Here is a 49839-nt window from a genome sequence, read left to right as displayed (position 1 = left end):
TGGCGGGGCGGCGGACTTGTAATCCGCCGGTCGCGGGTTCAAATCCCGCCCGGGGCTCCAGTTTATTCTCCCAGCAGGGTCTCTATGAGGGCGACAACCTGACTGTGGACGGTTTCAACATCATCGAGGGCGTTCACTATCTTAATCTCGGGGAACCTCTCGGCGAGCTTCAGGTAGTTTTCCCGGACCCTCTTCTGGAGCTCGAATATCTTGTCGAACTCGCTCTTTATCTTCCTGCTCCTGAGCCTCTTAATGCTCTCCCTAGCGGGTAAGTCCAGGAGTATCACCAAATCCGGCCTCACCGCGAAGCGGTTCAGGTCTATGAGCCACTCCAAGTCGAGCCCCCTGGCCCACTGATAGGCCAGCGAGGAGTAAAAGTACCTGTCCGATATTACGACCTTACCCGCCTGGAGGGCCGGTTTTATCAGCTTGTCAACGTGCTCCGCTCTGTCTGCTGCGAAGAGGAGAGCCTCGGCTTCGTGACTTATTTTAGCACCGTCTATTATGCCCTCCCTTCCGCCGGTGAGAACGAGCCTCCTTATGAGTCTCCCAAAGGCAGTATCAGTCGGCTCCTTTGTCAGGACGGCCTCGTATCCCCGTTCCTCAAACCACTCTGCCAGAAGCCTGGCCTGGGTTGACTTTCCGGCACCGTCAATGCCCTCAAGCACTATGAACGTTCCCACCGATGACACCTCCCGGGTAGAGTTATGACGGCTATCCACCGAACAATTGTTTATAAGGTTGTTGAAGAAAATCAAAAATCAGAGGGCGCCCTTCATATGGTCCAGGAGCTTCCATATGCTTCCGAACTCCTTCTCTTCCCCTTTGTAGTGGAACTCAACGACCCCTTCCGGGCGGAACCTGAGACCGAAGGTGTAGTCCCCCTTGGCCAGCTTGTGGAGGAAGACCTCCCTTGGCTTGGGCGGGAGGTAGCTGGTCATCATGTCGTTCATAAGCTCAACCTCGAAGCCAAAGTGGTCGCTCATGCGCGGGAAGAAGAGCACCGCCGGCGTGTTCATAGCGTCCACAAGGGCCTTCCCCTCGACTTTGAAGTTGTAGTGCTTGAAGACCTCGTGGAGGAAGTCATCCAAGGCGTTGGGGTAGTAGACAGTTGCCCCTATGTCGTTTGGGTGAGCCTCTATAAAGCTCCTGCTTTCCAGGATCGTCTCTATTTCGTCAACGTCTATCCCGCTTACGTAAACGCGGACGCCGTTGTAGTAATAGACGTAAGCCAGAGGGAGTCCCTTTCTGTGGGCGAAGTCCTTCAGGGCTATCAATGGAATGAGGCGGACGTCCATTATGGTCGAGCCCGTACTCACTATGCCCACAACCATCGCCCTCTTTCCGTACCTCGATATGGCCCTCCCGTCCCTACCGACCACTATAGTGCCGTGGGAGACCGTTCCTATGGCCCTTCCAAGAAGGGCGAGCTCCTCGGGGTTAAACCTCTGAGAGTAGTACACCTCCACCTTCATCACCTCAGTCCGGGAGTATCATACTTTCAACCCGTATCTTGACGTTCGAGCTAATCTTGCTGAACTCCTCTATCAGTGTGTTGCCCCATACAACGCTCTCCAGCCGTGCTACAACATCTTTGCCCACGTGAACGTTCACCCCTATTATCGCATTCCTGATTTCGCTTTCCTCTTCAATGACCGTCCCTGGGAAGATAACGGAGCGCCCAATTTTAACGTTTCTCTCTATCCTCACATCACTCCATCCGGCGAGAATCACTGCTTTCATACCGTGCACCACCTAAATGTGTATCAAATAGCGTTAAAATACTTTACCATGTTCATTATCTCCCTATTTAGGGCAGTAATGAACTCTATATGCCCCGGCAACTATTTTAAGACACCCACTAACTGGTCTAGGAGGCGATAACATGAAGCCCCTCGAAAGGCTTGAAAAGCTCCTTGATAAAGGGCAGTTCGAGAAAATAAAGGCCATAGACAACCCCGAACTGCACGCTTTTTTGGCCGAGTGGATTGAGTGGCTCGAACCTGAGAGGGTCTTCGTCTGCACCGACAGCGAGGAAGACGAGCAGTACGTCCGCTGGAAGGCTCTCTATTACGGGGAGGAGAAGATGCTCGAAACGCCGAACCACACAGTCCACTACGACAACTACTACGACCAGGCGAGGGACAAGGCTCATACGGCCATACTGACGCCGGGAGGCAGGGGACTTCCCTTCCTTAACACGAAGGACAGGGACGAAGGTCTCAGGGAGATAAAGGAGATTATGAAGGGGATAATGCATGGCAAAGAGCTTTTTGTATGCTTCTTCGTCCTTGGACCTAAAAACTCGATCTTCACTATCCCGGCTGTTCAGCTTACCGATTCGGCCTACGTTGCCCACTCCGAATTCATCCTCTACCGGAAGGGCTACGAGGAGTTCAAGAGGCTTGGAAGGGAGGCAAGATTCTTCCGCTTCGTTCACAGCGAGGGTGAGCTCGACGAGAGGAAGACCAGCAGGGACCTCGACGAGAGGAGGATATACATCGACCTTGAAGACGAGACCGTTTATTCCGTCAACACACAGTACGGCGGGAACACGATAGGTCTCAAGAAGCTTGCCTTCAGGCTTACAATACAGAAAGCCGTCAGGGAGGGCTGGCTCAGCGAGCACATGTTCCTGATGAGGGTAAACGGCCCCCACGGCAGAAAAACCTACTTCACCGGAGCCTACCCAAGCATGTGCGGAAAAACCTCGACGGCGATGATACCCTGGGAGAACATAGTTGGTGATGATTTGACCTTCATTCTCCCTGTTAACGGCGTGGCCAGGGGGGCCAACGTCGAGAAAGGAGTCTTCGGTATAATCCAAGGGGTAAACCCGGAGGACGACCCGATAATATGGCAGGTTCTTCACTCGCCGGTCGAGATAATCTTCTCCAACGTCCTTGTTAAGGACGGAAAGCCCTACTGGAACGACATGGGAATTGAGATCCCTGATGAGGGCGAGAACCACAGCGGGAAGTGGTGGCGTGGCAAGAAGGACAAAGAGGGCAAAGAGATACCGCCGAGCCACAAGAATGCACGCTTTACAGTTTCGCTTGAGCATTTCCCCAACGCCGATCTTGAGGCCCTTGAGAACCCATGTGGTGTTGAAATCGGAGGCATAATATTCGGCGGGAGAGACGCCGACACGTGGCCATCGGTGAGGGAGGCCTTCAACTGGGAGCACGGGGTCGTAACCATGGGGGCATCCCTTGAGAGTGAGACGACCGCAGCTACCCTCGGTAAGGAAGGAGTGAGGGCCTTCAACCCGATGGCCATCCTTGACTTCATGAGCGTCCACCTCGGCGACTACCTCAGGAACTACCTTGAGTTCGGTAGGGGGCTGAAGAGGGCACCCAAGATATTTGCCGTCAACTACTTCCTCCGGGACGGGAATGGCAACTGGCTGAATCACAAGCTGGACAAGGCAGTCTGGCTCAAGTGGATGGAGCTGAGGGTTCACGGCGATGTTGATGCTATAGAGACCCCAATAGGCTACATCCCGAGGTACAGTGACCTCGCGAAGCTCTTCAAAGACGTTCTGAACAAGGACTATACAAGGGAGGACTATGAGAAGCAGTTCACGATAAGGGTTCCCGAGTTGCTTGCCAAGATAGAGAGGATTGAAAAGACTTACCGCGGGAAGGTTGGAGACGCTCCAGAAGAGCTTTTCAAGGTTCTGGATGAAGAGAGGGAAAGACTCCTTAAAGCTAGAGCCAGATATGGCAACTACATCAGTCCCTTTGTCCTTGAGGGCTCTTAACCTTTTCTACACTTTTTTCGTCACTCAACGATGGGAGAATTTTTAAAGGACGAAACCTTAGTATCACCACCAATGATATAAGGTGGGTTGAAATGGCCGAGAGCTTTCAGTATATTCAGAATGAAATACGGAGAAAGCTTCCGTTTCCCCTGGCTGGGCTTGCAGAGCTAGCATACAACTACTGGTGGAGCTGGAACAGGAGGGCCACAAAGCTCTGGGAGCACATCGACCCAGATCTCTGGAGTGAGTATAAGAACCCAGTTAAGCTCCTCCTGGACACGCCCGGGGAGAAGTTTAAGGAGCTCCTCAGGGACGACGACTTCATGACCCTCTACGATCTCGTTATGGAACAGTTCGAGGGCTATATGAACCCCACCTCGACCTGGTTCTCCACGAACTACCCCAAGTGGGACAAGCCGATAGTCTATCTGTGTATGGAGTACGGCATAAGCAAGAGCCTCCCGATTTATTCCGGTGGTCTTGGAATACTGGCTGGTGACCACGTTAAGACCGCGAGCGACCTTGGGCTGCCCTTCATAGCGGTGGGCCTTCTCTACAAGCACGGCTACTTCAAGCAGGAAATAGACAGGGACGGCAAGCAGAGAGAGATATTTCCCGAGCACCACCCGGAGGAGATGCCCCTCAATCCAGTTCTCGACAGGAACGGCAACAGGCTCCTGATTGAGGTTCCAATAGAGGACAGGATCGTCTACGCGAGGGCCTTCGAGGTCAATGTCGGGCGCGTGAAAATTTATCTCCTCGACACTGATGTTCCCGAGAACAGTCCAGACGACAGGACGATATGCGACTACCTCTACAACGCCGAGATGGACAAGAGGATAAGGCAGGAAATACTCCTTGGAATAGGTGGAATGAGGCTGCTCAAGGCTCTGGGGATAGAACCCGGTGTTGTCCACCTCAACGAGGGGCATCCTGCCTTTGCGAATCTCCAGAGGATAGCCTGGTACATGGACGAAGGTCTTACCTTCACCGAGGCCCTAAGCCTCGTGAGGGGGACGACGATATTCACGACCCACACTCCGGTTCCCGCTGGTCACGACAGGTTCCCGATTGGGGAGGTAAAGAGGAGGCTCTCGGGTTTCTTGGCCGGAAGAGATGAACTTCTCGAACTTGGTCGCGAGGGCGACCAACTTAACATGACACTTCTGGCAATAAGGACTTCCAGCTATGTCAACGGTGTCAGTCAGCTCCACGCCGAGGTAAGCAAGAAGATGTGGAAGGCTCTCTGGCCTGGGGTTCCCCTCAACGAGATACCCATCGAGGGTATAACCAACGGCGTTCACACGATGACCTGGGTGCACAACGAGATGCGCAAGCTCTTCGACCGCTACATAGGCAAGGTCTGGCGCGAGCACACCAACATTGAGGGCATCTGGTATGCGGTGGAGAAAATCCCCAACGAAGAACTCTGGGAGGCCCACCTCGAAGCCAAGAGGCAGTTCATCGAGCTCCTCAGGAGGAAGGCAATAGAGAGGAATGAAAGGCTTGGGATAGACGACCCGATCCCGGCTATGGATGAGAACGCTCTCATAATAGGCTTTGCTAGGCGTTTTGCTACCTACAAGAGGGCAACGCTCATCCTGAGCGACCTCGAAAGGCTGAAGAAGATACTCAACGACCCTGAGAGACCAGTTTACATAGTATTTGGGGGGAAGGCTCACCCCATGGACGAGGCCGGTAAGGAGTTTCTCAGGAGGGTGTATGAGGTCAGCTTGATGCCCGAGTTCAGGGGCAAGATATTCGTTATGGAGAACTACGACATGGGCAGTGCCAAGTTCATGGTTGCTGGAGTTGATGTGTGGCTCAACAACCCGCGCAGACCTCTGGAAGCCAGCGGAACGAGCGGTATGAAGGCTGGTCTGAACGGCGTCCTAAACGTCAGCATCTACGATGGCTGGTGGGTTGAGGGCTACAACGGTAAGAACGGCTGGGTGATCGGCGAGGAAACCACCGAGCCTGAAACCGAGGCTGAAGATGCAAAGGACGCCGAGTCTCTCTACAGACTCCTTGAGGAGACGGTAATACCCACCTACTACGAGAACAGGGGTAGGTGGATTCACATGATGAAGGAGAGCATAAAGAGCATCGCGCCTCGCTTCAGCACCCATAGGATGCTCAAGGAATACATGGACAAGTTCTATTCAAAGGCCATGAGCAACCACATCTGGCTTACCCGGGACAACTACAGCGGAGCCAAGGAGATAGCGTCCTGGAAGGATCGCGTCACATCGGCGTGGCAGAAGGTTGAACTGAGGGGGGCCAGTGTTAAGGAGGGTAAGCTTGAGGTCAGGGTTTATCTTGATGGTCTCCACCCAGACGACGTCAGGGTGGAGCTCTACTACGGCGTCCGCGCCCAGGGGTATGATATAGAGAGGCCCCACATACTCGAGCTGAGGCATCCGGAGCGGGTGGGGGAGAACGAGTGGCTTTACACCCATCAGAACAGCGCCCTCAAGCACCTCGGTGATCCCTGCTGGCACTACGCGGTGAGGATACACCCACACCACGAGAAGCTCCCACACAAGTTCCTCCTCGGCCTTGTCAAGTGGCTTGGCCTCGATTGAGGTTTTCTTTTTTCTGCTCACTTCATCTTGTACTAAAATTTCTTCGATATTGGAACTTTTGAACAGTTAAATTTTTTTACTTTGGAACCTAAGCTTCCAAGAAAAATCAAATAGGTGATGCCCATGGATGAAATGAAAAAGTGGACGCTGTACATAACTTTCCTCGTGGCGGGATTTGCCACGGGAATAGGTAGCATAGGTCTGTTTCCTCAGTTCTGGATGGAGTACGGCATGACGGGACTGATAGTTCACGTGCTTTTCCTGGCACTGTTCACCTATCTGGCCATCCTCGAGACGGAGGTCGTTATGAAGTCCGGCTACTACTTCGTTGAACTCTTCCAGAAGGTTCTCAGGAAGCCAGCGATGGTTCTGGCGTTCTTTATCGTAATCGTCATGTTCCTGTCCTACTACACCGCCAACGTCATGCTGAGCCTCCTGTCACCTGTTCTGGGAACGGGGACAATTGGAAGGCTCATAGCAAAGGTCATAATGTTTGCAATCGTGTTTGTTATAATCACCCGTGCCAAGGAAAAGACCTTTGTGATAATGGCTGGCGGTTCGTTGCTCTTTGTCATAGCCGTTATAGTCACGGCCATAGCCTTCAAGGTCGTCATACCCGAGAACCCGGCTTATCTCAACACCGCCAAGAGTATGGTGTTCTCTTGGCCGGGCATCAGCTTCAACATGATAAAGGACGCAGCGATAAGGGCTATTTACGGGGTGGGGCTTGGCTTTGCCTTCTACCTGATGCTTGGGAGCTTCTTCAACGAGCGCTTCAATGCCAAGCTCATAATTGGCTCGGGAATCTTTATTGAGTTCATAATAAGCGTACTGTCAACGGTGATAGTGGTTTACTCGGCAACGCTTGCAACGCTCCAGAGGTTGACCCAGTATGCTTACGGTGGGGAGGAAGGGGCGATAAAGTTCATGGGTGAACTGCCTCAGATACTTGCCCACCATCCACTACTGCTCGCCCTCATAGCGATCTCAATATTCTTCGCCGGGCTGACGAGCATACTGCCAACTGCTGAGGTTGGACTCCAGATAGCCGAGTCCACAATGAAGATCTCAAGGAGTAAAGCAGCTACCTACCTCACGGCCCTAGCCCTTGGCCTCGGAATTCTCGACTCGCCCCCGAGCATAGCGGACATGATGCTTAAGGCAGTCACCATATCGGCCTTCTTCACGGCCATCTACGAGGCCTATCCGGTTATGGTCGGTAAAGTTTCAAGCGTGAACAGGGGCATAGCGGTGTTCGCGTCGTTCATCTTCGCGATAGCGGGCCTCGGTGCATTCTACACCTACGGTAAGATCGGTGGTGTCTACATCCTCTCGGCAATACTGGCTGCGATAGTGGTGCTCTTTGGACTCTTTGGAAACAGTCTTGTAAAGAGGAAGGTAGGAGAGGGGGCCTGAGATCACTTGTGGGCAAATACCGCCCTCACCTTTCCGTCTTTTACCCCATCTATCCTCACGAAGCCAAAGCGCTCGAACTGAACAATATCGCCGACCTTAACGCCCGCGTCACTCTCAAGGAGGCCTTTTCTCACGATAAGCTCCTCACCCTCTGGAACCCAGACCTCGCAAGGTCTGCCCTCAGTTACCCAGTGAACCATCCTCCAGCGGTTTTCTCTGGCTACCTCATAGTCAATGCTGTGGAATTTGGCCCTTATCTCGTTGCCAGCCTCGACTATCTCGACATTGAAGAGGTCCTTGAGCCTTACAAAGTTTCCCGGCTTGAAGAGCTTCATATCGTCCTTGGAGACGTAGACCGGCCTTCCGGGGACAAACTTGAGCCTTCTAACTCCCCTCTCGGGATAATCCGGATGAAGGGGAATCTCGGCTATGAATTCCCTGGCCCCTTCGATGTACAGGGGGATCGGATCTGCAACAAAGAAGTAGCGGTTCGCTATAGGTTCCACTATCTTCCTATTTATCGCAGCCAGGTTGTCCCAGCTTATGGTAGTATCGCTCCTCTTTAGTCCGACCTCAAGGATTAGCTTCCTTATGGCCTCGGGTCTTATTCCGCGTCTCCTCAAGGCACGGATCGTTCCCAGCCTCGGGTCGTCCCAGCCGAGGTATTTTCCTTCCTTAATGCCTTTCCTCGTCTTCGACTTGCTGAGTATTACGCCCTCAATGCTCAGCCTTCCGTGGTGCACCGTTACAGGATATTCCCAGCCGAGGTAGTCGTAGATGTAGCGCTGTTTCGTCTCGTTCTCGGCGTGCTCCTGCCCGCGGAATATGTGGGTAACCCCTAATTCGTGGTCGTCTATCGCTGATGCGAAGTTGTAGAGAGGCCAGACGCGGTATTTGTTGCCAGTTCTCGGGTGATTGGGGTTGTCTATGATTCTCAACGCCGGCCAGTCCCTGACTGCTGGATTCGGATGCTTGAGGTCGGTTTTTATTCTAACGACGGCTTCCCCCTCTTTGTACTCACCGTTCAGCATCTTCCTCCATCTTTCAAGCTGAACTTCAACGGGCTCATCCCTGTGAGGGCAGGCAATCCCTTTATCCCTTAGCTCCCTGAACTTTTCTGGCTTACAGGTGCAGACGTAGGCTTTGCCCATCTTAATCAGCTTCTCAGCATAGCTGTAGTAGAGCTCAAGCCTGTCGCTTGCTATGTGAATTTCATCAATCCTGAAGCCGAGCCACTCTAAATCCTCCTTAATCCACTCGTAGAAAACCGGCTCGGGCCTCTTAACTTTCGGATCCGTGTCGTCAAAGCGGAGGATGAACTTGCCATCATACATGCGGGCGTACTCGTGGCTTAAAACAGCGGCCCTTGCGTTCCCGAGGTGGAAGGCACCATCCGGGTTGGGAGCGAAGCGGGTAACTACCTTCCCTTTCTCGGCCTTTGGCAGGGGTGGAAGACCCTTCCTTTCCCCCTTCTTTTCCCTCCTCTCCTCGAAGAACTCTGGATAAAGCTCCCTCAACTTAGCTTCCTGCTCCTCAAGGCTCAGGGTGTTCACCTTCCCAACTACCTCGCTCACTAGGGGGATTATCTCTCTGGTCTTTGACCTCAGCTCTGGGTTCTCTCCGAGAACCTTTCCGATGACAGCCTTTGGATTGGCCTTTCCCCTGTGGGTGTAAGCGTTAACCAGCGCGTACTTCCAGATGAGCGTCTCAACCTCCATTTTCCACCACCGGGAAAAGAAGAGACGGGGGAGTTATAAAGGTAGTCCCGGAGAGTGCCTCATTCCCCCTCCCATTTCATGAGCTCATAGAACATCAGGACGAGACCAACGTCCCCGAACAGCAGAGCACTCAACCCTAAACTCAGAATTCCAAGGAGGATCCCCTAGAGGAGCACTCCAATTCAAAGAGCATCACCCTGATCTCCTCCATACAGATTCCCCTATAATTGCCCGGTTGGCTAAAATATCGCTGAAAAGAGAAGAGAAATTACTCGGCGAAGGTGAGTATCTTGAGGTGGACGGGCCTCCTTACGACGTTGTACTTCCTAGCTCCTACGAGGTAGCGGACGCCGGTCTCGCTGACGGTGTCTATAAGCCTCTGGGTTATCACGCCGTTGAATACAACTGCGTAAACGTCCTTGCGCTCCTTGAGTTGATTGGTGAGCTCTCTGACAGGTATCTCGGCTATGACTTTCTTGTTCTCGTCGAGGAGCAGTGCAACGCCGTCCTTCTTGACGCGCTCGATGAACTCCGAGAACTCTTCAAGTTCTGGGCTCGCGGACTTCTCTATGGGCTTGACGATCTTCTCAACCTTGGGTTCGGGTTTTACCTCCGGCTTGACCTTCTGCTCCGCCCTCTGGGGCTGAACCTGTGGCCTCTCGGCCTTCTCCTCCGAGCGCTCCTTCACGAGCTCGTAGAAGCTCTTCCCCTTGTTGAACATCTCGTTGATGACCTGCTCCGCCGGAACCTTGCTCCTTAAGGCCTTCACTATCTCCTTTTTTGTAAGCTCTTCGACTTCCTTGCCCTCCGGGGCCCTGGCAACGTAGTCAACATCAGCAACTTGGAGGAGCTCCTTGAGGATAAGCTCGCCACCACGGTCGCCGTCGGTGAAGGCTGTAACTATCCTCTCCTTGCTGAGCTTGATTATGGTCTCAGGAATTGAGGTTCCCTCGACGGCTATGGCGTTCTTTATGCCGTGTTTGAGCAGGTTGAGGACGTCTGCCCTTCCCTCGACGACAATAATTGAATCCGAGAACGGCACGTGTGGTCCAGCGGGGAGCTTCTCTGGTCCGTACTCGATGAGCTCCTTGGCTCTAACGGCCTTCTTGACCTCCTCGGTGAGCTCCTGGGTCTCGGGTATCTCCTGTTCCATTAGGGTTTCGAGTATCTCCTTGGCTCTCTCGATTATGTACTTCCTCTTGGTTGCCCTGACGTCCTCGATGCGGAGAACCCTTATCTTCGCTTCAGCCGGTCCCACGCGGTCTATGGTCTCTAGGGCCGCCGCGAGGATAGCCGTCTCAACCCTGTCGAGGCTCGATGGAACCGTTATCGTCCCGTAGGTCTTCCCTGCCTTGTTGTGAACCTCGACCCTAATCCTTCCTATCCTCCCGGTTTTCTGGAGCTCCCTTAGATCAAGATCGTCCCCGAGAAGACCTTCGGTCTGGCCGAAGATGGCCCCGACGACATCGGGCCTTTCAACGACACCGTTAGCCTCAAACTCTGCGTAGATAACGTATTTGGTCGTTCCGAATTCGTCCTTTCCAGACATGACACCACCCTCTTTAGTCTTTTTTCGCTTTTCAGCCAAAACGTGCTGAAGCACTGTCTTTTTCCTCTTCATTCAATCCCCTCCCTCCGGGGGTCAGAAACGGAGACCTTAAGATAGAGCTCGTAAAGGTCTTCCACACCCTTGACGTCCTTCCTCACGAGCTTCCTGAGTTCTTTCCATGTCTTTATGTCCACCCTGCACGGGTAGCCATTAAGGTACCTGAGGAGCTTTTTTGCAAGCTCCTCGCCCTTCCTGTCAAAGTCAGTGAGTATCATGACGTCCCGATGCGATGAGGCGATGAGCGCCACCTCGGCCAAGGGCAGGCGTGAGAGCCTTATTATCTCCGCCCTGACCCCCAGATTTCTCAGGGCCACCTCGTCTCGCATGCCCTCCACAATGAGGGCACCTTCAAACTCTCGCAGTTCGTCTATAATCTGCAGGAATCTTTTATAGTTTTCGGCGTACATTTCGCCTTCGTGATGGAGTAATTCCCTGAATTATAAGTCTTTGGGTTACGGCTTCAGGCTCCACCAGAGTCTGTAGTTATCTCTCTTTCCCTCGGATATGGCTATGAACGCCCCTGAGAAGGGTAGCGTCCAGAGTATGGCCGCCTTCCATCCGGTCGCGTTCGTTTCAACACCTATAATTATCGCCACCACAAAGCCGGCGAAAAAGCCTATGAAAGCGTAGAGCAGAGGTGCCCCAACCCCCGGCCTTAAGCTCACGGCGTAAGCCCCGAGGAAAACTATTGCCAGAGAAAAGGCGCCCACGACATCTCTCCGCAGGAGGTAGTAGACCCCGGCAGTGATTAGGATGAAGGCTATAGCAATGGCGTCCCTCATGAGACCACCTTGTATGGTAAGGCATAAAATCTTAAAACCTTTGCTCAGCAGGGTTCGTTTATCCTCCCATGATAGCTCGTGGGTTCTTCATAAAACTCCTCTATGAGCTTCTGGAGCCTTCTTGAAAGCTCGATCTGAATCCCCCAAGAACCCTCAATCTTGCCCTTCGCCGCCATCCTTCCAAGGAACTTCTTCATCTCCTCGCTCAGAGGGGAGGGCTTACACCTCGCCCAGGGCGTTCCTGGCAGGGGCATGAAGTAGTGCGCCCTTACCTTCCCGCCCTTCCGCATTATCCACTTCATGAGCTCGATGCTCTTCCCTTGGCTTTCTTCGCTCTCACCCGGCAGGCCGACTATAAAGTCCACAATGGGCTCGAAGCCGTATTCGACCATGTACTCGACCGCCCTCTCCACGTGTTCAACCTTATGGAGCCTGTGCATGGCTTTGAGCATCGCATCATCCCCGCTCTGGGCGCCTATCGCTAAGCGCCTGTTGTCGGCATAGTCTATTAGCAACTCCAGCGTCTCGGGTAAAACGAACTCGGGTCTTACCTCGCTCGGGAAGGTGCCGTAAAACAGCCTCCTCCCCTCTTTTCTGAGGGGCTGGAGGGCCTTGAGGAGGGCCTCAAGCTTGTCCAGCTTCAGTATCGCGCCCGGTGAGCCGTAAGCGAAGGCGTTGGGGGTTATATAGCGCATGTCCCTCATCCTTCTCGAATACCTCACTACCTGACCTATCGGCCTGTGCCTCATGCGGAACCCCTTGATGTATGGCGTCTGGCAGTAGTAACAGCGGAAGGGGCAGCCCCTGCTTATCTCGATGGGAGAAATCAGGCGGATGCTTTCCGGGTAAGGGGGGAACCTCCAGAAGTCCTCGACCTTGGCAAAGCCTGTAAAGGTGAACTCCCCGTTGAGGTAGAATGCCAGTCCCCTTATGCTTGCCAGCTCTCTGGTTATTCTGTAACCCGTTTTCTTGAGCGTTTTGAGGAGCTTGTAGAGGACTTCCTCTCCCTCACCGATTACGGTGATGTCAAAGCCCATCTTTAGTGTGTGTCTCGGCATCGCAATCGCGTGGTAGCCACCGGCCACGAGGAGCGTTCCCCTCTCCTTCAAAAGCTGAACTTCCCTTGGGAGATCTCCCCATATCCCCTCAGTGAAGAATGAGTAGAGAACCACCTTTGGCCTCGCCTTCAAAATCTCGCTGAAGTCCTTTGTTATCAGAAGTTCATCGAGGTCAAAGCCCTGACTTTCCAAAGCGCCAAGGAGGTGGACGAAGGCGTTGTGGTTGCGCTTTGTCATCCTGATCGCTATTTCGGGCATGACTGACACTTGAAAAAGGACTTTAAAACGGTAACTGGACAAAAACAGGGAGAAAAGCCAAAGGCCATCAGGCCTTTATGGCAAGCTTTATGTCCTCGGCCTTAACGGTCTTCCTGCCGGCGTGCCTAGCGAAGTCGCTGGCCTTCTTGCTGAGCTCGATGGCGTATTCCTCGAGGTACTCTGCAAGAACTTTGGCTGCCTCCTCGCTGACCCTCTCGGCGCCGGCCTTCCTTATAAGCCTGTCAATCGGGGCAATCGGAAGCTCGGCCATTCACAACACCCCCTTAAAGGTTTCTTCGGTATTCTTTAGATGAATAGAAGTATATAAAACTTTCGGTAACTAAGCCTGCTGAACCGTTTAAACTGCCAGTGAACCTTAAAGTACATTCCATTTGACCCGGAGAAAGCTTAACCAACCTAGTAACCCGGTAAAGTTCTCGACAATTGTTAAAATCCGAAAAGAAGGCCCCACCCAGATGGACCCTCCTGGGAGGTTTAACCGGGTCGTCGTTTTGGGTGTTGCCTTCAGCTTGGAGCAGAGGCGGGTAATTCACTATCGGTGTGTTTTCCTCTTAGAGAATGTAATATGGGAGCTCCCCTGGTAGTTTCCCCGGTACGGCTTGCGGGCCGGCCTTTCAAGCCTCACGAAGGCTATCTGGACGAATCTCTCCCCGTATTCCAGCTCAACGACCTCGTGAGAGGCGTTGTAAATGCCCAGTGTCAGCTTACCGTCCCATCCAGGATCAACCCAGGCAAAGGAACCGAGGAGACCTTCTCTGGCGAGACTGCTCCTAAGCTTCATGTCTCCCATAACGTCATCGGGGAGCTTTACCCTCTCGAGTGTAAGGACGAGGACATATGAGCTGGGGGGTATGCTGACTTTTCCCTCACCTTTAATGTCCACGACCTTTCCTTCCACGTAGGCTTCCGCACCAACGCGGAGATCGTAGCCGGCCGGCTGTAGCGACTCCTCAGAGAAAGGCTCTATCAGTATCTCCTTCCTTATTTTCCAGTCGGGCAGTATCATCCGGCACCACCGAAAGAGCTATAATCCGAACAAATAAAAATCCAGTGGCCTGTGATGAGCGGTAGGCCCGGCACTGAACCGTGCTGAGGGCCACCACTCCTGAGGCACCGCGGGCCGGTGGCCTAGCATGGATGGGGCGTCGGCCTTCGGAGCCGAAGGTCGCGGGTTCAAATCCCGCCCGGCCCGCCATAAGTTGGGCGGGTGGTATCAGAGGATCTCGTTTTCTCAATCTTCATTCCCTGGTGCAATGGAACGCTTTCCCGGCGGCGAAATATCTATCCATTAACTCAGAACTGACTGTAAAGCTCTCCAGCGATTTCCTTTCTCGGCTTTGAGAAAAGCATAACGTCCGAGACTTCTGCTATGCCGTGCATTTCTCTTTTTATCAGCTCCGCGTCACTGAAAAAGACTTTCCCGATGGCGAGCAACGATGCCAGATCCCAGGGTCTGAGATCCATATCCATGACCTTCTCAAAGCCCGGAAGCCTGTAATAGCCACGCCTCTCAACACCCCGCTCCACTTTGTAGCCCTCATAAAGGGAGATTATCGAGTAGTCTTCCCGTCTGATTTCGACCCTAACGGGTTCATAGGCCCTGCGGTAGAGGAAGCGATAAATCCTATCCGTTTCCTCGATGAAAAACCTCCCATCTTCACCTAGAACCAGCGCTACTCCAGCGAAGAGCTTAACCGCCTGAAACGGGTCAAAGTGGGGCATGCTGCGGCCGAAGAGGACGGCAACGTCATGTTTCCCAACGAGGGACGGGAGTTCCAGGATGTCCTCGGCGATGACCTTAAGTTCGGGGTTTATTCCGGCCATCTTAATCCAAGAGCTGACCTTTCTGGCATCTTTCCTCCTCATCTCAACAAGGGTCAGTTTTGATGCCGACAGTGCTTTGGCCGCGGCAACTCCCGCTATGCCGGTTCCGGCGCAGAGGTCGAGGACGCTCGAGGCCTTCTCATAACTTTCAAAGAAACGCACAATGCTCCAGAGCCTTTCAATGGCCTTCTCGTCACTGGGCTCCATCCACCACCGGAAGTGCCGGTAGAACTCCTCCATTTCATCACCATAGAAAGTTATGAGAGTGATTTAAAACGTTGGGCCTCGGCTAACCCTCTTCTCCTCACCGCTCGGCGTGGCTAACGCTCGTCATCGGCCGGTGGAAGTTGTGCAAAGGTATTAAAAAGGATGCGCGAAGTGAAACCGGGGAATGACGAGCGTTTACCGGTCTGAGGAATGATGAGACTGGCACTGGCCGACCCCCCATAAAAAGGAAAAGGTCAGTAGTCGATTTCGCCCTTTTCCTTCAGCTCCCTGTACATGCGCCAGCTGATTATTGGCTTTTTTGCAGCTAAAACGTCGTCCACCCTTCTGATGGCCGTGTTATGGGGGGCGCTCTTGATGATTTCCGGGTTGCTGTAGGCCTCTTCACTTATCCCCTTGAGGACATCAACGTAGGCGTCGAGCTCCTCTTTGCTTACCGTCTCGGTCGGTTCTATCATCAAAGCTTCGTGCACTATCAGCGGGAAGTAAATAGTTGGAGCGTGCATTCCGAAGTCGAGGAGCCTCTTCGCAACGTCGAGGGCCCTAACTCCGGTCTCCTTCTTCATGGGCTCGGCCGAAAACACCGTCTCGTGCTTTCTCAGCTCCTTACCCGGTAGCTCGTAACCTCTGGTTCCCTTCAGCTTTTTGGTTAGGTAGTTGGCGTTGAGAACAGCTATCTCGCTGGCCTCCCTCAGGCTCTCTCTCCCCATTATCTTAAGGTAAGTCAAGGCCCTGACGATGACGGCGAAGTTTCCGTATAGCTCCTTCACTTTCCCTATGCTCTTTGGCACGTCGTAGTCGAGGTAGTAGTGCTCGCCGTCATAGTCCACAAGCGGAACCGGCAGGAAGTCCTTCAGGAAGTCCTTAACGCCAACCGGCCCGCTTCCGGGGCCACCGCCGCCGTGGGGCGTTGAGAATGTCTTGTGAAGGTTGAGGTGCACTATGTCAAAGCCCATATCGCCGGGCCTTACCTTGCCGAGAACTGCGTTGAGGTTTGCACCGTCGTAGTAGAGCAGACCGCCGGCCCTGTGAATTATCTCCGCTATCTCAACTATCTCGTCCTCGAAGATTCCTAAGGTATTGGGGTTCGTGAGCATCAAGCCGGCTGTCCTCTCGCTCACGGCACTCTCAAGTGCCTCTAAATCAACCGTCCCGTTCTCGTTGGAGGGTATCTCGACGACCTTGAATCCCGCCATTGCAGCACTTGCCGGATTGGTTCCATGAGCTGAATCAGGAACCAGTATCTCATCCCTCTGGGTCTCGCCCCTGTCCAGATGATAGGCGCGGATTATCGAGACGCCGGTGAACTCTCCGTTCGCGCCAGCTGCTGGTTGGAGGGTGAAGCGGTCCATGCCCGTTATTTCCTTCAGCCACTGCTCAAGCTCCCACATTATCCTCAGCGCTCCCTGGATGGTTCTCTCGTCTTGGTATGGGTGGATATAGGCCACTCCAGGATGGTCTGCTACCTCCTCGTTTATCTTGGGGTTGTACTTCATAGTGCACGAGCCGAGCGGGTAGATGCCCGAATCGACACCGTAGTTCATCTCGCTTAAGCGCGTGTAGTGCTTGACTATCTCCGGTTCGCTCAGCTCAGGGAGGTCGAGTCTGCTCTTCCTTCTCAGCTTCTCCGGGATTTCAATATTAATATCTTCAATCGGCTTTGGGAGCGTGTAGCCAACCCTGCCCGGCTTGGAGAGCTCGAATATGAGCGGTTCATCCCATTTGGCCTGGCGGAACATCTTAATCACCTCACACCTCTGCCTCGTTTATTATCTCTCTCAGCGCCTTGAGGAGCCCCTCGACCCATTCCTTCCTCGTCGTTTCAGTTGCCGAGAAGAGTGCGGTCTCTCCTAGCTCTGGGAAGTGCCTGCCGAGGTAGTAGCCACCGTGTATTCCCCTCTCCAGGAGCCTCTCGTGGATAACATCGTACGGGATCTCAAACTTAGTCGGCACGTCTTTGAAATAAAGTCCCTCGAAGGGTATTTCAGCGACCTCGGAAAGGTGCCTCTTGAGGTAGGAGGTGTTCTTGAGGATAACCTCTCCAAGCTCTCTCAACCCCTTCGGGCCAAGCGTTGCTAGGTGTATGGCCGAGGCAACAGCAACAAGCGCCTCGTTCGAGCAGATGTTGGAGGTGGCCTTGGCCCTTCTTATGTGCTGTTCCCTCGTCTGGAGGGTCATCACAAAGGCCCTCTTCCCATTGGCGTCCTTCGTCATGCCAATTATTCTCCCCGGCATCTGGCGGATGAGGGTTCTGTCGTTCCTCACGGCGAAAACTCCCGCCCTCGGCCCGCCGAAGTTCATCGGGCTCCCAAGGAACGAGGCCTCTCCTACCGCTATGTCTGCACCAAGCTCTCCTGGGGCCTCAAAGACCCCAAGCATCGTTGGGTCTGCTCCAACAACGAAGTAAGCCCCGGAATCGTGGGCTACCTCTCCTATCTCCCTCACGTTCTCCTCTACCAGACCGAAGAAGTTGCTCATCTCGACGTAAACGCCGGCTGAATCCTTAGATTCTTCCTTGAGCTGCTCTATGTCGAGATGGCCGTTCTCGTCCCAGGGGACTTCGACTATCTCAAGGTTAGCTCCCCTAGTGTAAGTCCTTATTACGGCCTTTTTTTCAGGACTGAGGGCCTTTGGGATTACGAAGCGCTTCCTCTTTCCCCTGTGGAGTCTCGCTGTCATCAGAGCGGCCTCGGCTATAGCAGTCCCCCAGTCGTACATCGAGGAGTTGACGATTGGAAGACCGTAGAGTTCCGCCATCATGCTCTGGTACTCAAAGAGTGCCTGGAGCATGCCCTGACTTACCTCGGGCTGGTAGGGGGTGTATGACGTTAGGAACTCGCTCCTCTCGATGAGGTACTTGATGTGGGCCGGAACGTAGTGGAAATAGGTTCCAGCTCCGAGGAAGCTCGGCATTTCAAGGACGGTTCTGTTTTTGCTCAAAACCTCGTTGAGCTCTGTAAAGACCTCGTACTCGCTTCTTCCCTCCGGCAGGTTGAACTCCTTGATCATCCCCTCTGGGACGTCAGAGAAGAGGTCGTCTATAGAAGAAAAGCCGATTTCCCGGAGCATCTCCTCCTTCTGGGGAAGGTTTGGGAGGTAGTGTTTGCCCATACCTATCACCTTCTAAGCTTTAAGACAGTCGTTGAAAGTTGGTCGGAGGAAATATATGCTTTGTGCCGGCCAGGCACCTTTAAAAACCCTTGTCTCAATTCAAGCTCATGATGAGAGGCATTAAATCCCTTGCACTGGTTCTAGCACTTACATTCATTGGGTTCTCTTTTGGATGCACAGGAGAGAATAGCGGGAAAGCCGGTGTCTCGCCCACCGAACAGGTTCAGTGGAAGCCCGACGGCATCATAAGCCCGGGAGAATACTGGATGAACTTCTCCTCTAGAGATGGCACTTTCTATGCCTTCTTCCGTGTTGAGAACGGAACGCTCTTCGTTGGTATGAAGGCCAGAACTCACGGCTGGCTGGCGATGGGCTTTGGTGGAAGTGTGGGGATGAAAAACATCGATATCGTCATAGCCTACGTCCTCTTGAATGGAGTAGCCAAAATCAGCGCCTCCTACTCGACAGGTTTCGCGGGTCTCCATGTTTCGGACACAACGCTCGGTGGGAGCTTCGACGTAATCTCCTACGGGGGAATGGAGGACGAAAACTGGACCGTGGTCGAGTTCTCCAGAAAACTGGACACCGGCGACCGCTACGACTTCGTTGTTACTCCTGAAAAGCCCTTCAGGGTAATCTGGGCCTACGGCCTGGTTGATGACTTCCTCTCGATGCACGTCTCAGCGGCTTCAACTTTCATAAACCCGGAGGTGGTTGAATGATCATTGCCTTTGACTTTGACGGGACTCTGGTGGACAGCTACTCCCCCATCGAGGAGGCCTTCAGGAGAGCCCTTGAGAGGCGCTGGCGCTGGCTACCCGGGAAGGCCCTCTGGGCAGAGCTCCTAACAAAAATAGAACTTCAGTTCGAGAGGCCGACCTTTGGGGGGCATAAGAAAAAATCCGGGCCACCCTTCTTCCTCAGGACGAAGTTCTTTGAAACCTGGTTCGAGGAGAGGGCGAAGCTGACGAAGCCCATAGACGATGCTCCCGAACTGCTGAAGAGGCTTAGGGAAGGGGGGCACGTGGTAATTTCTTTCTCCGCTGAGGACTTCATCGACGGCATGAAGGTCAGGAGGATGAAGATGGCCGGACTCTATGACCTCTTTGATGATGTTATAGTCTTCGGCAGAGGTTTGACGATAGACGAGGCCTTTAAGCTCGTCCGCGAGAAGTACGGTGATGAGACCTTCATCTGGGTGGATGACAAGCCCTGGCGCTTCATAGGTCACGGGGATGAAAACACCGAGTACGTCTGGTATTACTTTCCCTTTACTGCCAAGTTCGTGGAAAAGAACCGCGGGAGGCTCGCTTTAATCCCGCACCTACACGTGATTCGGGATCTCTGGAGCATTTTCGACGTCGTTGAGAGGGTAAGGCAGGAGCGCTCACCCTGAGTCGGCGTTGGTGTATTCGAGCGTGTCCTCGACGAACTCGTCGTAGGTCTCCCTGTCAACCTCTTCGAGCCTCAGTGTGAACTCCTTTCCCAGAGACCATCTTATTGCGACTGCTCCCTTGGAGGTCTCTGCCATGACCAAACCGAAGGGAAGGTCGCCGGCCCAGTGGTGTTTTGAAAAGCCCACTTTAAAGCCCCTCTCTTCGAGCTCTCTTAATATCTCCTCGTAGGTTTTGATGGGCCCGTGGGGGCTTCTCGCGAACCCAATGTAGGGCATTCTTACTCACCACTGTTACCTCAATGAACGAATTTAAAACTTTTTTGGTTCCCCGAACAAAGCTTAAAAGTCACTTCGAGAACGCTAACCCATGAAACCCCGATTCCTTTCAGAGAAGGCCCTGTTGCTGGGGAATAACCTCATCGTTGCTGACCTTCATCTCGGTTATGAGGTGGCCATGGCCAGGGAGGGCTTTTACCTCCCTTGGGTGTTCCATGAGACTGTTGGAAGGCTCGCCGGCATAATCGAGCGATTCAAGCCGAAGAGGCTTGTTATAGACGGCGACCTAAAACACTCCTTCATCCCAGAGTGGCGCGAGAGGGAGGAGCTGAGGACGTTTGTTGAGAAGGTAAGCCCCCTGGTTGACGAGACAGTCCTCGTGAGGGGGAACCACGACGTTGGGACGCTGTGGCTCAGGGAACTCGGAGTTGAGGTCGTTGATGAGCTTGACATCGGCCACTGGAAGCTTGTCCACGGCCATAAACTCGTTGAGGGCGAGCGCTTTATAATAGGCCACGAACACCCCGCAATAAGGTTGCGTGATGAAGTTGGGGCGGTAATTAAAGTCCCGGTCTTTCTGGTTGGGGAGAAGCTCATCGTACTCCCTGCTTTTAGCCCCTGGGCCTATGGAAACGATGTCCTGAGGGAGGTTGTCTCTCCGTTTCTAAGGCTCATTAGGGAGGACTTTCGGGTAATTGTGCCCCTTGAGGGAGAGCTCCTCGACTTCGGTAGGTTCTCCCTCCTTTCAAAGGTACTGAGGGAGCTCTGACGAAAACTTTAAACCTAGGATGTCTCCAGTTATTTGGGTGGTTGAATGGGAATCTTGGCAACGTTGATCTTTTTCGCATACGCTCCGGCTCTCGCTTTCCTCTGGTACTTCTATCACAAGGATAGATATGAGCCCGAGCCAAAGCGCTACGTCATAGCCACTTTCCTTCTTGGTGCAACTCTCTCGGTGGGCATAGCCTACGTGCTTGAGAGCATTCTGACAATCGGTGGGATAATAAAGCCTATACTTCCGACGACGGCCTTCTACGTGGCCCTCGTTGCGGGAATCGTAGAGGAGCCATCCAAGGCCCTTGCCGTCAGATTTCCTTTCAGGGCTGGACAGATGGACGGTATCATGGATGGTGTTGTTTATGGCGTCGCCGCTGGCCTCGGCTTCGCCGCAACGGAGAACTTTTTGTACGGCCTCGGCTGGGGCGTTGCGGTTACGATAACCAGGGCTTTCCTCACGCCACTCGCCCATGCAACCTGGACGGCAGTAATCGGCGTTGGCTATGGGCTCCTTGCCGAGGGCAAGCCGGTTGTGCTGGGCAACTTCTACGCCTTGGCCATAACGCTCCACTTCTTCTGGGACTACTTCGCCTTCCTCAGCGCCGAAGTCCCGGCCTATAACATAGTCCTGATATTCCTCCTCCTGCTGAACCTTGCGATACTGCGCTACTTCCTCCTCTTGGGTGAGGAGGAGGATAGGAGAAGGTTCTTGTACGGTTATTTCTTCAGGGGGTGATGGGATGAAGGAATCCGACAGGCTGAAGGGAGCCCTCTTCGAATCCCGCCCTTACGTTGAATACTGGGATCGGCTGAAGGAGACCGTCGAGGCCCTCTGGGAGGCTTCCCGGGACGAGGAAGAGTTCCTTGGACTGCTCCAAAGGGAGATTGAGAAGACGGAAGAGCCCTTCAAAACGGACTTAAGGATATTCCTCCAGAAGTTTGAAGCCCTCTGAACTTTTCTGTCTTCAGTTTTCTCCTGGAAGAACATGAACTCTTTTTGCTAACTATCTTAAGTAGTTTGTAAAAATTGAAGAGAAAAAGTATTTAAACCCTAGACCGAAGTTCCTTTGACATAATGGGAGGTAGTTGGAATGAGGAAGGTCTGGGCACTATTCCTTGCTGGACTCGTCCTCTTTGCCAGCGGGTGCATAGGGGATGGCGTGGGACTCACTGAGGAAAAGGTCATGAAGGCCATAGAGAGCATCCACACTGGAACCTACCAAGAGAACATATCCTTGGCAATGAACTTCACAGAGCCCTCCAGCAACAAGACCGTTGAGATGCTAATGAAATTCAAATCCATCGGTGCCTTCAACCTGAGCTCGGGCATAGAGGCAGGTAACTTCTCCCTTTTCATGGAGTACTTTGGTATGAACATTACAGCAAACTGGCCGTATTTCCTGAACGGCACCCGGGCATTTTTCAAAATCAAGGGGAAGTGGTACAACGCAACGGGTGCTGAGCTTGCCAACGAGAGCAGGGGCTCCCTTGACATCGAAGCCATCAAAAAGCTCCTAAAAGAGAAAAACGTGACAATCAGGAAGCTCTCTGAGGGCTATTCCTTCAGGGTTAACATAACCTACTGGGAGCTCGTGAACATAACTAACAGGAGCAACTTGGTTCTTTCCCAGATGAAGAGAAAGAACATCGAGAGCGTGACAACCAAGGAAGGCTGGGTCGAGGTGCACCTGACTAGGCAGGGCTATCCGGTTTACGTCGAGGAATACTTCAGGATGGTGATCAAAATAAAGACCTGGAAGGGCGTTATGCCGGTCAGAGTGACCCTCCACGACGTTGTGGTCTTCAGGAACATAAACCGGAAGGTGGAGATAAAGACTCCGGAGGGGCTGAATAACGCGCCTCCGATTAATGAGGCACTCCCCTGATCAGGCTCCTCTCGTCACCACTATTTTTACTCCCTTCCACTCGGTGACGACGTCTCCTATTTTTATCGGCGCCTTCAGCTTTAGGCTGGCGAGAAACCTCATGAGCTCCGGGATCTTCTCCTTTGGCACTGGTTCAGCAGTTTTTACGCTCACCGTTGGCAGTGCCCCGTTCTCGACTGGAAGGACTGTCATCACTACCCTCTTCGGGCTCGTAACTTCCTGGATCGCCCACTCCTTACCTCGCGGACAGGTGTGCCCTCTGACCTCAAGAACTTTTCCGTCCTCAACCTCGACCTCTATCGAACAGCCGAGCGGGCAGACGATGCAGGTGAAGCGGTAGGTCTTCCTCATGGCCTTACCACCTCCACTGTGAGCTTCCCCGCTCCTCTGATCTCCTCCTCTTTAAGCTTGAGCCTTATCATCTCCGCCGGCTTGACGACGGGGAGCTTGAGCCTCTTGCCTATCTCAGGAATCCTCAGCTCAACGTCCTCCATGGGTTTTGAAACGCGGAGGTAGAGGTAGACATCCCTTTCCCCGCTCAGGTAGTGCGGAACTACGAGCCTGATGTTCTCACCCTTCTCGACCCTTGTCCACCTCCTGCTCTCGATTCCGCCGTTCTCTATGAACTCTTTGGCCCCTTCGGCAGCCATTTCACCCTGTTCCGCTACGTAGTCCACGAGGTCGTTGATGAGAAGGGAGTTTCCAGCCACGAATACTCCGGGAACGCTCGTCTCAAGACGGTCGTTCACGACCGGTCCGCCGGTGGCAGGGTCGATCTCGACGCCGATCTTTTTCAGCTTCTTCACGGCCGGAACTAAACCGACTGAGATCACGAGCGTGTCTGCCTCGATCCAGAATTCCTCGCCCGTTTCTCTCAGGTTCTCGTCGATCCTGACGACCTTTACCTTCTTGACCCTGCCCTTTCCTCTAACTTCAACGACCTTGTGACCTAAGTAGAGCGGAATGCCGAAGTCCCTGAGTATCATGACGTTCCTCGCTAAACCGCCTGGATAGTGCATGAGCTCTATTACGGCCTTGACTTTGGCCCCCTCGAGTGCAAAGCGACGGGCCATTATCAGGCCGACGTCACCTGAGCCGACTATGACTATCTCCTTGCCTGGCAGAACCCCGTAGATGTCCATCAGCGTTTGAGCCTCTCCAGCGGTGTAGATTCCCGAAACGCGATCGCCCACGATTCCAATCTCGAAGGCGTGCCTTTCGCGGGCACCGGCGGCGTAGATTACGGCCCTGGCCCACACACCGTAGAGCCCGCTTGGAGACGTGAAGAGCACGAACTTTTCGAGGTCGGAGTAGTTCCTGATTTCGAGAATCCTGGCGGAGGTTCTGTACTCTACTCCAAGCTCAACCAGCTTCTTGGCAAGCCTTGAGGCAAACTCCGGTCCGGTGAGTTCTTCCCCGAAGTAGTGTATCCCAAAGCCCGGGTGGATGCACTGCGGGAGGATTCCTCCAAGGTAGTCGTTTTCATCGAGCAGGAGAACCTTCAGCCCGAGCTCTTTAGCTTTTATTGCAGCGGCCATTCCTGCCGGCCCGCCACCAATGACCACAACGTCGTAACTGAGGGTTGGAACGTTGGGGAACCCCATCATGCCTCATCCCCCCTCAGGAGGGCTTTCACGTCGCCTATTCCAATCTCACTTCCCTCGCCCTTCAGCGTGACCTTCCAGGGCTCGATTCCGTACTCCCTCGCTAAAAGATGCACTATCCTCGGCCTGCAGAAGCTCCCCTGGCAGGTTCCGGTCGTTGCCTTGGTCCTAAACTTCACCGAGTCAACGCTAGGCGTTTTAACACCTATGAACTTCATCCTCTCTATCGCCTCCAAGATATCCCCCTCGCTCACGCCGTTGCACCTGCAGACTATCCTACCATAAGACGGGTTCTTCTTGATGAGCCCGTTCGCTTTCTCAGGTGGCAGCATGAAGAAGTGTGTAATTTCCTTCCGATAGGGGTTCCACTTCTCCTTCTCAACGAGCTTTATCCCGAGGTCTCTCTGGATTATCTCAGCGACTTCGTAGGCTATCGCCGGGGCACTGGTGAGGCCGGGAGAGCGTATCCCTGCGACGTTTATAAAGCCCCAGACCTCTTCCTCGGCTTTTATTATGAAGTCCCCGCCCGTCGGTTCCGGCCTTAAGCCGGCAAAAGTCCTTATCACCTTGTTTCTCGGTGGCAGGTTGGGCCATAGCTTTTTGGCGCCTCCCCAGACTCCCTCAAGGCCCTCCTTTGTGGTAGCGAGATTCTCTTTCTCCTCCGGAGGCAGGTCCTGGGCGTTGGGCCCTATCATGAGGTGCCCGCTCACCTCGGTCGTGACGACGATCCCCTTGCTTATTGGGGTGGGTGTCGGGAAGAGAACCCTTCTCGGGCCGGGAACATCGTCGTCAAAGATCCAGTACTCACCTTTCCTCGGGTGGATTTCGAAGTAGTCTATTCCTGCCATCCTCGCTATCTCGTCCGCGTAAAGCCCGGCCGCATTGATGACCACGTCAGCCTCGATAAAGCCCTTGTTGGTCTCAACGCCCTTTATCTCGCCGTTCTCGACCTTTATACCCCTGACTTTCGTTTCGAGGTGGGTCTTCACCCCGTTGGCAACTGCGTTTTCGACGAGGGCTATAACCGCTGGGATCGGCGCTATCTGACCGACTATTGGAACCCAGAGTGCTCCAATCGCTTCCCTTGTGAGGCCCGGCTCAAGGTGGAAGAGCTCATCCCTACTGACGATCCTCATCTCGGGGACGCCGTTCCTCCTCCCGCGTTCCAAAAGTCTCTCCAGCTCGTCGAAGTCCTCGTCCCTCAAAGCCACTATCAAAGCCCCGTTCCAGATGTGGGCTATCTGGAGCTCCTTAACCCAGCGGTGCCAGAGCCTGTTTCCCTTTATGCAGAGCCTCGCTCTCGTCGGGTACTTCTCCGGGTCGTCATCGTAGCCCCCGTGGATTAGGGCGGTGTTTGCCTTGCTCACGCCCCAGCCAACATCCGGGGCCTTCTCGATGAGGTGAACCTCCAGGTTCTCGTACCTGCTCAGGACGCGCGCTGTGCTGGCTCCGCTTATCCCCGCACCTATTATGACCACTCTTGTCTTCATTAATATCACCTCAAACTAAGTATTGGAAAGGGATTTGCATGTTTTAAAGCTTTCTTTAACCTTTAGTTTGGCCTAAAAGGGATGAGAGAACAGTTTAGGGCATAAAAAGGTAGGACAGCCGTGAACATTTAGCAAATGTACATAGATGGGCCATGAAAATAAACGAGAGTCAATTGCCGACGACCTTCGCCCAGCCCATCGCCCTTTTCACAGCTTCCTTCCAGCCGCGGTAGAGCTTCTCCCTTGTTTCCTCGTCCATCTTCGGTTCGAAGACCTTCTCCGCCTTCCAGAGCTTCTTTATTTCCTCAATGTCATTCCAGTAATCGACTGCAAGGCCAGCTAGGTATGCCGCTCCGAGGGCCGTTGTTTCTTTTACCACCGGCCTCACAACGCGCCTGTTCAGTATGTTCGCCTGGAACCCCATCAGGAAGTCGTTTGCCGTCGCGCCCCCGTCGACGCGGAGCTCCTTTATGCCGACGAGCCTCTCCATCTCCTCTATCACGTCCCTCGTCAGGTAAGCTATCGCCTCCAGCGTTGCCCTCGCGAGGTGCTCCCTGCCGGTTCCGCGCGTTATGCCGATTATCAGTCCGCGCGCAAACTGATCCCAGTATGGCGCGCCGAGGCCCACAAAGGCCGGCACGAAGTAAACTCCATCGTTGCCCTTCAGTTTGGTGGCGAGCTCTTCCGTTTCGGAGGCGCTTTTTATTATCTTTACCCCGTCCCTGAGCCACTGCACAGCGGCACCGGTTATGAAGATGCTTCCTTCAAGGGCGTAGGTGACCCTTCCGCCGAGGCCCCAGGCTATGGTCGTGAGCAGGTTGTCTGAATAGCGGATGGTCTTCCCGGTGTTGGCTAAGATAAAGCTCCCCGTCCCGTAAGTTGCCTTCACCATTCCGGTCTCAAAAGCGGCCTGTCCGAAGAGCGCAGCCTGCTGGTCGCCGGCGTCTCCGCTGACGGGAATCTCGGCACCTAAAATGTCTCTCTTCGTGTAGCCGTAGACTTCGCTAGATTCCCTGACCTCGGGGAGAACTCCCTCCGGGATGTTGAACAGCTCAAGCAACTCGTCGTCCCACTCAAGCCTCTTGATGTTGAAGAGCATAGTCCTGGAAGCGTTGGAGTAGTCTGTAACGTGTTCACCAGTGAGGCGGTAGATTAGGAAGGTATCAACCGTCCCGAAGAGGACTTCACCCCTCTCTGCCTTCTCCCTCAGACCGGGCACGTTGTCGAGGAGCCACTTGAGCTTGCTTGCGGAGAAGTAGGCATCCGGAACGAGACCTGTTTTCTTCTTGATGAGGCTTCCGTACTCGCGCTTTATCTCCTCCACCATCTCGGCCGTTCTCCTGCACTGCCAGACTATGGCGTTGTAGAGCGGCTTTCCGCTCCTGTCCCAGACTATGGTCGTTTCCCTTTGATTGGTAACGCCTATAGCCGCTATCTGGCCTGGCTCGACCTTGGCCCTCTTGATGGCGCTCTTTATCGCCCTGAGCTGGGCCTCCCATATCTCTTCTGGATTATGCTCCACCCAGCCGGGCTTTGGGTAGTGCTGAGGGAACTCGTACTGACCGATTCCAAGGATGTTGCTCTCCCTGTCGAACACTATTGCCCTCGCCGAAGTGGTTCCCTCGTCAAGAGAAAGGATGAATTCCTCCATGCCACCACCAAGAATTAAGAAAGACGGGGGGATATATTAGGGATTCGGTCTCACCTGAGCCCTAAGGAGTGGAGGTAGCTGATCATCCTCTCGACATCGTTGGCGATGACCCCGTTGAAGAGACCTCCGAGCCTGACTAGGTTGTCGTTCTGGTAGTAGAGCTCCTCGTTGAGTGGCCAGAGGAGAACCTTCAGGTTGGCCTTCCTGACCATCTGGAGCGCCCCAACGGTCTTCTCGACACCGAGGATGGAGAGTGCGTCTATAGGTGGGTTTATTGACCAGGGCCTTATCCTCGGCATCAGCTCGGGCAGTTTTGCTATAGTCTCCTCGCGATCCACGAGGATTCCTACCCTCGTCTCCTGGTCGAGTTTCCTGTATTTTTCAAGAGCGTTAAGGTGGAATGAGGAAACTATGACCCTTCCAGGGTTGTGGGCCCTGATTATCTCCGCCGTCCTCTCGACGGCATCTACGTCTTTGATCTCGACGTTTATGAGGGCCTCCTCCGGCAGGGCCTCGAAGACCTCCTCAAGCGTAGGTATTTTCTCCCCGCTCCCGAAGTCAAGCTCTTTAAGCTCCCCTAACGTCATCTCCTTGACCCCACCACTTCCGTTGCTCGTCCTGTCAACGGTCTCATCATGGATTATGACGACTTCCCCGTCCTTCGTGAGCCAGACGTCGAGCTCAACTCCGTCCGCCCCAGCCTCAATGGCCTTCTTGAAGGCCAGAATAGTGTTCTCAGGGTATTTGCTTGAGTAACCCCTGTGGCCGAGCACCAAAACCTTACCTTCCATGCAAACCACCGCTTTAACTTCCCCCACTCAGTAAAAAACCTTTCTTAACCTCGCCGGGTCGTCTGAGATTACAGCATCGACGAAGGGAAGGAACCTCGGAACCCAGGAAAGCTCGTTCATCCCGTAGTTCCAGAGATAGATTCTAAGGCTCTTCCTCCTGAAAGCTCTTATGAGTGAGACCACGGCGTGGTAGCCGATGTACGAGACCGCATCAAGCGGCATGTGGACAGAGTACAAACCCTTAAGCTTCGGGATCCAGCGGATGAAGGAACAGTTGACTATGGATAAGCCGGCCATGCAGTCTGGACATTCCCTCAGAAGAGCCTTGATACGGGTTGGGTCTTCCGACGAGAAGACCGTTCTATCCAACACCCCTAATCTCTCGGCCGTTTTCAGCAACTCCTCTATGGCTTCGGTTTCCTTGATGTCGGCGTTGAAGAAGGCCCCTCTGAACTTCCGAAAGACCATCTCCACCCTTGGGATTAGCTTACCCTTTGGGTGCAGTCTCTTCAGCTCCACCAAAGTCAGCTCCCTGATGGTGTGAAAGCCCCCGTTGGAGTTAAAGCCTTCATCGTGGTGGGGGACGAGCTTCCCGTCAGCCGTCATCCTGACGTCGAACTCTATCCCATCGGCATACTTTAAAGCCCTCCTGAAGGCCGGAAGGGTGTTCTCAAGCTCCCCCTTAAAGCCCCTGTGACCAAGTATGAAAAGTTTTTCACTGTTCATAGGTGGCATCTCCCCTACCGCCCAAAAATGGGCTAAAAACCCTTAAAAGCTTCTCTGTTTAAACTCCTACGCCATATAGTCTATATAGTGGGGTGATCCTTGTGTCCAACGGTGAAAGGAAGTTTAAATGGAGCGTCATCTTGGGTCTTGCCCTTCTGGGGTTCAGCATGAGCACTGGCTGGGCTCTGAACAAGGGACTGACATTCAAGCTTCTGCAGGCAAAGTATACAAACGCCCCAACGGTCATTGGGACAGTCCTCGCCCTCCAAGGGCTTATGGGTCTGATAGTCCCACCGATAATGGGTTACTACAGCGACATCTACCGCTCAGGGCTCGGTAGGAGGGTGCCATTCATCCTCGCCGGGGGAATACTCGCTGGTCTCACTGCTATAGCCCTTTACCTCGGTTACATAGCTGGAGTCTCTCTGATGACCTTTGCAGTGTTGCTGGCGCTGTTCTACTTCTTCATGTACTTCTTCGTTGCCCAGTACCGCTCCCTGATGCCTGACATAGTCAAGAGCGGTGTCAGGGGCAAGGCGAGTGGCGTGATAACGCTCTTCGAGTGGATGGGAAACCTAGTGCTCTTTGGCTCGATAGCTTTCATCGCTGCGAGCGCCACCAAGACAACTGGGATAAAGAACGGCATCGAGGCAATGATAAAGGCCGGCAACTTCTGGATGCCCTTTACTGTTGTTGCATTCTTCTTAATAATCTCCGCAATCTACGTGACCCTCAAAATAAGAGAGCCCAGAGCAGAAGGCGAGCTCCCCGAGGAAGGCCTCTGGGACTACCTGAAGGCTATAATCTCCGACAAGGACTTCCTCAACTTCTACATCGCCCAGATGCTCTGGTGGCTCAGCTTCGAGTTCGTTGCGGTGTTTCTCTTTGGCATACTTGAGTCAGTGCTCGGCACGAAGGAAGTTACTGCCCTCGGAAACGCCATAATGGCACTCTTTAATGTCACCGTCCTGATTGGAGCTATAGTGGGTGGTCCGGTCTACGACAGGATAGGCAGGAGAAGATCCATTCTCATAAGCGGGGTGATATTCCTTATACCCTTCCTCTTCGGCTGGTTCGTCTCCACGAGAGGCGAAATAACCGGCCTTATAGCCGTCGCGGGAATAGGCTGGGGAGCCCTCATGGCAACTTCGTGGCCGGTCATCGGGGATCTCCTCACCAAATACCAGAAAGAGGCCTACAACGGTCGCTATTACGGTGTCTTTGAGGCCGTGAAGTCCTTCCCGGTGCTCATAGCCGGAACCGTCGGTGGCTTCATAGTCCAGCTCGCGGGCAGCAACTACAAGATCCTCTTCCCGGTCGGGGCGATATTCATAGCCATATCACTCCCGCTGGTATGGGGCATGAAGCATCTCGACGTTGAGAGCAAACCTGCGGGGGAGTGATGAGCGTGGACTGGCTCATTGGGCTCCTTTTATTTTTCATTCTGATATTCTTCGCCTTCGTTGTGTTCGTCGCCTACAAGCTGGTTAAACCCCCGCGCTTTATAGGTAAGTGGACGCCTAAAGACCTTGGCTTCGACTATGAAGAAGTCGTTTTTGAGACCGGGGACGGCCTCAAGCTCAGCGGATGGTGGATAGACAGCGGGAGCGAGAAGACTGTTGTGCCCCTTCACGGCTACACGAGGAGCAGGTGGGACGACGTCTACATGAAGCCCGTTACAGAGTTCCTCCTCAAGGAGGGCTACAACGTCCTTACCTTCGACTTCCGGGCACATGGAAAGAGCGAGGGGAAGTACACGACGGTCGGCGACAGGGAAATCGATGACGTTAGGGGAGCGGTTAAGTGGCTGGTCGAGAACCACCCGGAGAGGGCAAAGAGAATAGGACTCCTCGGCTTCTCCATGGGTGCGGTGCTGGCGATAAGGGCCCTAGCTGAGATCAACGGGGTCTGTTGCGGCGTCGCCGATTCACCCCCAATAGAGATGGACAAGACAGGGGCGAGGGGCCTGAAGTACTTTGCAAACCTTCCGGAGTGGCTCTATGCATTCATCAAGCCCTTCACAAAGCTCTTCAGTGGTGCTAAAGAACTCAACGTAATGAACTACGCCGATAAAGTCAGAAAACCGCTCCTCCTGATACAGGGGGAGAGCGACCCGCTGATTAAGGTGGAGGAGGTTAAAGCCTTCTATGAAAAGAACAGGGAGGTCAACCCCGACGTTGAGCTCTGGATTACGGATTCACCTCACGTCAGAACCCTCAAGTTCCATCCGGATGAGTGGAAGGCAAAGGTCGGGGAGTTCTTCAGAAAGTACCTCTGAGAAACCTTTTTACACCCCTCCTCCCTTTTATCTCAGATGAAGAAGGTCGTCCCCATACTCGTGGCGTTCGTCTTCCTTTCTTCCTCAAGCCTCTCCACTCCGGTCTATCTCCCCAATCTCGGCCACCTGGTAATACTTCTCCACGACGTTAGTCCGGGCTACTATCCCCAGCTCAGGCAGCTAACGGAGATAATCGACTCCTACGGCCTCCAGAACGAGACATACCTATTCGTCATCCCCAATCATGGTGGTGAGATGCCCCTCAACCGCTACACCGGCTTCGCAGCCTTTCTCCGGAACCTCAGTGATGAGGGCTATCACATCGAGCTTCACGGTTACGACCACGTAGGTAAGGAGTTCGACTGCGACTCAAGCACGGCCAAGGAGAAGCTCGACCTCGGCCTCAGAACCTTCAAGGAGTGCTATCTTCCATACCCCCGTTACTTCATAGCCCCGCGCTACTCACTATCCGGAGACGCCCTGCGGGTTCTCCTGCTCAAGAACTTCACGGTTATCGATCGTGATTTTATCTATTTCCCAAACGGAACCGTTCCGATACTCAACCGGGAGTATACTTGGTATATGCCCTCCATCCTCCTGTCATACCAGCTAACGAGCGTTGAGGAAAGCTACCGGAACTGCCGTTGTACGTTCTTCCTCTCGCTTCATCCTAGGGCTGCGAACAACGAAGCTGGACTGGAATTCCTCAGGAAGTTCCTCGGCTTCACCGTGCGGGATAAAGTGGGAAGAGGCTAAGACAAGATGTGCCCAAGGTGGAGGGATGGGATCTCCCGGGTAATAGCGGTTCCCTCGTTGTGGGGGTAGTATTAGACTCGGGCGGCGTTGTGGCGGTTACTCCTCAGGGGAGAGGGAGAGAAGGCTTTTCTATATCGGGACGGCAGGGTCGAGTGGAGTACAACTTATCGCTCCCTCCGGGCCCCTGCATCTCCTGCAACAGGGTCGCTGTCTTAACCCTAAGTTTGTTAGGGATCGGGGTTTTCTCGTTGAGGATCAGGTGTTGCTCCCCCTCCAGACGGCAGGATTCCTGTAGGTCTCAAGGTTCGACGTCTTCCCCAATCCCTTTGGGATGGATGTTGGAAAGTTCCTCGGCTACTCGACTCCCGGGGATCATAGGCCTTCTCCACATCGGTTGAGAGAAGCCTAAAACTGCATGGGATTTAAAAGATTATCGAAAATCATAAAAAAAGGTTCATCCAATTGTTGTCGGTGACTCCCATGGACTTCGCGCTGTTCATGGAACGCTATGGCTACAAGCTCCTTTTAATAACCGTTGTTGTCGGGCTCTTCGGCTTTCTCTTTGGCGGGTTACTCTACAGTTTCCTGTGGGCAGGTTATAAAATGAACGAGGCCCTTTTCTTCATCGGCCTGCTCGTTGTGGCTTCCCTCGTGGCCGTTTACGCGGGGAGGTTTATGAACAGGGCTTTAACGCTACTCGGGAGGGTGAGGTACCACTACAGGGCCAAGTTGCTTGAGGACGAGAAGAGAATCGAGAGGGAAAGGGAGAAGCTCCGCGAGGAGGGAGGTAAACTTTATTGAGCCTTTACCGGCGCCCCGAAGGCTCTGTCGCCTGCATCACCCAGCCCGGGGAGGATGTAGCCCTCGTCGTTCAGCTCCCTGTCAACCTTGGCAACGAAGATTTCGACCTCTGGAAAGGCCTTCTTTATTCTCTCTATTCCCTCTGGAGCTGCGAGAACACCTACAATAACGTAGCGTTTGGCCTTTCCATAGCGCTTAACTTCCTCAAGAACCCGGATGAGCGTTGAGCCGGTCGCTATCATGGGGTCGGCTATTATCACGGTGTCCTCGGGTTTTATCTCTGGTATCTTTACATAGTTCATCTCTATCTCGAACTTCGGGGCCTTCTCACGAGAGGCTGAAACGATGCCGACGCGGGCGTGCTCGAGAACTTTTATCAGACCCTCCATAAGCGGTATTGCCGCGCGCAGAACGGTTATTATGACGACACTCCGTCTGTCCCTTACGATAACTCCCTCCGTCTCCTCAAGGGGCGTCTTAACGGGAACCCTCTCAATTTCCATCGTCTTTGTTATCTCGTAGGCCATGTAACGGCCGAGCTTCACGAGGCCCTTCCTGAAGGATATAGGCCCGGTCTTCTCGTCCCTCAGCCCGGTCAGTATCTCCATGATAAAGGGGCTGTTCTCGAAGGAGTAAACATCATCCCATCTTTCTGCCTTCATGATCTCACCATAGTCCCTTTGAGCGCCGGGTTTATTAGACTTCCGGAAGTTAAAACGCCCTCTTTTTTTCCTGTTCTTTGGCCTCCCTCTCGATGATCGCCCTCATCCAGCTTCCCCTGAGGAACCAGGCGAGCGCAACGAGGGCCCCTATGAAGTTGCTCAGACCCATCCCGAAGAAGACTCCCCTGCTCGTCATCCCGAAGAGCTCGGCCAAGGGGAGGTTAAGGTAGATAGACTTCTGGATGAGCGGGAGCGTAAAGGCCAGCACTAAGGCAGGCACGTAGCCGAAAACGTAGCTCAGCGGTATCCTCAGTCCCCAGAGTCTGAGTATCCCGAGGAGCATGGTCTTTTTCGTATGTCCAGCTGAGCTGAAGGTTCTGTTCACGACTATGAACATCCCGTTGAAGAAAGGAACTGAGATGAGGAAGTAGTCGAGGACGATCTTGCTCTCCGCTATGACCGCTGGGTCGTTCAGGAAAACCCTGAAGATGGGCACGCGGAAGAGTCCTATTATCAGAACGGCCAGACCTGCTATCGTGAAGTTGATTACCATCGTTCTCTCGGCTATCGCCTTAGCCCTCCCGTACCTTCCAGCACCAACGTTTTGAGCCACCATAGTTCCCATCGCCATGCTTATGCCCCTTGAAATGCTCGTGAGGAAGTTGACGAGCCTCGTGGTTATGATGTAAGCTGCATAGGTTACATCCCCGAACCCCATGATTATCCTCGTCAGAACAATGAAGCCGAAGCTGTTGGCTGATTGTCCAATGCTCGACGGCAGGCCGACCCTGAAGAGCTTCCCGTAGAACTCAAGGTCCGGCTTTAGACTCTCAAGGCTTAGTCTGAGGCCTATCTTTCCCTTGAAGAGCATCCAGAGGCCTATCGCCGAGCCCACGGTATTGGCTAAAACCGTCGCCAGAGCGGCTCCTGCGACACCAAGCCTTGGAAAGGGTCCGATGCCGAATATGAAGACCGGGTCGAGGATTATGTTCAGGCTCACGGTGAGGAGGGTTATCTTCATTGGGGTCTTGGTGTCCCCTGCGGCCCTGCTCAGGGCAGAGAAGGTCATGTAGGTGAAGGCGAAGGGGACGCCGAGGAAAACTATGGTCGCGTAGGTCTTGGCGTAGGGATAAAGACCCGGGGTCACCTTCATGAAGGTCAGGGCGTAGGGCAGAATCAGGACGCTTAGAATGGCTGTCGCGGTCGCGAAGAGCAGCATGAGGGAGTAGAGGGCTCCGGCGGAACGGTTGGCCCTTTCGTATTCTCCCGCTCCTATGTACTGCCCGACGAAGGCGAAGCCAGCCATGACGAAGCCCATGCCGAGTGCCATCAGGGTTCCGATTATGGGCCACGTCACCCCGGGCGCGGAGAGGGCCTCCCTTCCGAGCTTGCCGAGCCAGAATGTGTCCGTTATGTTGTAAACTACCTGGACGAGGTTGTTAACCACCAAAGGGCCGGCCAGCTTGAGGAGGGTTCCCTCTATGGGCCCGTTCAGTATCTCCTCCCTCATCGCCCTGATCTTTTCTCTCTCCATCACCACCACGGTGAGACAGTAGTCGAAGCGCGCCAATAAAAAGTTACTCTTCGATTATTCCCTTCATCCAGCTCCCTTTGAGAAACCACGCGAGGGCTATAACCGCTCCTAAAACGTTGCTCAGCCCCATCCCGAGCCACATTCCGGTTGTGTCCCTCGTGAGCACGCCGAGGCCGTAGCTGAGGGGAAGCCTTATGCCCCAGAGCCTCACCATGCCGAGGATCATGCTCTTCTTCGTCTGACCAGCGCTCTGGAAGGTGTTGTTAACGGCAGAGAAAACCCCGAAGAAGGGAAGCGAGGCCGAGAAGTACTCCACTACCTTGGCGCTCTCGGCTATGACCCCCGGATCGTTTATGAAGAACTTGAATATAGGGACGCGGAAGAGGATGAAAAGGAGCGTCCCAGCACCGAGTACCGTGAAGTTTATGGCCATCGTTTTTCCGGCTATGACCTTGGCCCTCTCGTAGAGCTTTGCCCCTATGGCTTGGCCAACCATCGTGCCCATCGCCATGCTTATGCCGTCGGAGAAGGCGAACATTAAGTTTGTTAGGCGGTTCGTTATGCTGTAGGTTGCAAAGGCAACGTCCTCGAAGTTCGGAATTCCATGGGCTTGGCCGTAGAGCCCGCCAACGGTGAAGATGACCCTCGTCAGGATAACGAAGCCTAAGGCGGTAGTCGAGTTCCCGATGCTTGCAGGTAGGCCAACCCTGAAGATCCTTGAGTAGAAGCTGACGTCAGGCTTCAGCGTCTCCGGCGTGAGGTGTATCCCGACCCTTCCGGTGAAGAGGAGGTAGCCACCCACAACCGAACCAACGCTGTTCGAGAGCATCGTCGCAATCGCGGCGCCGGTGACTCCGAGCCTGGGGAACGGCCCGATGCCGAAGATTAGGAACGGATCGAGGACTATGTTGAGGATTACCGTGGTGATGTTTATCTTCACCGGCGTTTTGGTGTCCCCAACTGCCCTCAGGAGGAAGTTAAAGGCGAAGAGGGTGAAGGAGAATGGTATTCCCCCGAAGATGACCCTCGTGTAGCTGAGCGCGTAGGGGTATATGGTATCGCTGACGTCCATCAGGTGGAGCAGTTCCGGGGCGAGAAGCACACCGGTTATTCCAACTGCTGTAGCGAAGAGCAGCATGAGGGAGTAGAGGGCTCCGGCGGAGCGGTTTGCCTTGTCGTATTCCCTAGCACCAACATACTGGCTCACGAAGGCGAAGCCAGCGGTAGCGAACCCCATGCCTATGCTCATGAAGAACCATACGATGGGCCATGCCGTTCCCGGGGCAGAAAGCTCCGTCCTGCCGAGTTTACCGAGCCAGAATGTGTCCGTCAGGTTGTAGAGAACCTGAACAAGCCTGTTGATTATTAACGGGTAAGCTAAGAGGATGAGCGTCTTGACTACTGGCCCGCTGAGAATCTGCTCGCGCATCTCCTCTACTTCACGCCTCATTAAGATAACAATCGAAACGTGGGAATAAAAACTTTAGGATGGATAAAAGGACCAGCTATTCTGCCAGAACCTTGACGTCGAGGTTTAGGAAGTGCCTATCGAAGGTGCATATCTCCCTGATTCCGAGTTTCTCCATCCTGAGGTATGCGAGGGCGGCGTTGACGCTTACCCCGCGCTCTCTCGCAACGATAAGGGAGCGGAGGTAGTCCTCGGTGTTTACCGGGAGAACCGTGACGTTCTTTGCCGTCAAGAGTTCCTCAAGGAAATCGAGGGCAACGGCCAGGCTGAGCTTGGCCCCAAGGATATTGGCGACTTTGCTTAGGTGAACAACCGTTGTGACGGCCTCTTCTCCGTTCTCCACGCGCTTTAGAATCTCCCTTGCCTTCCTCTTCTTCTCCGGAACACTCTCGGGGACGCTCCCTTTGGGCCTTATGAGGGCATACAAAAAGACGTTGGCGTCTATGAACCTCATGGGATCACATCAGATGCCCTCAAGGAGTTCCTTTTCCAAGTCCTCGCTCTTAACCTCCAGCTCAAGGATGTCGAAGAACTTTGAGAGGTTTGGTTTTTTCTTCGGGAGTATTTCAAGCCTGTCCTCCAGCTCAACAATTATGACCTCATTGCCCCACTTTTCCCGCCAAGAGCGTGGTATGACGATGCGTCCCTGAGGGTCTATCCTCTTAATTTCCATTGCACTCATAAAATCACCATTAAACTTTCTCATTGGGAGTAGATGAGCTTTTTGGCATTGGCCATAAACTGGAGAAAAGTGGAAAACTGGAAAGAGGAAGCCGAAAAGGCTTCACTCGAAGAGCCTCTTCCTGGCCGCCTCAAGGAGGATCTTCTGCTCCTCCTGGGCGACGGTCTTCCTGATGAGCTCAACGGCATCGGGGTTGGCTGAGATGCTGTCGATGCCCATCCTGACGAGGAGCCTTGCCATCTTCGGATCGCTTCCCGCCTGTCCACAGATGCTGGTCTCGACGCCGTACTTCTTGCAGGTCTTGATGACGCTCTCGATTAGCTTGAGGACTGCCGGGTGCTTCTCGTCGTAGAGGTAGGCTATCCTGTCGTTGTCCCTGTCGATTGCTAGTGTGTACTGGGTGAGATCGTTGGTTCCGAAGCTGATGAAGTCGAGGCCCTCCTTTATGAGCTCTTCGATGATTATCGCGCTCGCAGGGGTCTCGACCATGACACCCCACTCAACGTCCTTGTGCGGGACGAGGCCGACTGAGAGTGCTATCTCCTTGGCCTTCCTTATCTGCTCCGGGTGGCTGACTAGCGGGAGCATAACGCCGAGGTTGTCGTATCCCTCATCCACGAGCTTCTTGATGGCCTTGAACTCTGCCCTGAGGAGTTCGGGCTGGTCGAGGCCTCTCCTTATTCCCCTCCATCCGAGCATCGGATTCCTCTCGATCGGTTCGTCCTCTCCACCAGGGAGCTCACGGAACTCGTTGGTCGGAGCATCGAGGGTTCTGTACCAGACGCGCCTCGGATAGAAGGCTTCTGCAACCTTCCTTATGCCGTTGGCGAGAACCTCAACCAGCTCCTCCTCCCTGCCCTCCTTGATGAACTTGACCGGGTGGGCACCTATGCTGAGTATCATGTGCTCCGCTCTCAGAAGTCCAACGCCATCTGCACCGGTAGCGGCGGCCCTCTCAGCCACCTCAGGCATTGAGACGTTGACTTTGACCTCCGTGGCGGTTATGAGGGGGGCACCTGTCACCACCACCTGGCCGCCGGCGGCCTTCTCTTTCTCCTCCTTGACGAGGCTCTTGACTATGCCCTTGTAGACGACGCCTCTCGTTCCGTCAACGGTGATGAGCATGCCGTCCTTGAGCTTCTTGGTGGCCTCCTTGGTTCCGACTACCGTCGGGATGCCAAGCTCCCTGCCGACTATGGCCGCGTGGCAGGTCCTTCCGCCCTCGTCGGTAACTATCGCTGAAGCCCTCTTCATGGCCGGAACCATGTCCGGGTTGGTCATGGTGGTGACGAGAACGTCGCCTTCCTTGACCTTGTCGATCTCCCTCGCATCGAAGATGATGACGACCCTACCGGCGCCGATGCCAGGTGAAGCACCGAGTCCTCTGAGTATGACCTCCATCTCCTCGGTGACCTCCTCGGCCTCTTCGGTCTTGGTCTCCTTGAGTGTCGTTATCGGCCTGGACTGAACGATGTAGAGCTTGCCGTCGTCCTTGTCGTAGGCCCATTCGATGTCTTGGGGATACTGGTAGTGCTCCTCGATCTTTGCACCCATCTTTGCGACTTCGATTATCTGCTCGTCTGTCAGAACCTGTTTCTCAACGTATTCCGGCCCGAGGTAGTCGGCGACCTTGACGAGAACGGTTCCCTTACCGGTCTCGGGGTTGCGGACGTACATGACTTCCTTCTTTGCTATGTACTTCTCCTTGATCTTCCAGGTGCCCTTCTCAACGATGTACTCGTCAGGAGTAACCGCACCGCTGACTACAGCTTCGCCAAGGCCCCAGGCGCCGTTTATCATTATCTCGTTTCTGTCGTTGGTGACCGGGTTGGCGGTGAACATGACGCCGCTGGTCTCGCTGTTGACCATCTTCTGGACGACCGCCGAGAGGTAGACCTTCCTGTGGTCGAATCCCTGCTTGGCCCTGTAGAAGGTAGCGCGAGCGGTCCAGAGTGAGGCCCAGCACTTCCGGACGTTCTCAAGAAGGTCATCATCGCCGTAAACGTCAAGGTAGGTCTCCTGCTGGCCAGCGAAGCTTGCTTCGGGAAGGTCCTCAGCAGTGGCAGAGGAGCGGACGGCGACGTATATGAACTCGCCTTTCTCTGGGTTCTTGTTGAAGCGCTGGCAGAGCTTGTGATATGCGTCAAGAACCTCGGTCTTTATCTCCTCTGGCATTGGCATGCTGTCTATGAGCTCCCTTATCAGGGCGGTGTTGTCGAGGAGCTCCCTGCTATCATCAACGTTCGTCCTGCTCACTATGTCCATTATCCAGTCCTGAAGGGGTCTGGGCTCCTCCGGAGCGGCCGCGAGAACCTCGGCGAGAACGCCGGTCTCGGCCTTCTCTCCCATTAACTCCTTTATCTGCTCCTTGGAGACCTTAACGTTGTTGACGAAATACTTGTAGGCTTCCGCCGTAACGCAGAACCCGGGCGGAACCGGGATTCCGGCGTTGGTGAGCTCACCGAGGTTTGCCCCCTTTCCACCGACGAGGGGGACGTCTTCCTTGCCGAGCTCCTCGAACCATCTTATAAACCTGTATTCGCTCATGGCGATTACCTCCCTTTAGTTACTGCGGGTGATATATCGAGGGGCCGTTTTTAAAATTAACTATACAGGGCTGTTCTCTGGTGCATATAAATGAAAAGAAGAGAAAACGTGTCCATTTGAAAAGGAAGGCTTAATTCACCGGAGGATTCTCCTCGCCACGAACACCTTGAACCTCCCATAAAACTCCTTCACAAGGATGTAGTTCCCGCTCGTTAGGATGTTGAGGTACGTGTTAGGGTCCTTGTGGATTATCACGTCGTACTTGCCCTCGGCTATTCTCTCCTCCACATTTTTCTTCTTAAGTATCATATCAACGTGGGCCTTCGGGTAGTAGAAGCCTGCCATTGTGTAAAGGTATGGTGATACCAACAGCTCGCGTCCTGGGTAATGTTCAGTCGAATACTTAAGAACCATTGACTCGTACTGCCCCACCACGTTCCAGCGCTCCTTCAGGTGGAGTGCATTGAGGCCCACCGGAAGGAGAAGGAGGAGGGACAGCGCGAGAACGACGGGCTTCTTCCACCTTCTTCTCTCCGGTCTCAGTGAGAAGGCTCTTCCAGCTAATTCAACCATTAGTTCAACGCCCTCAACGGCCAGAATAGCCATGACGGGGGAGAGGAAGGTTATGAACCGGGTTTCCTTATGGGTGACGGTGAGTATGCCAGTTAGACCAACGGCGAACCAGCTGAGGATTAGCCAGCCCTCCTCGTCCTGCCTTATCTTTAAGAGACCGAGCAGGGTGAGGCCAAGGAGAACGTCTCCAAGGTCTTTTCCAAGCCATTCAATGTAAGTCGAGACATCAACAGGCTTGTCGAGGGTGACAACTCGGGAGGCAACTTCAAAGGGCCTCAGAAAGCCCCCGTAGTGGAGCTGACCGAGATAGAGCCAGGGCGAAAGGGTTAAGAGCAAAACTCCAAGGCCCAGCCAGTATTCACGTTTTTTCACCCAGTCCCAGTATTCAGTCAGCCAGAGGTAAACCAAGAAGACACCGATTATCGAGAGGCCGGTGTATCTTGTTAGTATTGCAAGACCTGCTGAGATAAAAGCGAAGTAAATTCTCCTTCCCTCCCTATTTCTTCCCGTGTAGAGGAGGTAGATAGCTAGGGCGTAGAAGAACGTGAACTCGCTGTGGACGAGCTCCCTTGTCCCCATGGTGAAGGCCAGGGGGTTGAGGATGAAGAACGCTGAGGCTATTAGGGCTTTGTTCCTGTCTTTCAGTAATTCAAAGGCGAGCAGGAATGTCAAGACTGCCGTCAGGGAAAAGAAGATTGCCGATACCAGTCTGGCAACCGTCAGCTGGCTGAGGGGGTTGTGGATGAAGTGGAAGAAGAGGGAAAGCGTGTAAGGGTAGAGTGGAGGCCGATACATCATGTAAACACCCTGGTAGGTGAAGTTCGTCGGGCCCTTTGCTAGGTTTCTGGCTATGTCAATGTAGAGAGCCCCATCGTAGGTCAGGGTGTTCCAGGGAGGGAAGGTCGCGAGCGAGAGCGCGAGAGCCACCCCAAAGATAGCTAGTGACAGAGCCTTTTTGTCCAGCAAGATACCACCTCCGTTGGGATTGAGCCGAGCACCATCAAAGCAGAGAAAAAGAACGCGTCAAGACCTATCGGGATTGCCAGGGTGAGCAAAGTGAGGCTTATTACTCCGGTCTCCTTCAGTCGCAGAGAGTCCCTGAAGGCCATCCCCAGAAGTAAGCCTTCAAAGAGTCCTATGAGACCGAGGTCGTAGGCGGGCTGACCAAAGAGCGTGTATGTGTAACCAACATCCCTTCCAAAGAGGCGGCCAACGTAGAGCTTTGGGCTGTCCGAGAGGAGTATCCATCCCTTCCCCCAGGGAAAGCCGAGGTTGAAGAGCCTCTCGTATACCGTGTAGGTAACACCGGGCCTGTAGAGGATGGTTTCAGCGATGCCCAGGTGCCACGTGGAGTAGCTGGAGAGCGTGGTGTGATATCTGACGAGGAAAGCAAGGAGAAGTCCGAGGGCTATTGCGATGAGCGGACCGACTTTCGGTCGCTTTCTTCCGAGGAGCAGGCCAAAGGTGTAGGCCAGCACGACCCCTAGAACGACCGTCCTAAATGTTGAGACAACACCAATGGCAATCCCCCAGAGGAGAACCTTCCAATCCGGCCTGACCGAGAGCAGAATGACAGCGATGTAGCCAGATGCTAAGTACAGGAACCTGAAGCTTGAGAACCTGCTTGCCGGCTTCAGGAGGGGAACACCCGCTAGGAGAATCGCTAGGGTGGGGAGTATAACCAGAAGGGCGATGCCAAGGATGTAAAATGACCTTCCAAGCTTAGTCCTGCTTCCGTAGATAGTGAGGAGGGGCAGGAGGAAAAGCGACCTTTCAGGCCCGGTCTCGGTTCCGCAGATAATGAAGAGGGCCAGGAGAATAAACAGGGGGAGAGATATCAGGAAGACCGTCAAGTTAGTCGCCAGCAGGACGATCGAAAAGAGAGAAAGGTACGTCATCCCCCTAACCGTCTCGGGAATCCTGTTTACTATAACAAACCCCAAGGCCATAAAGACTAGAAAGGCGAGGGCATAAGCTAGGGGCAGCACCTCGGGCCTTCCAAGTTCCGGGAAGGTAAGCTTCGAGAGGAGCGCGAGGAGAATGTAGAGGAGAGCCAGGGGCCAGAAGATGACCTCAGCCCTCACGGGCGACCCTCCATCCGCGGTAGAGTATGTAAGCCGCCAGAAGGAAGAGCGCATAGACAGGGAGGTCAAGAATTCCCGTCTCAATGCCCACAATGCCGTAGGCCAGGGTGGAATAATAGAGGGCCTTTGTGATCGGGTGCTCCGCCTTGGTCAGCATGCCGTAGTAAAGGCCCAGGAGAAAGGCCTCGATGAGTGCAAATACTCCAAAGTCGAGGTACATTCCCCCCAGAAGGGTGGGAGTTATGGTTGCCCCAGTGTGGACGTAGAGGAACTTCGCAACGAGCCCTCTCGGGGCGTAGCCGTGGCCGAAGTAGGACGTCACCCCGGCCCACTGGAGGGCACCCTTGTAGTAACCGCTCCACCCGCCCCGCCACACTATGACGTCGAGAACCGATACGGTGCTCTGAATTCTAACCCAGAGGCTGGAAAGCCCGTTTCCCCGGAGGAACGTCACGAGGAGGAAGAGGAGCAGGCCACCCCCGGCTATTCCGGAGAGGGTGAGCAGGCCTTTCCTCCCGGACAGGTTCCCCCCCTGGTAGTAAGCTATTCCAAGTGCAAGGATGGAGACAACCACTGGCGTCCTGTAGGCGTAGAGGGCCACGGCAACGGGGTAGAGCAGGGAGTAACGTCTGCCCTTCATGAAAAGGTAGACCGATGAGGGGACGCCTAGAAAGTAGGTGAGGGCAGTGAGCCTTGGGTTGAGGTTCGTCCTCACAACCGGGTCGAGAAGGGGAACCTTGTGGAGCATGGCAATCTGGAGGGCAATTGTTGCCAGGGACAGCCAGAAGGCCCAGACGATATACTTCTCATCGATCTCAAGCCCGTAGTCTCTCCACTCCACTAGCTTGCCCCTTTCAATCCCCCACGCCATGAAGATAGCGAAGGCGGCGCTTACTGCTATCGTCTTCGGCTCAGCGAGTCCGAGGGCAACGTAGACCATGAATAAAATGGGTATCAGGTGGGGCAGGTCGCTCATCCAGTCCTCACCTCTAGAACCCTGAGGGGCATGTTCCTCTCCTCCGAGTTGACGTAGAGGATGCCATAGACAAAGACGCGGTAACCCTTGAGGTTGCTGAGCAGGTACTGGACAGGCACCATGTTGGCGGTTAGAATGGCCCCCCTAGACGAGAACTGGTTTATTGTGAGCGAGCCGTAAGTCAGGTAGTCGGCCCTGTATTTCAGCCTCCCGATTGCTATTGGAGAAACGTTCCCCTCAACGTATATCTTCCCTGAAAACCTGATCGAATAGGCTTTGCCCTTGGGGATTAGGGAGGAGAACACTTTTTCTCCACTTCCCTCCATGGGTGGAACCTCGTAGAGGTAAACCCTGCCGTGGTGTTCAATCTTTATCAGACGGGCCTTTACCTCCTCCCTGGTTGCCTCTGGTCCCCCAACGGTCATGGGGGTTCCGTTGATTACAACGGTTATTGTTGAGCCTCTCACGCTTAGCAGCGTTCCGGTGAGGTTTTTCCCACCAACTGTCTCTATTTGAACGGTAACGTTGAAGCCCTTAACGAGAAGGCCATAAGCTTTGTTAGCGGCCTCGTATATCTCCCCACCCTGGTAGTGCTGAACGGCTTCGTTAACCCCAAGCCCTGTGATGGCTATGATGAGTATGAGAACCACAACTTTGACCGTTTTCATGGTTCATCACCGGGTTTTCACGACGGCGTATTTCCACAATGGGTTAAAAGCCTTTAGCTTGCCATTACAGGGAGTTCTCTAGAGTTCATAAACGTTTTACGAGGTATTTTGTTGTATATTCAAGTCGAAATATTTATATCGAAGACCACCTAGCTTTCTAGTGGTTAGTGGTTCTACCACTAGTGGTTCTATACAGGCAAAGGTGGTTTAAAATGAACAGGAAAGTATTGGGCGTGTTAATAGCCCTGTTGATGGTGGCCTCGCTGGTGCCACTTACGATGCCGGCGCTGGCTACGAGCGGTTCAGTACCTCAGAGTGCGACAGCCGCTTATGCCCCGTCACCAAAGATTGTGAAAGGGGAAAGCTCCCAGAGTGCGGTGGCACCCGAGGAGAAAATAAACCCCGTGCTCTTCAGGGCAGTAAAGGGTAAGCAACCTGACCTGGTCAAGACAATCAACGGCAGGCTGTACGTTCCGGCCTACTTCGTTGCCACCAGAAAAGTCCAGGTTCCTAGGGGTGTTAGGGTCTTTGGATATGCAAACATCGATGGCTTTTACGTCTACAACATCATGATACCGGTTGGCCAGAGGAGCGATGCGCTTCTTATAAAGCTCGCCAGCATTCCTGACGTCAAGACCGTTGACATCGTTAAGCCAGAGCTGGTGGGTTCCGGCTCCATAGAGACCATAAGCGCAATGGAGCTCATGCAGAGTTTTGACAAGCTTGCGAAGCAGTATCCCGAGCTCCAGGCAAAGCTTAAGGAGATAAACGCCCACAGAAAGTTCATAAGCTCCTTCTATGGAAAGAAGGACAGGCTTCCGTGGGGGATCATTAACAGGAAGAGCATTCTCAACGCCAAGGTTCCAGTCCTCAAGTCCGAGGCCTCCAAAACTCCGAGGCTTGAGCCGGATGATATGTACGTCGTCAAGCACGACGGTGCCATGAACGCATGGAAGAAGTACGACATCAACGGCAGTGGCGTGAAGATTGCAATCCTCGATACAGGCGTTGACTTCGGAAACCCCGCCCTGATGGGCGCCTATGCCGTGGACACCAACAAGAACTCTCCCTACTACGGCTGGCCGATAATGTACGACCCCGGTAGCCTCTTCCAGTACCTGGCCTTTGGCACGGCATTCCCGGATGCACTCTTCAAGTACGGCTTCATGAACGAGTACTCCAACACCTCCTATCTCACGGGGTTCTATAGAATCCTTAGCGCCCCATACATAGTTGGCTACTACAACTCAACCTACAACTACAGCGTTGTCTTCTCTGGGATGAGCCTGGCCAGCATACCGAACAAGTCAGACAGGGTAAAGGTTCTCGCTGACATGCTCAACTGGATTGCCTCAAAGAGGGGAGGCATAGGCAGGGTTCTCGTCGTTGATGACGACGGTGGCCAGGGCAACGGTGGTTACTACCTCGACTTCGAGAAGTACTACTATGATGCCCTCAATGCCCTCGGCATTCCATACGATAGGATAACAATACCCTTCGGTAAGCCCCTGCCCAACGACACCTTCAGCAATTACAACCTCGTGATAATGTTCACCGGTGAGAACAACGAGTCATTTGTTGGAAACGACACCCAGATTATAGCCAGCTACCTCAAGAAAGGTGGCAACCTCATCCTCTTCAGTGCCGACTACCTCTACCAGACCCTGAGCGAGCTTGAGGAGAACCAGACTGCCCTTGCAAACTTCACGGTTCGGTACTTCCACATAAACGCCACTGCCTCAATGCCAGACATAGGCATACCCACAGTTCTCGACCTTGGAACCTTCAACGTCTCGGTCAGGAGGTTCAACAGGGGCATAGGGATGGTGTACAACTACACCGGCTACGGATTCAACCTTCCATTCCTGATCCCGTCACTTATAGACCTTGCGGATGTTCCATCACCAATGAACGGAACGGAGATTATTGGAGACGGCTACATGGCAATACCCATCATAGCAATACCTTATGGTAACACCACACGCTACGTCCCGCTCTTCGGCGTCAGGCTCCCGATGAACAACAACCTCAAAGTCCCGCTCAAGAGCGGTGAGGTTCACCTTGGGTTCCATCCAGACCTGTTCCTTGCCTACATGAACGGGTTCTATCTAGCCCCGAACGTTCTAACGGCCGATCCAAACGAGCCCGGTAAGTACGACGAGGTTTACGTCTCACTCACGACCGACTTTGGAATGTTCGTTGACTTCAACGACGACGTCGGTCATGGTAAGGACAACCCGGTTGTTGCCTGGGATCTGAACGGTGATGGCCTGCCTGACATCTCGGGTGGTCTCGTCTACTACATAGCCGACGGTCAGAAGCCGATACCCTATTCGAACGTCTACTACCAGAGGTGGCATCTCGCCCAGATGGGCATACCCTTCAAGGTCCCCAAGGCGGGAAGCCTAGTGGCCTTCCTAATCGACTACTTTGGAATACCGCATGGTACTGGATGTGCATCCTCGGCAGCTGCCAGAGGTGGTAAGGTCTACTACAACGGAATCAAGTTCTTCGGCCTGACCCTTGTCCCGGCGCAGCCTGGCAAAGAATATCCGATTTACGGAACTGCCCCCGGGGCGAAGATAATGGCAGTCCCGCTGCTCACGACGTGGACTACAAGCGTTGACTGGATGAGCGCGATGTTCTTCGCGACCTCCGGTTACGACGGCATCCCTGACACCGGGGACGAGGCTCAGATTGTCAGCAACAGCTACGGCAACTCCTACACAATAACGAAGGGCTTCAGCTATGACGATAGGTTCCTCTACTACCTGACCCACTACTTCGCCCCGCATGTGGCCATCCTCTATGCAGCTGGGAACGGTGGGCCCGGATACGGAACCGTAACCGACGAGGGTGCATCCCCGGGTGTCATAACCGTTGGAGCAGCTACCGACAGTGGCTACCGCGTCCCGCTCGGATGGGACAGTGGTAAGATAGCCTTTGGTGACGTCATCGGCTGGTCCGACGGCGGGCCGAACGGTCTAGGTCAGGCCAAGGATGACGTCCTTGCAACCGGTGCCTACGGCGCCGAGGCGGACTACGTCAACTACCACCTCAACGGAAAGTACGCCGAATGGCTCTTCAGCGGAACCTCGATGGCAACTCCTGTGGCCGCTGGAATAACGGCCCTTGTCTACGAGGCCTACTACAAGGCCCACGGCACTTGGCCGACCAGCGACCTAGTAAGGGACATCCTGAAGAGCTCCGCCGAGAACATTGACAACGATGTCTTCAGACAGGGTGCTGGCTACCTCAACGCAACTAGGGCGGTTGCGCTGGCACTCGGCAAGAACGGAATCCTCATACAGCCCACTAGCTGGCAGCCGGGCAAGACCGACTATCCGGCCTTCCCGAACGTGATGTATCCCGGAGAAAGCGCAAACAAGACCTTTATGCTGACCAACTACGGCTTCATCAAGAAGGTTACCGTCGAACCGATGGTCTTTAAGAAGATAGGTGAGCAGGACTTCAGCGTCAACGTCAGCAATGAGAGCAGCATCTGGATCAACCTAACCCCGTATATACCGACCGATGCAGAACTTATGAAGGTCACAATGTACTCAACATACTTCGGAAACCCGTTTGTTAGGGTTTACTTCTACGACCCGACCACCGGGCAGATGACCCGCGTCAACGAGGACGGCAAGGAAGGCAACATAGTCTCGTTCACTGTCCACGACCCGCTCAAGAGGGCCGATGGCAGGCTCGTCCTCCTCAGGGTCTACCCGGACGCGAACTACCCGGCGACCATAAAGGTTGAGTTCTTCAAGCGCGAGCCCTGGAAGTGGGTCACGGTCAACGGAAAGCAGAGCTTCACGACCAACTTCACCGGAAAGCTCACATTCACCGCCACAATAACCGTTCCGAAAGACACACCCTACGGAATCTACGAGGGAGCTATATACGTCAGGTACGGCAACCACGAGTCGACAATACCTGTGAGCGTCGTGGTAGCTTCTCCAACTGCGGACTTCGCCTTTGGTGGAGAGAACAGGACAAGCAACGGCCTCTACGACAACTCCTACGTCTACGGCGTCTACGACTGGGGATGGAGATACGAGACCGGTGACTGGAGGTTCTTCTACTTCAACAGCGAGCACAAGAACGGCGTGCTTATTAGCGACGTCGTTTGGTCAGAGTTTGGAGACATAAACGTCCACATCCTCGGCCCATTTGTTGACAGCTGGAGCCTCAGCAACGCGAGCGTCTTTGGACCTTACACCCTTGAGGAGATAGCCAGAGGATGTGATGGCTACGTGGGAGGAGGCTTCTTCAGGCCATGCACCGAGACTGGAAGCCCCTTCGAGGAGATAGTGACGGCCCCGGCTAGTAAAGGTCTACACTCCATAGTACTCCACAACGTCTTCCTGTACCCGCTCTTCGGTTATCCAATGAAGTTCGCCGGCCATGTCGGTGTCGCTTACACGAAGCCGATGGAGTGGAAGGTCTTCACAAACACTTCCACCGGTACGGGTGAGATAACCGCTCACATTCCGGAGTTCGTTGGGCCACTAAGAATGGACAAGCCCTTCGGCTATGTCTCCAAGACGACACCCTACCTCAACATCGTTGCCCCGCCGACCGGGAACAGCACCTACTTCAACATCACGGTGCCCAACAACACGATGAGCCTAGACATAAGAACCGAGTCAGTGTTCCCACCCACGATACTGGACGTTGACTTCTATCTATACTACAACAACAGCGGAACCCTTGAGCTGGTGGCCTCTTCAACCAACTGGGGAACCAACGAACACATCCACGTGGACAACCCGATGCCGGGTCAGTACATCCTTGAGGCCTACTCTTACGACAACGAGGCCCCAGGACAGGCGACCTACAGCATGTACATAACGGAGGTAGTGCCAACCGACAGGATCGGCGTCTACAACATCACTTACTCCGGTGACGGCAACTACGATATAAAGGTATACTACAACGTCACCAACACCACAATCCCGTTCAAGGGCTTCCTCGTGCTCGGCACAATCAAGAGATGGCCGCTGATAACAGTTCCGGTGACGATACTCCCTGCCCAGGCAAAGACCGATGTCGCGGTCATGACCTTCACCTACACCGGCAACGTTGAGCTCGGACGGAGTATCAACGTAACCTACGCCATCAAGAACCTCGGAGAGGTCAATACACCGATAATCGTCGAGTTCTATAGGGACGGGGCGGAGATACCGTTCCTTACCTACAGCACCGTACTGCCCGCCAATGCAACCCTCATGGACAGCATCCTGCTGCCGGTTACCGATACTAAACTGCACGAGTACATGATAAGAGTTACCAGCCCGCTCGACTACAATGACTCGAACAACGTTGGAGTCTTTGAGGTGAGGCCGGTCACGCAGCAGGTCATCAACGAGGCCAAGAAGACCGGTGCCGAGGTAGTTAAAGCCCTTAACGGTGAGATCAAGATCCTCAACGTTACGAGGAATGAGAGCAAGGAAGGTGGCGTCGTCAACATAGCCTTCGAGGGCGACCACGGAACGGTGGCTACCCTCTACGTCTCGATACCGTCAAAGATACAGAACTACACAGTTACGGCAACCAGTGCAGACATCCTCAATTACAAGGTCGTCGAGGATGACGGAACGACCAAAGTCATCGAGGTAACCGTCCAGCTCCACAGCGTTGGCACGATTGAGGTTAAGTACACCTACCCGGTCTCAGTCCTTAGTCCAATGACGCTGACGCTCAGGATGCTCAACTACATGTACTATCATAATTTTGTTATCTTCAACGAGAGTTTCAGTAGGTTGTACCGGGAGGCTCTTTCAGCTGGAGTCGGTAATGAGACTCTTCAGAAGGCTGAGAAGCTCTATGAGATGGCA

At 53.9% G+C, this 49839-nt stretch carries 44 protein-coding genes and 1 tRNA gene; 15 read left to right on the top strand and 30 right to left on the bottom strand.

The features are described 5' to 3' along the window. Nucleotides 1-62 precede the first annotated feature (62 nt). The 3 genes from tmk to MVD07_RS10405 form a co-directional block, all read right to left on the bottom strand. A complete protein-coding gene (gene tmk, locus MVD07_RS10415) occupies nt 63-683 on the bottom strand; it encodes a dTMP kinase (protein ID WP_297501858.1) in 621 nt (206 codons plus the stop codon). A gap of 78 nt (nt 684-761) precedes the next feature. Beyond that, nucleotides 762-1469 (bottom strand): phospho-sugar mutase, encoded by a 708-nt coding sequence (locus MVD07_RS10410; protein ID WP_297501877.1) that lies wholly within the window; start codon nt 1467-1469, stop codon nt 762-764. Nucleotides 1470-1479: 10 nt separating this feature from the next. Beyond that, complete coding sequence (locus MVD07_RS10405) at nt 1480-1752, bottom strand: hypothetical protein (RefSeq protein WP_297501855.1); 273 nt, start codon at nt 1750-1752, stop codon at nt 1480-1482. Nucleotides 1753-1885: 133 nt separating this feature from the next. On the opposite strand from MVD07_RS10405, the gene MVD07_RS10400 reads away from it, so the two are divergent. The 3 genes from MVD07_RS10400 (at nt 1886) to MVD07_RS10390 (ending at nt 7764) form a co-directional block, all read left to right on the top strand. Further along, entirely contained in the window at nt 1886-3763 is a 1878-nt protein-coding gene (locus MVD07_RS10400) for a phosphoenolpyruvate carboxykinase (GTP) (RefSeq protein ID WP_297501851.1), read from the top strand. Between the two features lie 92 nt (nt 3764-3855). Continuing rightward, nucleotides 3856-6348 carry a maltodextrin phosphorylase gene (malP, locus tag MVD07_RS10395; RefSeq protein ID WP_297501848.1) on the top strand — a complete coding sequence of 831 codons (2493 nt, stop codon included), beginning with the start codon at nt 3856-3858 and terminating at the stop codon, nt 6346-6348. A gap of 117 nt (nt 6349-6465) precedes the next feature. Further along, entirely contained in the window at nt 6466-7764 is a 1299-nt protein-coding gene (locus MVD07_RS10390) for a sodium-dependent transporter (RefSeq protein ID WP_366078520.1), read from the top strand. A gap of 2 nt (nt 7765-7766) precedes the next feature. Here MVD07_RS10390 and MVD07_RS10385 read toward each other — a convergent pair whose 3' ends face one another. The 7 genes from MVD07_RS10385 to dcd all read right to left on the bottom strand — a co-directional run bounded on the left by MVD07_RS10385 (nt 7767) and on the right by dcd (nt 14216). Further along, nucleotides 7767-9482 carry a glutamate--tRNA ligase gene (locus tag MVD07_RS10385; RefSeq protein ID WP_297501845.1) on the bottom strand — a complete coding sequence of 572 codons (1716 nt, stop codon included), beginning with the start codon at nt 9480-9482 and terminating at the stop codon, nt 7767-7769. Nucleotides 9483-9750: 268 nt separating this feature from the next. Continuing rightward, nucleotides 9751-11103 (bottom strand): DNA primase DnaG, encoded by a 1353-nt coding sequence (gene dnaG, locus MVD07_RS10380; RefSeq protein WP_297501842.1) that lies wholly within the window; start codon nt 11101-11103, stop codon nt 9751-9753. Continuing rightward, complete coding sequence (locus MVD07_RS10375; RefSeq protein ID WP_297501840.1) at nt 11100-11498, bottom strand: toprim domain-containing protein; 399 nt, start codon at nt 11496-11498, stop codon at nt 11100-11102. The genes dnaG and MVD07_RS10375 overlap by 4 nt, the downstream gene beginning before the upstream one ends. Before the next feature lie 45 nt (nt 11499-11543). Next, nucleotides 11544-11873, bottom strand: coding sequence for a hypothetical protein (locus MVD07_RS10370; protein ID WP_297501837.1), 330 nt, complete (start codon nt 11871-11873; stop codon nt 11544-11546). A gap of 44 nt (nt 11874-11917) precedes the next feature. Beyond that, nucleotides 11918-13189, bottom strand: a complete 1272-nt coding sequence (locus tag MVD07_RS10365) for a TIGR04013 family B12-binding domain/radical SAM domain-containing protein (RefSeq protein ID WP_297501834.1) — start codon at nt 13187-13189, stop codon at nt 11918-11920. Between the two features lie 67 nt (nt 13190-13256). Beyond that, the gene (gene hpkA / locus MVD07_RS10360; RefSeq protein WP_297501832.1) at nt 13257-13460 is read right to left on the bottom strand and encodes an archaeal histone HpkA; all 204 of its coding nucleotides are present in this window, start codon (nt 13458-13460) and stop codon (nt 13257-13259) included. A 282-nt stretch (nt 13461-13742) separates the two neighbouring features. Continuing rightward, nucleotides 13743-14216, bottom strand: coding sequence for a dCTP deaminase (dcd, locus tag MVD07_RS10355; protein WP_297501829.1), 474 nt, complete (start codon nt 14214-14216; stop codon nt 13743-13745). Between the two features lie 111 nt (nt 14217-14327). Between dcd and MVD07_RS10350 the strand changes: the two genes are divergently transcribed. Next, a tRNA-Arg gene (locus MVD07_RS10350) sits at nt 14328-14405 on the top strand. A gap of 98 nt (nt 14406-14503) precedes the next feature. Here MVD07_RS10350 and MVD07_RS10345 read toward each other — a convergent pair. From MVD07_RS10345 to gcvPA, 3 genes are all read right to left on the bottom strand, one after another. Continuing rightward, nucleotides 14504-15274, bottom strand: coding sequence for a class I SAM-dependent methyltransferase (locus tag MVD07_RS10345; protein WP_297501826.1), 771 nt, complete (start codon nt 15272-15274; stop codon nt 14504-14506). Between the two features lie 221 nt (nt 15275-15495). Beyond that, entirely contained in the window at nt 15496-16998 is a 1503-nt protein-coding gene (gcvPB, locus tag MVD07_RS10340; protein ID WP_297501823.1) for an aminomethyl-transferring glycine dehydrogenase subunit GcvPB, read from the bottom strand. A gap of 10 nt (nt 16999-17008) precedes the next feature. Further along, the gene (gene gcvPA, locus MVD07_RS10335) at nt 17009-18370 is read right to left on the bottom strand and encodes an aminomethyl-transferring glycine dehydrogenase subunit GcvPA (RefSeq protein WP_297501820.1); all 1362 of its coding nucleotides are present in this window, start codon (nt 18368-18370) and stop codon (nt 17009-17011) included. Nucleotides 18371-18477: 107 nt separating this feature from the next. Between gcvPA and MVD07_RS10330 the strand changes: the two genes are divergently transcribed. Both MVD07_RS10330 and MVD07_RS10325 read left to right on the top strand, forming a co-directional pair. Then, nucleotides 18478-19092 carry a DOMON domain-containing protein gene (locus MVD07_RS10330; protein WP_297501817.1) on the top strand — a complete coding sequence of 205 codons (615 nt, stop codon included), beginning with the start codon at nt 18478-18480 and terminating at the stop codon, nt 19090-19092. Beyond that, on the top strand, nt 19089-19766 hold the full coding sequence (locus MVD07_RS10325) for an HAD family hydrolase (protein ID WP_297501814.1): 678 nt from the start codon (nt 19089-19091) through the stop codon (nt 19764-19766). Before MVD07_RS10330 ends, MVD07_RS10325 begins: the two co-directional genes overlap by 4 nt. On the opposite strand, the gene MVD07_RS10320 is transcribed toward MVD07_RS10325, so the two are convergent. After that, nucleotides 19758-20042: a hypothetical protein gene (locus MVD07_RS10320; protein ID WP_297501811.1), complete on the bottom strand. Its 285-nt coding sequence runs from the start codon at nt 20040-20042 to the stop codon at nt 19758-19760. The genes MVD07_RS10325 and MVD07_RS10320 overlap by 9 nt on opposite strands. Before the next feature lie 91 nt (nt 20043-20133). On the opposite strand from MVD07_RS10320, the gene MVD07_RS10315 reads away from it, so the two are divergent. The 4 genes from MVD07_RS10315 (at nt 20134) to MVD07_RS10300 (ending at nt 22705) form a co-directional block, all read left to right on the top strand. After that, nucleotides 20134-20811: a metallophosphoesterase gene (locus MVD07_RS10315; RefSeq protein WP_297501808.1), complete on the top strand. Its 678-nt coding sequence runs from the start codon at nt 20134-20136 to the stop codon at nt 20809-20811. A gap of 45 nt (nt 20812-20856) precedes the next feature. Next, nucleotides 20857-21555, top strand: coding sequence for a PrsW family glutamic-type intramembrane protease (locus tag MVD07_RS10310; RefSeq protein WP_297501806.1), 699 nt, complete (start codon nt 20857-20859; stop codon nt 21553-21555). Between the two features lie 4 nt (nt 21556-21559). Beyond that, a complete protein-coding gene (locus MVD07_RS10305) occupies nt 21560-21772 on the top strand; it encodes a hypothetical protein (protein ID WP_297501803.1) in 213 nt (70 codons plus the stop codon). Nucleotides 21773-21910: 138 nt separating this feature from the next. Further along, on the top strand, nt 21911-22705 hold the full coding sequence (locus MVD07_RS10300) for a hypothetical protein (protein ID WP_297501801.1): 795 nt from the start codon (nt 21911-21913) through the stop codon (nt 22703-22705). Here the strand turns inward: MVD07_RS10300 and MVD07_RS10295 are convergent, their stop codons facing one another. The 6 genes from MVD07_RS10295 to MVD07_RS10270 all read right to left on the bottom strand — a co-directional run bounded on the left by MVD07_RS10295 (nt 22706) and on the right by MVD07_RS10270 (nt 28976). Continuing rightward, complete coding sequence (locus tag MVD07_RS10295) at nt 22706-23056, bottom strand: DUF1667 domain-containing protein (protein WP_297501799.1); 351 nt, start codon at nt 23054-23056, stop codon at nt 22706-22708. After that, a complete protein-coding gene (locus MVD07_RS10290; protein ID WP_297501798.1) occupies nt 23053-24312 on the bottom strand; it encodes an FAD-dependent oxidoreductase in 1260 nt (419 codons plus the stop codon). The genes MVD07_RS10295 and MVD07_RS10290 overlap by 4 nt, the downstream gene beginning before the upstream one ends. Continuing rightward, the gene (locus MVD07_RS10285) at nt 24309-25799 is read right to left on the bottom strand and encodes an NAD(P)/FAD-dependent oxidoreductase (RefSeq protein WP_297501796.1); all 1491 of its coding nucleotides are present in this window, start codon (nt 25797-25799) and stop codon (nt 24309-24311) included. The genes MVD07_RS10290 and MVD07_RS10285 overlap by 4 nt, the downstream gene beginning before the upstream one ends. Before the next feature lie 169 nt (nt 25800-25968). Beyond that, nucleotides 25969-27450 (bottom strand): glycerol kinase GlpK, encoded by a 1482-nt coding sequence (gene glpK, locus MVD07_RS10280; protein WP_297501794.1) that lies wholly within the window; start codon nt 27448-27450, stop codon nt 25969-25971. A 50-nt stretch (nt 27451-27500) separates the two neighbouring features. Further along, nucleotides 27501-28241, bottom strand: coding sequence for a glycerophosphodiester phosphodiesterase family protein (locus tag MVD07_RS10275; protein WP_297501872.1), 741 nt, complete (start codon nt 28239-28241; stop codon nt 27501-27503). Nucleotides 28242-28268: 27 nt separating this feature from the next. Continuing rightward, nucleotides 28269-28976: a glycerophosphodiester phosphodiesterase family protein gene (locus MVD07_RS10270; RefSeq protein WP_297501792.1), complete on the bottom strand. Its 708-nt coding sequence runs from the start codon at nt 28974-28976 to the stop codon at nt 28269-28271. Between the two features lie 92 nt (nt 28977-29068). Here MVD07_RS10270 and MVD07_RS10265 point away from each other — a divergent pair, with 92 nt between their 5' ends. From MVD07_RS10265 to MVD07_RS10250, 4 genes are all read left to right on the top strand, one after another. Then, the gene (locus MVD07_RS10265; RefSeq protein WP_297501790.1) at nt 29069-30370 is read left to right on the top strand and encodes an MFS transporter; all 1302 of its coding nucleotides are present in this window, start codon (nt 29069-29071) and stop codon (nt 30368-30370) included. 5 nt (nt 30371-30375) lie between these two features. Further along, nucleotides 30376-31245 carry an alpha/beta fold hydrolase gene (locus MVD07_RS10260; RefSeq protein WP_297501870.1) on the top strand — a complete coding sequence of 290 codons (870 nt, stop codon included), beginning with the start codon at nt 30376-30378 and terminating at the stop codon, nt 31243-31245. A gap of 36 nt (nt 31246-31281) precedes the next feature. After that, the gene (locus MVD07_RS10255) at nt 31282-32001 is read left to right on the top strand and encodes a DUF2334 domain-containing protein (RefSeq protein WP_297501787.1); all 720 of its coding nucleotides are present in this window, start codon (nt 31282-31284) and stop codon (nt 31999-32001) included. Between the two features lie 480 nt (nt 32002-32481). Beyond that, a complete protein-coding gene (locus MVD07_RS10250) occupies nt 32482-32802 on the top strand; it encodes a hypothetical protein (RefSeq protein WP_297501867.1) in 321 nt (106 codons plus the stop codon). Here the strand turns inward: MVD07_RS10250 and upp are convergent. The 10 genes from upp to MVD07_RS10200 form a co-directional block, all read right to left on the bottom strand. Then, nucleotides 32796-33467 carry a uracil phosphoribosyltransferase gene (upp, locus tag MVD07_RS10245; RefSeq protein ID WP_297501866.1) on the bottom strand — a complete coding sequence of 224 codons (672 nt, stop codon included), beginning with the start codon at nt 33465-33467 and terminating at the stop codon, nt 32796-32798. The two genes, MVD07_RS10250 and upp, sit on opposite strands and share 7 nt — an antisense overlap. 46 nt (nt 33468-33513) lie before the next feature. Continuing rightward, nucleotides 33514-34998: an MATE family efflux transporter gene (locus MVD07_RS10240; protein ID WP_297501863.1), complete on the bottom strand. Its 1485-nt coding sequence runs from the start codon at nt 34996-34998 to the stop codon at nt 33514-33516. Nucleotides 34999-35041: 43 nt separating this feature from the next. Next, nucleotides 35042-36448: an MATE family efflux transporter gene (locus MVD07_RS10235; RefSeq protein WP_297501784.1), complete on the bottom strand. Its 1407-nt coding sequence runs from the start codon at nt 36446-36448 to the stop codon at nt 35042-35044. 55 nt (nt 36449-36503) lie between these two features. After that, entirely contained in the window at nt 36504-36920 is a 417-nt protein-coding gene (locus MVD07_RS10230; protein WP_297501779.1) for a type II toxin-antitoxin system VapC family toxin, read from the bottom strand. 9 nt (nt 36921-36929) lie between these two features. Next, nucleotides 36930-37148: an AbrB/MazE/SpoVT family DNA-binding domain-containing protein gene (locus tag MVD07_RS10225; RefSeq protein WP_297501776.1), complete on the bottom strand. Its 219-nt coding sequence runs from the start codon at nt 37146-37148 to the stop codon at nt 36930-36932. Between the two features lie 102 nt (nt 37149-37250). Beyond that, a complete protein-coding gene (ppsA, locus tag MVD07_RS10220) occupies nt 37251-39695 on the bottom strand; it encodes a phosphoenolpyruvate synthase (protein WP_297501773.1) in 2445 nt (814 codons plus the stop codon). 135 nt (nt 39696-39830) lie between these two features. Continuing rightward, nucleotides 39831-41234 (bottom strand): glycosyltransferase family 39 protein, encoded by a 1404-nt coding sequence (locus MVD07_RS10215; protein WP_366078518.1) that lies wholly within the window; start codon nt 41232-41234, stop codon nt 39831-39833. Then, nucleotides 41207-42352: a hypothetical protein gene (locus tag MVD07_RS10210; RefSeq protein WP_297501763.1), complete on the bottom strand. Its 1146-nt coding sequence runs from the start codon at nt 42350-42352 to the stop codon at nt 41207-41209. Before MVD07_RS10210 ends, MVD07_RS10215 begins: the two co-directional genes overlap by 28 nt. After that, the gene (locus tag MVD07_RS10205) at nt 42342-43328 is read right to left on the bottom strand and encodes a hypothetical protein (RefSeq protein WP_297501760.1); all 987 of its coding nucleotides are present in this window, start codon (nt 43326-43328) and stop codon (nt 42342-42344) included. The genes MVD07_RS10210 and MVD07_RS10205 overlap by 11 nt, the downstream gene beginning before the upstream one ends. Beyond that, a complete protein-coding gene (locus MVD07_RS10200; protein WP_297501757.1) occupies nt 43325-43996 on the bottom strand; it encodes a hypothetical protein in 672 nt (223 codons plus the stop codon). Before MVD07_RS10200 ends, MVD07_RS10205 begins: the two co-directional genes overlap by 4 nt. A 212-nt stretch (nt 43997-44208) precedes the next feature. On the opposite strand from MVD07_RS10200, the gene MVD07_RS10195 reads away from it, so the two are divergent. After that, nucleotides 44209-49839, top strand: a 5631-nt coding sequence (locus tag MVD07_RS10195; protein WP_297501754.1) for a S8 family serine peptidase, incomplete at its 3' end; no start/stop codon positions are given.

Source organism: Thermococcus sp. (genome assembly GCF_027008145.1).
GTDB lineage: Archaea > Methanobacteriota_B > Thermococci > Thermococcales > Thermococcaceae > Thermococcus.
The sequence above is the reverse complement of the archived record's forward strand: the minus strand, read 5'-3'. Positions and strand labels throughout refer to the sequence as shown.

What these genes read in the sequence shown, in the direction of transcription:
- MVD07_RS10370 (WP_297501837.1), bottom strand. Translation starts at nt 11,873, where the DNA reads ATGAGGGACGCCATTGCTATAGCCTTCATCCTAATCACTGCCGGGGTC.
- MVD07_RS10300 (WP_297501801.1), top strand. Translation starts at nt 21,911, where the DNA reads ATGAGGAAGGTCTGGGCACTATTCCTTGCTGGACTCGTCCTCTTTGCC.
- gcvPB (WP_297501823.1), bottom strand. Translation starts at nt 16,998, where the DNA reads ATGTTCCGCCAGGCCAAATGGGATGAACCGCTCATATTCGAGCTCTCC.
- hpkA (WP_297501832.1), bottom strand. Translation starts at nt 13,460, where the DNA reads ATGGCCGAGCTTCCGATTGCCCCGATTGACAGGCTTATAAGGAAGGCC.
- MVD07_RS10200 (WP_297501757.1), bottom strand. Translation starts at nt 43,996, where the DNA reads ATGAAAACGGTCAAAGTTGTGGTTCTCATACTCATCATAGCCATCACA.
- ppsA (WP_297501773.1), bottom strand. Translation starts at nt 39,695, where the DNA reads ATGAGCGAATACAGGTTTATAAGATGGTTCGAGGAGCTCGGCAAGGAA.
- MVD07_RS10240 (WP_297501863.1), bottom strand. Translation starts at nt 34,998, where the DNA reads ATGGAGAGAGAAAAGATCAGGGCGATGAGGGAGGAGATACTGAACGGG.
- MVD07_RS10290 (WP_297501798.1), bottom strand. Translation starts at nt 24,312, where the DNA reads ATGATGGGGTTCCCCAACGTTCCAACCCTCAGTTACGACGTTGTGGTC.
- MVD07_RS10310 (WP_297501806.1), top strand. Translation starts at nt 20,857, where the DNA reads ATGGGAATCTTGGCAACGTTGATCTTTTTCGCATACGCTCCGGCTCTC.
- MVD07_RS10305 (WP_297501803.1), top strand. Translation starts at nt 21,560, where the DNA reads ATGAAGGAATCCGACAGGCTGAAGGGAGCCCTCTTCGAATCCCGCCCT.
- MVD07_RS10235 (WP_297501784.1), bottom strand. Translation starts at nt 36,448, where the DNA reads ATGAGGCGTGAAGTAGAGGAGATGCGCGAGCAGATTCTCAGCGGGCCA.
- MVD07_RS10285 (WP_297501796.1), bottom strand. Translation starts at nt 25,799, where the DNA reads ATGAAGACAAGAGTGGTCATAATAGGTGCGGGGATAAGCGGAGCCAGC.
- dcd (WP_297501829.1), bottom strand. Translation starts at nt 14,216, where the DNA reads ATGATACTGCCCGACTGGAAAATAAGGAAGGAGATACTGATAGAGCCT.
- MVD07_RS10325 (WP_297501814.1), top strand. Translation starts at nt 19,089, where the DNA reads ATGATCATTGCCTTTGACTTTGACGGGACTCTGGTGGACAGCTACTCC.
- dnaG (WP_297501842.1), bottom strand. Translation starts at nt 11,103, where the DNA reads ATGAAGAGGAAAAAGACAGTGCTTCAGCACGTTTTGGCTGAAAAGCGA.
- MVD07_RS10315 (WP_297501808.1), top strand. Translation starts at nt 20,134, where the DNA reads ATGAAACCCCGATTCCTTTCAGAGAAGGCCCTGTTGCTGGGGAATAAC.
- MVD07_RS10230 (WP_297501779.1), bottom strand. Translation starts at nt 36,920, where the DNA reads ATGAGGTTCATAGACGCCAACGTCTTTTTGTATGCCCTCATAAGGCCC.
- gcvPA (WP_297501820.1), bottom strand. Translation starts at nt 18,370, where the DNA reads ATGGGCAAACACTACCTCCCAAACCTTCCCCAGAAGGAGGAGATGCTC.
- MVD07_RS10205 (WP_297501760.1), bottom strand. Translation starts at nt 43,328, where the DNA reads ATGAGCGACCTGCCCCACCTGATACCCATTTTATTCATGGTCTACGTT.
- MVD07_RS10400 (WP_297501851.1), top strand. Translation starts at nt 1,886, where the DNA reads ATGAAGCCCCTCGAAAGGCTTGAAAAGCTCCTTGATAAAGGGCAGTTC.
- MVD07_RS10365 (WP_297501834.1), bottom strand. Translation starts at nt 13,189, where the DNA reads ATGCCCGAAATAGCGATCAGGATGACAAAGCGCAACCACAACGCCTTC.
- MVD07_RS10255 (WP_297501787.1), top strand. Translation starts at nt 31,282, where the DNA reads ATGAAGAAGGTCGTCCCCATACTCGTGGCGTTCGTCTTCCTTTCTTCC.
- MVD07_RS10390 (WP_366078520.1), top strand. Translation starts at nt 6,466, where the DNA reads ATGCCCATGGATGAAATGAAAAAGTGGACGCTGTACATAACTTTCCTC.
- MVD07_RS10270 (WP_297501792.1), bottom strand. Translation starts at nt 28,976, where the DNA reads ATGCCACCTATGAACAGTGAAAAACTTTTCATACTTGGTCACAGGGGC.
- malP (WP_297501848.1), top strand. Translation starts at nt 3,856, where the DNA reads ATGGCCGAGAGCTTTCAGTATATTCAGAATGAAATACGGAGAAAGCTT.
- MVD07_RS10345 (WP_297501826.1), bottom strand. Translation starts at nt 15,274, where the DNA reads ATGGAGGAGTTCTACCGGCACTTCCGGTGGTGGATGGAGCCCAGTGAC.
- MVD07_RS10225 (WP_297501776.1), bottom strand. Translation starts at nt 37,148, where the DNA reads ATGAGTGCAATGGAAATTAAGAGGATAGACCCTCAGGGACGCATCGTC.
- MVD07_RS10295 (WP_297501799.1), bottom strand. Translation starts at nt 23,056, where the DNA reads ATGAGGAAGACCTACCGCTTCACCTGCATCGTCTGCCCGCTCGGCTGT.
- MVD07_RS10330 (WP_297501817.1), top strand. Translation starts at nt 18,478, where the DNA reads ATGATGAGAGGCATTAAATCCCTTGCACTGGTTCTAGCACTTACATTC.
- MVD07_RS10275 (WP_297501872.1), bottom strand. Translation starts at nt 28,241, where the DNA reads ATGGAAGGTAAGGTTTTGGTGCTCGGCCACAGGGGTTACTCAAGCAAA.
- MVD07_RS10385 (WP_297501845.1), bottom strand. Translation starts at nt 9,482, where the DNA reads ATGGAGGTTGAGACGCTCATCTGGAAGTACGCGCTGGTTAACGCTTAC.
- MVD07_RS10250 (WP_297501867.1), top strand. Translation starts at nt 32,482, where the DNA reads ATGGACTTCGCGCTGTTCATGGAACGCTATGGCTACAAGCTCCTTTTA.
- MVD07_RS10375 (WP_297501840.1), bottom strand. Translation starts at nt 11,498, where the DNA reads ATGTACGCCGAAAACTATAAAAGATTCCTGCAGATTATAGACGAACTG.
- MVD07_RS10320 (WP_297501811.1), bottom strand. Translation starts at nt 20,042, where the DNA reads ATGCCCTACATTGGGTTCGCGAGAAGCCCCCACGGGCCCATCAAAACC.
- glpK (WP_297501794.1), bottom strand. Translation starts at nt 27,450, where the DNA reads ATGGAGGAATTCATCCTTTCTCTTGACGAGGGAACCACTTCGGCGAGG.